43 protein-coding genes and 1 pseudogene (2 of these 44 cut by a window edge) are annotated in these 57,671 nt (G+C 39.8%); 29 read left to right on the top strand and 15 right to left on the bottom strand.

From position 1 onward, the window contains the following. From BUB90_RS03335 to BUB90_RS03305, 7 genes are all read left to right on the top strand, one after another. Positions 1-93: the 3' portion of a type IA DNA topoisomerase gene (locus BUB90_RS03335; protein ID WP_073282815.1), read on the top strand. Its footprint begins 2,028 nt before the window's first position; only the last 93 of its 2,121 coding nucleotides appear in the window; the start codon falls outside the window, past its left edge; its stop codon occupies positions 91-93. A gap of 14 nt (positions 94-107) precedes the next feature. Then, positions 108-443, top strand: a complete 336-nt coding sequence (locus BUB90_RS03330) for a helix-turn-helix domain-containing protein (protein ID WP_073282812.1) — start codon at positions 108-110, stop codon at positions 441-443. Positions 444-662: 219 nt separating this feature from the next. Beyond that, positions 663-3,068 (top strand): SEC-C metal-binding domain-containing protein, encoded by a 2,406-nt coding sequence (locus BUB90_RS23900; RefSeq protein ID WP_073282809.1) that lies wholly within the window; start codon positions 663-665, stop codon positions 3,066-3,068. Between the two features lie 188 nt (positions 3,069-3,256). Continuing rightward, positions 3,257-12,184 (top strand): DUF3849 domain-containing protein, encoded by an 8,928-nt coding sequence (locus BUB90_RS03320; protein WP_073282807.1) that lies wholly within the window; start codon positions 3,257-3,259, stop codon positions 12,182-12,184. Positions 12,185-12,195: 11 nt separating this feature from the next. Further along, on the top strand, positions 12,196-13,035 hold the full coding sequence (locus tag BUB90_RS03315; RefSeq protein WP_073282804.1) for a DUF6674 family protein: 840 nt from the start codon (positions 12,196-12,198) through the stop codon (positions 13,033-13,035). A 91-nt stretch (positions 13,036-13,126) separates the two neighbouring features. Then, positions 13,127-17,698, top strand: coding sequence for a YodL domain-containing protein (locus tag BUB90_RS03310; protein ID WP_073282801.1), 4,572 nt, complete (start codon positions 13,127-13,129; stop codon positions 17,696-17,698). 3 nt (positions 17,699-17,701) lie between these two features. Continuing rightward, positions 17,702-17,905: a transposon-transfer assisting family protein gene (locus tag BUB90_RS03305; protein WP_073282798.1), complete on the top strand. Its 204-nt coding sequence runs from the start codon at positions 17,702-17,704 to the stop codon at positions 17,903-17,905. 688 nt (positions 17,906-18,593) lie between these two features. Here the strand turns inward: BUB90_RS03305 and BUB90_RS03300 are convergent. Then, a complete protein-coding gene (locus BUB90_RS03300) occupies positions 18,594-19,967 on the bottom strand; it encodes a relaxase/mobilization nuclease domain-containing protein (RefSeq protein WP_073282795.1) in 1,374 nt (457 codons plus the stop codon). After that, positions 19,916-20,257 (bottom strand): plasmid mobilization protein, encoded by a 342-nt coding sequence (locus tag BUB90_RS03295; protein ID WP_073282792.1) that lies wholly within the window; start codon positions 20,255-20,257, stop codon positions 19,916-19,918. The genes BUB90_RS03300 and BUB90_RS03295 overlap by 52 nt, the downstream gene beginning before the upstream one ends. 405 nt (positions 20,258-20,662) lie before the next feature. Between BUB90_RS03295 and BUB90_RS03290 the strand changes: the two genes are divergently transcribed. Genes BUB90_RS03290 through BUB90_RS03280 form a run of 3 tightly spaced genes read left to right on the top strand, consistent with a single transcriptional unit; the run spans position 20,663 to position 22,507 of the window. Next, positions 20,663-21,019 (top strand): nuclear transport factor 2 family protein, encoded by a 357-nt coding sequence (locus BUB90_RS03290; RefSeq protein WP_002584851.1) that lies wholly within the window; start codon positions 20,663-20,665, stop codon positions 21,017-21,019. Between the two features lie 21 nt (positions 21,020-21,040). After that, complete coding sequence (locus tag BUB90_RS03285; RefSeq protein WP_073282788.1) at positions 21,041-21,904, top strand: GNAT family N-acetyltransferase; 864 nt, start codon at positions 21,041-21,043, stop codon at positions 21,902-21,904. Between the two features lie 57 nt (positions 21,905-21,961). Next, on the top strand, positions 21,962-22,507 hold the full coding sequence (locus BUB90_RS03280) for a GNAT family N-acetyltransferase (RefSeq protein ID WP_073282785.1): 546 nt from the start codon (positions 21,962-21,964) through the stop codon (positions 22,505-22,507). 210 nt (positions 22,508-22,717) lie between these two features. On the opposite strand, the gene BUB90_RS03275 is transcribed toward BUB90_RS03280, so the two are convergent. The 4 genes from BUB90_RS03275 to BUB90_RS03255 all read right to left on the bottom strand — a co-directional run bounded on the left by BUB90_RS03275 (position 22,718) and on the right by BUB90_RS03255 (position 26,490). Continuing rightward, positions 22,718-22,921 carry a hypothetical protein gene (locus tag BUB90_RS03275; protein ID WP_002584854.1) on the bottom strand — a complete coding sequence of 68 codons (204 nt, stop codon included), beginning with the start codon at positions 22,919-22,921 and terminating at the stop codon, positions 22,718-22,720. 229 nt (positions 22,922-23,150) lie between these two features. Continuing rightward, the gene (locus tag BUB90_RS03265) at positions 23,151-23,606 is read right to left on the bottom strand and encodes an XRE family transcriptional regulator (protein WP_002584855.1); all 456 of its coding nucleotides are present in this window, start codon (positions 23,604-23,606) and stop codon (positions 23,151-23,153) included. An 81-nt stretch (positions 23,607-23,687) separates the two neighbouring features. After that, entirely contained in the window at positions 23,688-25,607 is a 1,920-nt protein-coding gene (gene tet(32) / locus BUB90_RS03260; RefSeq protein ID WP_073282779.1) for a tetracycline resistance ribosomal protection protein Tet(32), read from the bottom strand. A gap of 361 nt (positions 25,608-25,968) precedes the next feature. Then, positions 25,969-26,490, bottom strand: a complete 522-nt coding sequence (locus BUB90_RS03255) for an AAA family ATPase (protein ID WP_002584857.1) — start codon at positions 26,488-26,490, stop codon at positions 25,969-25,971. A gap of 213 nt (positions 26,491-26,703) precedes the next feature. Here BUB90_RS03255 and BUB90_RS03250 point away from each other — a divergent pair. Together BUB90_RS03250 and BUB90_RS03245 are read left to right on the top strand one after the other, a co-directional pair. Beyond that, a pseudogene (locus BUB90_RS03250) lies at positions 26,704-27,121 on the top strand (hypothetical protein); the annotation flags it as partial. An 81-nt stretch (positions 27,122-27,202) separates the two neighbouring features. Next, positions 27,203-27,658: an XRE family transcriptional regulator gene (locus BUB90_RS03245; RefSeq protein ID WP_073282775.1), complete on the top strand. Its 456-nt coding sequence runs from the start codon at positions 27,203-27,205 to the stop codon at positions 27,656-27,658. A gap of 134 nt (positions 27,659-27,792) precedes the next feature. Here the strand turns inward: BUB90_RS03245 and BUB90_RS03240 are convergent, their stop codons facing one another. Then, entirely contained in the window at positions 27,793-28,140 is a 348-nt protein-coding gene (locus tag BUB90_RS03240) for a helix-turn-helix domain-containing protein (protein ID WP_002584859.1), read from the bottom strand. 515 nt (positions 28,141-28,655) lie between these two features. Between BUB90_RS03240 and BUB90_RS03235 the strand changes: the two genes are divergently transcribed. From BUB90_RS03235 to BUB90_RS03215, 4 genes are all read left to right on the top strand, one after another. Then, complete coding sequence (locus tag BUB90_RS03235; protein ID WP_002584860.1) at positions 28,656-29,096, top strand: RNA polymerase sigma factor; 441 nt, start codon at positions 28,656-28,658, stop codon at positions 29,094-29,096. Next, the gene (locus tag BUB90_RS03230; protein ID WP_002584861.1) at positions 29,080-29,328 is read left to right on the top strand and encodes a helix-turn-helix domain-containing protein; all 249 of its coding nucleotides are present in this window, start codon (positions 29,080-29,082) and stop codon (positions 29,326-29,328) included. The genes BUB90_RS03235 and BUB90_RS03230 overlap by 17 nt, the downstream gene beginning before the upstream one ends. Before the next feature lie 460 nt (positions 29,329-29,788). Further along, on the top strand, positions 29,789-29,938 hold the full coding sequence (locus BUB90_RS03220; RefSeq protein ID WP_002584862.1) for an SHOCT domain-containing protein: 150 nt from the start codon (positions 29,789-29,791) through the stop codon (positions 29,936-29,938). 67 nt (positions 29,939-30,005) lie between these two features. After that, positions 30,006-31,832: a recombinase family protein gene (locus tag BUB90_RS03215; protein ID WP_073282769.1), complete on the top strand. Its 1,827-nt coding sequence runs from the start codon at positions 30,006-30,008 to the stop codon at positions 31,830-31,832. Between the two features lie 172 nt (positions 31,833-32,004). Here the strand turns inward: BUB90_RS03215 and BUB90_RS03205 are convergent, their stop codons facing one another. From BUB90_RS03205 to BUB90_RS03195, 3 genes are all read right to left on the bottom strand, one after another. Further along, positions 32,005-32,451: a GNAT family N-acetyltransferase gene (locus BUB90_RS03205; RefSeq protein ID WP_073282766.1), complete on the bottom strand. Its 447-nt coding sequence runs from the start codon at positions 32,449-32,451 to the stop codon at positions 32,005-32,007. 124 nt (positions 32,452-32,575) lie between these two features. Beyond that, on the bottom strand, positions 32,576-32,848 hold the full coding sequence (locus BUB90_RS03200) for a CD3324 family protein (protein ID WP_073282763.1): 273 nt from the start codon (positions 32,846-32,848) through the stop codon (positions 32,576-32,578). A gap of 378 nt (positions 32,849-33,226) precedes the next feature. Then, on the bottom strand, positions 33,227-34,051 hold the full coding sequence (locus BUB90_RS03195) for a MerR family transcriptional regulator (protein ID WP_073282760.1): 825 nt from the start codon (positions 34,049-34,051) through the stop codon (positions 33,227-33,229). A gap of 193 nt (positions 34,052-34,244) precedes the next feature. On the opposite strand from BUB90_RS03195, the gene BUB90_RS03190 reads away from it, so the two are divergent. After that, positions 34,245-35,972, top strand: a complete 1,728-nt coding sequence (locus BUB90_RS03190) for an ABC transporter ATP-binding protein (protein ID WP_073282756.1) — start codon at positions 34,245-34,247, stop codon at positions 35,970-35,972. Then, positions 35,969-37,723, top strand: a complete 1,755-nt coding sequence (locus tag BUB90_RS03185) for an ABC transporter ATP-binding protein (RefSeq protein WP_073282753.1) — start codon at positions 35,969-35,971, stop codon at positions 37,721-37,723. Before BUB90_RS03190 ends, BUB90_RS03185 begins: the two co-directional genes overlap by 4 nt. Positions 37,724-37,940: 217 nt before the next feature. Here BUB90_RS03185 and BUB90_RS03180 read toward each other — a convergent pair whose 3' ends face one another. From BUB90_RS03180 to BUB90_RS03170, 3 genes are all read right to left on the bottom strand, one after another. Continuing rightward, positions 37,941-38,975 carry a serine hydrolase domain-containing protein gene (locus BUB90_RS03180; RefSeq protein ID WP_073282750.1) on the bottom strand — a complete coding sequence of 345 codons (1,035 nt, stop codon included), beginning with the start codon at positions 38,973-38,975 and terminating at the stop codon, positions 37,941-37,943. Between the two features lie 131 nt (positions 38,976-39,106). After that, the gene (locus BUB90_RS03175) at positions 39,107-39,952 is read right to left on the bottom strand and encodes a CPBP family intramembrane glutamic endopeptidase (RefSeq protein ID WP_073282747.1); all 846 of its coding nucleotides are present in this window, start codon (positions 39,950-39,952) and stop codon (positions 39,107-39,109) included. Between the two features lie 4 nt (positions 39,953-39,956). Next, entirely contained in the window at positions 39,957-40,532 is a 576-nt protein-coding gene (locus BUB90_RS03170) for a TetR/AcrR family transcriptional regulator (protein ID WP_073282743.1), read from the bottom strand. A gap of 207 nt (positions 40,533-40,739) precedes the next feature. On the opposite strand from BUB90_RS03170, the gene BUB90_RS03165 reads away from it, so the two are divergent. Both BUB90_RS03165 and BUB90_RS03160 read left to right on the top strand, forming a co-directional pair. Then, positions 40,740-41,522, top strand: a complete 783-nt coding sequence (locus BUB90_RS03165) for an AAC(3) family N-acetyltransferase (protein ID WP_073282738.1) — start codon at positions 40,740-40,742, stop codon at positions 41,520-41,522. A 399-nt stretch (positions 41,523-41,921) separates the two neighbouring features. After that, on the top strand, positions 41,922-42,545 hold the full coding sequence (locus BUB90_RS03160) for a deoxynucleoside kinase (protein ID WP_207650236.1): 624 nt from the start codon (positions 41,922-41,924) through the stop codon (positions 42,543-42,545). Between the two features lie 192 nt (positions 42,546-42,737). Here BUB90_RS03160 and BUB90_RS03155 read toward each other — a convergent pair whose 3' ends face one another. Beyond that, a complete protein-coding gene (locus tag BUB90_RS03155; RefSeq protein ID WP_330393734.1) occupies positions 42,738-43,601 on the bottom strand; it encodes an alpha/beta fold hydrolase in 864 nt (287 codons plus the stop codon). A gap of 353 nt (positions 43,602-43,954) precedes the next feature. Here BUB90_RS03155 and BUB90_RS23040 point away from each other — a divergent pair, with 353 nt between their 5' ends. From BUB90_RS23040 to msrB, 9 genes are all read left to right on the top strand, one after another. Beyond that, positions 43,955-45,802 (top strand): collagen-binding domain-containing protein, encoded by a 1,848-nt coding sequence (locus BUB90_RS23040; protein WP_084139060.1) that lies wholly within the window; start codon positions 43,955-43,957, stop codon positions 45,800-45,802. 552 nt (positions 45,803-46,354) lie between these two features. Beyond that, positions 46,355-48,718, top strand: a complete 2,364-nt coding sequence (locus tag BUB90_RS03140) for an ABC transporter ATP-binding protein/permease (RefSeq protein WP_073282729.1) — start codon at positions 46,355-46,357, stop codon at positions 48,716-48,718. A gap of 346 nt (positions 48,719-49,064) precedes the next feature. Further along, positions 49,065-50,735: a 2-oxoacid:acceptor oxidoreductase subunit alpha gene (locus tag BUB90_RS03135; RefSeq protein WP_073282725.1), complete on the top strand. Its 1,671-nt coding sequence runs from the start codon at positions 49,065-49,067 to the stop codon at positions 50,733-50,735. 1 nt (position 50,736) lies between these two features. Further along, positions 50,737-51,582 (top strand): thiamine pyrophosphate-dependent enzyme, encoded by an 846-nt coding sequence (locus BUB90_RS03130; protein WP_073282722.1) that lies wholly within the window; start codon positions 50,737-50,739, stop codon positions 51,580-51,582. Between the two features lie 99 nt (positions 51,583-51,681). Continuing rightward, positions 51,682-52,236: a rubrerythrin family protein gene (locus BUB90_RS03125; protein ID WP_073282719.1), complete on the top strand. Its 555-nt coding sequence runs from the start codon at positions 51,682-51,684 to the stop codon at positions 52,234-52,236. Positions 52,237-52,496: 260 nt separating this feature from the next. Then, positions 52,497-53,003 (top strand): helix-turn-helix domain-containing protein, encoded by a 507-nt coding sequence (locus BUB90_RS03120; protein ID WP_073282716.1) that lies wholly within the window; start codon positions 52,497-52,499, stop codon positions 53,001-53,003. Next, complete coding sequence (locus tag BUB90_RS03115; RefSeq protein WP_170865431.1) at positions 52,990-53,352, top strand: DUF4180 domain-containing protein; 363 nt, start codon at positions 52,990-52,992, stop codon at positions 53,350-53,352. The genes BUB90_RS03120 and BUB90_RS03115 overlap by 14 nt, the downstream gene beginning before the upstream one ends. An 80-nt stretch (positions 53,353-53,432) precedes the next feature. After that, complete coding sequence (locus BUB90_RS03110) at positions 53,433-54,047, top strand: NUDIX hydrolase (RefSeq protein WP_073282713.1); 615 nt, start codon at positions 53,433-53,435, stop codon at positions 54,045-54,047. 115 nt (positions 54,048-54,162) lie between these two features. Continuing rightward, positions 54,163-55,113, top strand: a complete 951-nt coding sequence (gene msrB, locus BUB90_RS03105) for a peptide-methionine (R)-S-oxide reductase MsrB (RefSeq protein ID WP_073282710.1) — start codon at positions 54,163-54,165, stop codon at positions 55,111-55,113. A 194-nt stretch (positions 55,114-55,307) separates the two neighbouring features. On the opposite strand, the gene BUB90_RS03100 is transcribed toward msrB, so the two are convergent. After that, positions 55,308-57,671: the 3' portion of a cellulase family glycosylhydrolase gene (locus BUB90_RS03100; RefSeq protein ID WP_073282706.1), read on the bottom strand. It continues 33 nt past the right edge of the window; the window shows 2,364 of its 2,397 coding nt (coding positions 34-2,397); its start codon lies off the right edge, out of view — the gene reads right to left on this strand; it ends in the stop codon at positions 55,308-55,310.

The raw sequence follows: 57,671 nt of genomic DNA, 5'->3' as shown, positions 1-57,671 counted from the left end.
TATACCAAAGGCGGGGAAGAAAAAAGCGGGGTACAGTTTAAATTTGTCATGGAATTTCCAAAAAAGAAATCTTCCGGCGGGAAGAAAAAATAAAGGGAGGAAAAGATATGTTTACAACAGGAGATAAGTTATTAAACATGATGAAAGAGGAAGAAGTCAGCATTATGGAGCTTTCCAGAATGTCAGGAGTGCCGGAGCGGACAATCATGGATATTCTGGCGGGCATCAGGGAGCCGGAGCTTGGGGTAGTATGCAGGATTGCGGACGGACTTGGCATCTGTGTCCATGAGCTTCGTGCCGATGAGGAACAGTATGCAATATCCGTACAGAAAGATACCCTTGCAAAGCTGATTGTAGTCAGCGAGATTAACGGTGTGGAACTGGAGGAACTGATACATACCATTCTGGAAAAAGGCATTGAGGAAAATGGTTTCTATGAGTAATGCCGGAAAGTAACAGGAAACAGGCTGCAAGATACACATTTTGTATTTTGCAGCCATTTAGGAAGAAGGTGATTTGAAAATGATTGTGGAAATATAGATTGATTGATATAATTAACGATAGCTGGATGGCATAATTAAATACAAACAAAAAATTAGCGCAAAACTAGAAAGATGTGTAAGTGCCATATAAACTATTGTTAGATATATAGGAGAGAGATTATGAAGAAAAAAAGAAAGAATAAGCAGATACCTTTTGATGAGTTTTACAGTAATGGTTTTTTAGAGTTGGGACGAATGGGAAATATAGTGTCTTTGAAGAATAATTTTACGGAACAAGACATTTTAGAACGAAATACAGAATTGGCGCAACAGTATGATGAAAAGAAAGCTGAAATTGATACATTAGTTATGGATATTCGGGAGCATATTAGCAAATGTGATCCCTTATCGTTATTGATGGTAGCTATGGATCGTGGAATGGTTAATTTATTCAATACTGTTTCTGAGATACAGATAGAAGGAAAACAAAATTTTGAATTAAGAACAGTTGAATATATACAGAGTATTTTAGTTTCACAGGAGAATTATTCTGAAGGATTTAAGGATAATCAAGAAGAGTTAATTGAAAATGTGTTAGAAAAAGTTGATGAACTGTATATAAAAACACAGATTTTCTATATTTTTTGGGCAGCTAAGACGATGATTGACGATGCAGATTTAGATGAAAAAGATATACAGTATATTATGGAAGCACAACTAATGGGAAATGTGCGAGGTAAAAGATACCAGTTTCAGCAGCTTACAAATATGGAGAGTTTACTATTACCTCATTCAGATAAGATGCGAGAATTATATGGGGTATCAGCACAAGATTTATTAGAGGGATTAGAAAAGTTAGAATATTCGCTTTCATCAGCTAAACTAGATTCTATGAAAGGAATGTTTAATGAATTCTTGGAGTTTCAAAAAGCATCAGAGGGGAAAAACTTGGAAGATGTTGAAAAACTTTTAGATGAAATTAGAGATAGTCAACAAAATTTGGAATTATGCGAAAAGTGTTTTGGAACACAGCTGTATGATATAAAGAAAGTAACAGGTTGGAGTGATACATTAATAAATAGTTTATCGTGGGATATTGGTGAATGTAAAGATTTTATAGATGAAAAAGATTTCTCAGGCTGGATTATACGTGATTTGCCTGTTCAGAAAAGACCATTTATAAAAATAGGCGAATCTAGCTATTGTTTTGATTATTATAATTTATTTGATAATATCTATCGTATTATTCAAAAAGATATGAAAAGACATGATAATGAATATACAACACAATGGGCAGATATACAACAGAAAGCGAGTGAAACTTTAGTAGAAGATCAATTTAAACGGCTTTTACCGGGATGTCAGACTTATGTAGGTAATTATTATCCGATAGGCAGTTCATTAAAGAAAATGGATGAAAATGATATATTGGTACTATATGATGATACTCTTATTATTGCGGAAGTTAAGGCAGGTTCTTTTACATATACTCCAGCAATTACAGATTATAAAGCACATAAAAAATCTTTTGATGCATTGATTGGGAAGGCAGATTATCAATGTGAAAGAACATTGAACTATATAGAAAGAAATAAGCAGGTGACATTTTATGATGATAAAAAGAATGAAAAGGTAACTATTAGTAGGGATAAGTTCCAAAATATATTTACATTTTGTGTAACGGTTGATAATTTTAATGCTTTTGAAGCGAAGATTGAGAAGATGAATTTCTTGCAGGTGAACAGTGGAACAATAGCAATTAGTGTGGATGATTTGGAAGTATACACAGCATATTTTAATTCACCGTTATACTTTTTGCATTATCTAAAACAGCGTAAAACAGCAACAAGGTCAAAAACTCTATTACTTAGCGATGAACTGGATCATTTGGGAATGTATATTGTTCATAATAACTATGAAATGTACGCAGATGAATTTGATGATTGTGATTCTTTTGCCGCTTATGGTTATAGAGAGGATTTAGATGCGTATTTTGCAAGTTTACATTGTGAAGAAGTGGAGAGTAATAAACCGGTACAAGAAGTTCCAGATGAGATTAGAAAAATTATTTCTGTTGTAGAGGAAAAGAAATTGTATGGAAGAGTATCTTTTGTAAATTTCTTGTTGGATTATGCACCTGAAACTAGAAGTCAGCTTGTGGAAACTATTCATTATTTATTAAAACGACAGAGAGAGATAGGTAGAATGTTCCCAGCATTTAGTAATGGGGATGTTATGTATGGATGCTTTGTTAAACAGAATGGGATTAAGGAGTTTAGCGAAGAAGACAGACTTAATTATATGTATGCAAATATGATGAGGGTAGGACAAAATGAAAGCTGGTATATTTTTCTTCAATATGACGAATCAGATGAGTTGCAAGATGTAACTTATAAAAAATTATATATTGAAGACATTGATAAAGAAGGGTATGATAAGGATAAATTAGAGAAATATGCAGATTTTCTTTATCAAAATAGGGTTATAGAAACATTAAAGAAAAAGCAGAAAAAGAAAATATATCCGAATGATCCATGTCCATGTGGTAGCGGAAAGAAATATAAAAAATGTTGTGGTAAGGCATAATTGTAGCAGTATTGAAAAGTACTTAGGAGAAATCTTAGGTACTTTTCTTATATAAATATAAAGATTTTAGGAAAGGAGCAGACAAAAATTGAATAAAGTTTACCGTCACTGGTGGCAATGGCTTATGAACGAACCATAGCCACCTTTTTTATTGCCCAAAAACAATAAACAGGAAATGGAGGTTTACCATGAGAAAATATGACTTGATTTCCGCACTTTCCGCAGAAACATCAAAGGAAGTGGCGAGGAATGAAGAAAGCTGGAAGAAATATCTGAACACAGCATCAAGGCTCTACAAATACCCGTTCAAAGACCAGCTCCTTATCTATGCCCAAAGACCGGATGCCACAGCCTGCGCTTCCATAGAGATATGGAATGACAAAATGCACTGTTGGGTAAACAAAGGGGCAAAGGGGATTGCCCTGATTGATGAAGAAGGAAGTCCTTACACCGGACTGCGGTATGTCTTTGACATATCGGACGTGCATAAGGCAAGGCGTATCGGGCGTTTCCCCCAGCTATGGGAAATGAGAGAGGAACATCAGGAAGCGGTGCTTGACCGTCTGGAAGGGATTTACGGGGATACCAACAAAGAAGCCGGGTTTACGGACAGGATCAGGGAGATTGCTGCCCGGATTGCACAGGATTGTTATGGGGAGCTTGCTTCGGATATGGAATATCTGAAAGAGGGAAGTTTTCTGGAGGAACTGGACGAACTGAATGTTGCTGTGCGTATCCGGGAAACGCTGGCGGACAGTATCGCTTACATGGTCTTAAAGCGGTGCGGCATGGATGATGTGGAGCTGGCAGAGGAAATCCAGTTCCCTTATATCCATGAATTTAATACGGTGGAAACCCTGTCGCATATCGGGGACAGCATATCCGATTTATCCAAGCCTGTCCTTATGGAAATCGGGAAGGCAATCGGGGCGTATGACAGGGCGTATGCCAGAAATGAAGCATCGAAAAATTTAGTTGAAAAAGGACTTGCAAATACTGTTGACACACGCTATAATGCTTTAAAGCGTGAAAGTGAAGCGCAGGACGTACAACCTACCACACAGACCGGAAATGCCGGGGAAAGGGGAAATAATGATGAATCTGACCTACGAGAAAAACGGGGATTATCTGATACCGATGTTACAGATGGACGAGCAGCCGGAGGGGACACTGACAAAGTACGGGCTGATGAGGAAGAATTACTTACAGGAACACAAGAAGGGAATCTACACCGGACTTCTGCTGAAAGGGAAGCTGAAAGAGCATCTTCTGGCTATTCAGGAACAGGCAGAACAGAGGATGGAACTGCTGACAGCGCAGATGGCGAAAGCGGAGGGCGTGACGGAGGAACTGAAAGCCACCAATCAGATGAAATGGGTGGGGATGATGAACAACATCAGGCACTCAGCGGAGGAAATCGTGCTGAAAGAGCTGATATACAGCCTGTAAATGAGGAAGAAATAACTGAAAATAAGGAGCTGCCAGAGCCGGGTAATGGAGAAAACACATTATCCGGCTTTTCTTTGTTTGAAATTGAAAAGGGTATTTTGCAGTTTGACGAATTTATGGAGCATAAATGCCCGGATATTGCCGGGGTAATGCTTTTTGAGCCGGATAAGGGAAAGCAGACGGAATATATCAAAAACAGTTACAGGCATGGGGAATATACGGAGTTTTATGTTGGGGAGGTAAGAGCCGGGTACAGGGCGGATGAGAACGGTCTGACCGTCTGGAGAGGGAACTACCTGAACCGGACAGCGGAATCGTCTGTGTCATGGGAAACTGTGAGGGACAGCATCGCTTTTTATATGGAGAAAGGCGAATATCTGAAAGAGGGGCAGATACCGCAGTGGGAAGAACCAGAGCCAAAGGAAACGGAAGTTTACCAACAGCTTAGCCTTTTCCCAAGTATCGAGGAACAGATCGGCACGATTGAAGCGGCGCAGGCAGGAGAGAAATACATCATGCCCGCCGCTTTTTCTTTGCCCAAAGAACAGCTTGAAGCCATTCTGCGTACAGGCGGCGGACGGGATAACAGCAGAAGCCGCATTTATGCAAAGTACCAGCAGGGCAAGACGCCGGAGGAAATGGCGGAGTTTCTGAAAAACGAATACCGGACTACCGGGAAAGGCTTTGACTTTGGGAACAATCCTATTTCTGTCTGGTTCAGTGAATCCGGTATGAGTATCGGCTACGGGATGTCTGCAAAGGAAAATCCGGTTGCGGTGATGGGCTGGCAGGAAGTGGAGGGCATTGTCCGGTCTATGGTGGAGAATGGCACTTATATGGGCGCTAATGAAGTGTTCCTTGTGGACGCAGTGGAGCGGCAGAGGGTGTCAAATGACCTGTTCAATTTCTTCCGGGACGGTATCGGGGAAGTGCCGGAAAACATACCCATAAAGAATTATAACCACCCGGAAAGCATCACAAACCTTTGTGAGCTTTTATCCACGCAGGAAGGGCGGGATATTGTTTCCGGGGAGCTTTCCAAAGCGAAAGAACAGCTTGAAGCCGGGGAAAAGCAGATAAAGTGGCGGTATGTGAAAAGTCCGGGGCATCTGCTTTCAGAGATAGCAGATTTAAGTGTGGAAAAAAGAGAATATCCGGCACAGGACAGTGTGGAGGTGCGGAATGAGGATTTTATCACACAGGACGAGATAGACACCCGGCTGACAGGCGGCAGTAACTTTCATCATGGGCAGTTCCGCATTTATGAGTATTTCATGGAGGGGCATGATAAAAAAGATAATATTGCTTTCCTTAAAAATGAATATGGAACAGGCGGCAGTTCCCACGCACTGATCGGGAGCGACAAAGGGCATGAAGACCATGACGCAAAGGGTATCCGTCTGGAAAAGGGCAGTTATGGAAACCCATACGCAAAAGTCCTTTTGAAGTGGAATGTGGTGGAGAAGCGTATCAGCGAGCTTGTTAAAGCGGATAAATATCTTTCGCCAAAGGGCAAAGAAGCCTATGCACAGTATAAAAAAGAGCAGGCGGAGGAAGCCATGCGCCGGGAGCAGGAAAAGCTGGAGCATGGTATCCGGGTAGAGTGCAAAAATGCCATAGAACAGGCGATTGCAGAAAAATTTGATGGTTATACACTTCCGAGGGATACCGCCGAGGGCATTATCAGGCAGTACGGGAAGGAGCGTGTAGAGATTGTCCTTGCCAATACAATCACGCATTTATCCCATGACGGGAGGTTTTCCCCGAACAATAAGGAGTGGGCAAAAAGCCTTGTGCCTTCCGCTGACTGGCAGACAAGGGATTATATCGTCACTTCCCACCCGGCTGTGCTGGACGGTTTTACCAATCAGGCAAGAAGGTACATAGAACGTGACAGGGAGCCGGAGAAGGCGGCTGTACCGGAACGGGAAGCAGAAACTTCCAGAGAAAAAGCACAAAATCCTGAACCGGAAAACAAAATTAGTGACAGTGAGAAGGCACTGGCTGAAAGGCTTGCGGAGATGTCTGCTGTGGTAAAAATCTGCGGTGCGCTGTCCATGAGAGATGTGGTCGGCTGGAATGAGGATACCGGGGAGGTTGCCATTGAGGACGCTGACAGGCGGTTAGAGGGCAAAGCGGTTTATGATACTTTATTTTTAGAAGCCGCCGATTATGTCCTGATGCAGTCATTAAGCGGCAATACAGAAAAAGCGGTGGAGATGGATGCTCTGCTGAAGGAAGCACAGAAATATGCGGCACGTTATGAGAATGAGCCAAAAAAGCAGAGGGAAGAAAAAGCTGCGGAGGAAGTTTCAAAGGCAGAGCCGGAAGATTTATCTGAAGAACCGGAACGGGAAGAAACGGAGAATATAGAGCCAATACCAGAAACTGATACAGAAAAGGCAGGACAGCCAGAAACGGGGAGTATTCCGAAAGAAGATATTTCTAATACGGAAGATGATTTTCCCGATATTGACGCACAGGCAGTCCGGGAGCGTTTGGAAAAAGCAGGCATTGTGGACGGGCAGCTTGTAGATGAAAACGCCTTAGAGAACGATCCGTTTATCAGGCAGGTCATGGGTGACGTGGAAGCGCTGACGGGGGAAAACGACACAGAGCCGGGAAAAGCATCAGAAAAAGAGCCGGAGATTGATAAGTCGGGAGCAGTAAATTATCATATTTCTTTTAATGAAGCCGAAAACACCGGGAAAGGATTTGCGCCGAAAGAGAAGTTCCGCCAGAATATAGAAGCCATACGCACCCTTGAAAAGATTGAAGGCGAACACCGTACCGCTACACCAGAGGAACAGGAGATTTTAGCAAAATATGTAGGGTGGGGAGGTCTTGCCGATGCTTTTGATTCTTCCAAAGCGAATTGGGCGAATGAATATCAGGAATTAAAGAGCCTGTTATCCCCGGAGGAATACGCTTCCGCAAGGGAAAGCACGTTAAATGCCCATTATACAAGTCCGGTCATCATTCAGGCAATCTATGACGCAGTGGGGAAAATGGGATTTACCAGAGGGAACGTGTTAGATCCCGCCGCAGGGATAGGGAATTTCTATGGCTGTCTGCCGGAGGGAATGAAGGAAAGCAGGCTGTACGGGGCGGAGCTTGACGGGTTGACCGGGCGGATTGCAAAACAGCTTTACCCTCATGCGGATATTAAGATAACAGGATTTGAGAATACCAGTTATCCCAATGACTTTTTTGATGTTGCGGTGGGAAATGTGCCTTTCGGACAGTATAAAGTGTCTGACAGGCAGTATGACAAGCACAATTTCCTTATCCATGACTATTTTTTTGCAAAGACACTGGATAAGGTCAGACCGGGCGGCATTGTCGCTTTTGTCACTTCAAAGGGGACAATGGATAAGAAAAATCCGGAAGTGCGGAAATACCTTGCACAGCGGGCGGAGCTGTTAGGGGCGGTCAGGCTTCCGAACACAGCGTTTAAGGAAAATGCGGGTACGGAGGTCACTTCGGATATTCTGTTTTTAAAGAAGCGTGACCGGGTAATGGATATAGAGCCGGATTGGGTGCATCTGACGGAAAAAGACGGTATTGTGATGAACCAGTATTTTGCAGACCACCCGGAGATGGTATTGGGAAAAATGGAGATGGTTTCCGGGGCACATGGCATGGAAAGCGCCTGCCTGCCGGACACTTCACTTCCCTTGTCGGCACAGCTTAAAAATGCGCTTTCCCATGTGGAGGGCAGCATCGAGCAGGCGGATTTTAACGAGATTGACGATGAACTGGCAAAGGAAAACATACCCGCCGATCCGGATGTGAAGAATTACAGCTATACGGTGGTGGACGATACCGTATATTACCGGGAAAATTCCATTATGAAGCCTGTGGACGTGTCGGAAAAGGCAGAGCAAAGGATTAAGGGCATGGTGGCAATCCGGGACTGCACACAGGAGCTGATAAATTTTCAGTTGGAAGAATACCCGGAGGATATGATTCAAAACAAGCAGACGGAGTTAAACCAGTTATACGATGATTTCTCCAAGAAATTCGGTCTTATCAGTTCACAGACCAATAAAAGGGCGTTCAATCAGGATTCCAGTTACTGCCTGTTATGTTCCCTTGAAAGGCTGGACGATGAGGGGAACTTCATCGGCAAGGCGGATATGTTCACGAAGCGAACCATTAAAAAGCAGGAGGTTGTGACAAGCGTGGACACAGCCAGTGAAGCACTGGCGGTATCGCTGAGTGAAAAGGCAGGCGTGGACTTAGCGTATATGTCACAGCTTGCGGGTAAAAGCGGGGAAGAAATTACAAAGGAGCTTGCGGGGGTAATCTTCCAGAACCCGGTGACAGAAGAATGGGAAACTGCAGACGAGTATTTAAGCGGGAATGTGCGGGAGAAGCTGTCAGTGGCAAGAACCTTTGCGGAGAACCACCCGGAATATGCCATTAACGTAACTTCATTGGAGGGCGTACAGCCGAAGGAGCTTGACGCATCGGAGATTGAGGTGCGGATCGGCGCAACATGGATTTCCACGAAATATATTGAGGATTTCATGCGTGAAACCTTTGAAACGCCGGAGTACCTGTTTGACCGTAAGGCGATGGGCGTACAGTATTCCAATGTGACCGGGCAGTGGAACGTGAAGGGGAAAAATGCGGACAGGGGAAATGCGCTTGTCAACATGACCTATGGCACAAGCCGGGCAAATGCTTACAGGATTTTGGAAGATTCCCTGAACCTTCGTGATACCCGCATCTTTGATGTGGTGACGGAGGACGGGAAGGAAAAGAGAGTCCTCAATAAAAAGGAAACCATGCTTGCAAGCCAGAAGCAGGAAGCCATACGGGAAGCCTTTAAGGATTGGGTATTTCGTGATCCGGAGCGCAGGCAGGACTTATGTGCAAAGTATAACGAGCTTTTTAATTCCACAAGACCGAGGGAATATGACGGTTCACACTTAAAATTCCCCGGCATGACACCGGACATCATACTAAGACCGCACCAGCTTAACGCTGTGGCGCATCAGCTATACGGGGATAATACGCTGCTTGCCCACTGTGTAGGGGCAGGAAAGACCTTTGAAATGATTGCTGCAGCAATGGAGAGCAAGCGGCTGGGGCTGTGCCAAAAGAGCTTATTTGTTGTGCCGAACCATTTGACAGAGCAGTGGGCAAGCGATTTCCTGCGTCTGTATCCGGGGGCGAATATTTTAGCGGCTACAAAAAAGGATTTTGAACCCGCCAACCGGAAAAAGTTCTGTTCCAGAATCGCAACAGGGGATTATGATGCTGTGATTATCGGTCATAGTCAATTCGAGAAAATTCCGCTTTCCACTGAAAGACAGATGGCGATGATTGAAAGGCAGATAGCAGAGATTGAAATGGCAATCGAAGCCCTGAAAGCGGAGAATGGGGAGCGTTACTCCATTAAGCAGATGGAGAAAACAAAAAAATCGCTGAACACAAGGTTGAGCCGCTTAAATGATGCAAGCCGGAAAGATAATGTAGTGACCTTTGAACAGTTGGGCGTAGATAAGCTGTTTGTAGATGAAAGCCATAATTATAAGAACCTCTTTTTATATACAAAGATGCGGAATGTGGCGGGCATCGCACAGACAGAGGCACAGAAATCTTCGGATATGTTTGCAAAGTGCCAGTACATGGACGAACTGACCGGAGGGAAGGGCATCACATTCGCAACAGGTACGCCGATCAGCAACAGCATGACGGAATTATATACCAATATGCGCTATCTCCAGTATAACACCTTACAGCGTCTTGGATTGGGGCATTTTGACAGTTGGGCGGCATCGTTCGGGGAAACGCAGACCGCCATAGAGCTTGCTCCGGAAGGTACAGGCTACCGGGCGAAAACAAGGTTCGCTAAGTTTTTCAACCTGCCGGAACTGATTGCATTATTTAAAGAGAGCGCCGACATTCAGACACCGGATATGCTGAAACTTCCTGTGCCGGAAGCGGATTATGAAAATATTGTGTTAAAGCCGAGCGAATACCAGCAGGACATGGTACATTCCCTTGCAGACAGGGCAGAAGCGGTCAGGGACAGGAAAGTGCAGCCGAACATCGACAATATGCTCAAGATAACCAACGACGGGAGAAAGCTGGCGTTAGACCAAAGACTGATAAATGATATGCTTCCGGATGAAGAAAATTCCAAAGCCACAACCTGTGTGGAGAAAGCATTTGAGATATGGGAGCAGACCAAAGAGCAGAAGTCGGCGCAGCTTATCTTCTGCGATTTATCTACGCCGAAGGGAGATGGTACATTTAATGTTTATGAGGACATCAGGGATAAGCTCATGGCGAAGGGAGTGCCGGAGAATGAAATAGCATTTATCCATGATGCCAATACGGAAACAAGGAAAGCGGAGCTGTTCGCAAAAGTAAGGAGCGGGCAGGTTCGTTTTTTATTAGGCTCAACCGCAAAAATGGGAGCAGGGACGAACGTGCAGGATCGGCTTATCGCTTTGCACCACCTTGATGTGCCTTGGCGTCCTTCCGACATTGAACAGCAGGAAGGCAGGATTTTAAGACAGGGCAATATGAATGACAAGGTAAAGATTTTCCGGTATGTGACGGAAGGCACATTCGATTCGTACAGTTGGCAGCTCATTGAAAATAAGCAGAAATTCATCGGGCAGATTATGACGAGCAAATCCCCGGTACGGAGCTGTGAGGATATAGACGAAGCAGCGCTCACTTATGCGGAAGTAAAGGCTTTGGCAACCGGTAATCCCTATATTAAGGAAAAGATGGATTTAGATATTCAGGTGTCAAAGCTAAAGCTGTTAAAAGCGAACCATACCAGCCAGAAATACCGTTTGGAGGACAATATCGTGAAGCATTACCCGGTACAGATTGCGTCCATGAAAGAACGCCTTGCGGGGTATCGTGCCGACATTCAGACCTATGCGCAGAATAAGTTCCCGGATAAAGATACCTTTTCCATAAAAATCGGGAACCGGGTATATACGGATAAAAAAGAAGCCGGGGCAGCACTGATTGATATGTGCCGGAGTGCAAAACAGCCAAATATGGCAGTCACAATCGGGGAATATCAGGGATTTAAAATGAGTGTTTCCTATGATTCGTTCTTTTCCAAGTTTACGGTCAATTTGAAAGGCAGTATCAGCCATGAGGTGGAAATCGGCACTGATCCGTTGGGAAATTTACAGAGGTTAAGCAATGCCTTAGAAGGCATGAATAAAAGAATGGAAGAAGTGGCGCAGAAACTGGAAAACGTGGAGCATCAGCTTGAAACCGCAAAAGTGGAGGTTACAAAGCCATTCCCACAGGAAGCGGAGCTTGCGGAGAAACTGGAACGTCTGACAGAATTAAATGCTTTGTTGAACATGGACGAAAAGGGCGGCGATGGGATTGATATGGACGATGAGCCGGAGAATGACGGGGAACAGGAGGAAATGGATACAGAGGAAATAGAGCGTGAAGCAGAAGCTGTGGCGGATGTGCCTTTTAAGCCGCAGATTAACCGGGCAGTATCGGAAAAAGTAGCGGAGCATGGGAAAGAGCGGATGCTATCAGACAGTCCGAGAGGGCGCATTTCCATAAAAGAAAAACTTGCCGAGATGCGGCAGAAGGCTTATGGACAGAAAATGCCGGAAAAGCCGGAGATTTCAAAGGGAAAAGGAAAAGAAGAAAGTTTATAAGGAGGACGAAAATGGAAACAGCAGAACAGAACACAAAACAGATCATGGAAGAAAATGAAGTATTAAAGCAGCTTATAGAACTGCTTAACCAGCAGGATATGGACGGGCGGTCACAGGATTTTATGGGGATTTTCTGGTATGTGGCGGGTATGCAGATGCAGCTTACCGCAATGGTGGATGAATTACAGGGTGTCAGGGAGCAGCTTTCGCAGATGCAGGAAAACCAGCCAAAATCTGTGACGGAGAAGCTCATGGATAAAGTGGCGCACCTTCAGGAAAAAATCACAAGCCTTTCGGAATGTCTGTCATCGGTAAGAAACAGTTTGGTGGAAACAGCGCAACAGGCGGTCAGTGCCTTTAAGGAAAAAGGGAAAGCGGAGATGTGCAAGGTTCTCCAGACAGGAATTTCCGGCGTGAAATCCATGCTTTCCGATTACCGGGAACGTCTGGTTGATGTGATGACAGACTGTGAAAAGACAGCCAACCAGATTGACAGCATCGGGGACGAACTGAAGCAGATCGGGAACAGCGTTTCCAATGTGGGCAGGCTGTTAGCCGGGAAAGGCACGAAAGAGGTATCGGATGAAAAGCCGGGTGTCGGCATGACAAGGGTAATCAATAAGCCTGTAAAAAAGGCGGTGGAGAACCTTCGGAAAAAGATTGACGGGATAGATAAGGCATTTGATAAGCTGGATCGGCTTTCTTCTAGTCTGGATGCCGGGAAGGAAGCGGAGAAAGGAGGGCGGGTGTCCGTAAAGGATAAACTGTCGCAGATGAAGGAAAAGGCAGGGCAGAAGAAAGTGCCGGAGCAGGATAAGGCAAAGCCAAAAAGCAAAGAGGAATGTTTATAAAGATAGCTGCAAATAAAAATATCCGGAACGGGGGCAGAGAGGGAAACTTATCTGTCCCTGTTTTTTATGGAGGAAAAGGAGAAATAACCAGATGGCAGATGCGAGAACTGAAAAACAGAAAGTAAAGGAGATAACGGACAGGCTGGAGGAAGGCTTAAAGGAATTATTTGAGGGAGAAAAATACAAAAGCTACCTGAATACCATGTCAAAATTCCATAATTACAGCGCAAACAATATCCAGCTCATAGAGATGCAATGCCCTGACGCAACCTACGTTGCCGGGTATAAGGCATGGCAGAAGAATTTTGAGCGCCATGTGAACAGGGGCGAGAGGGGTATCCGTATCCTTGCGCCTTCGCCTTATAAAATCAAAGAGGAACAGGAAAAGATTGATCCGGTCACGAATGAGCCTGTGCTTGACCGGGACGGGATGCCTGTTGTGGAGGAAGTGGAGATAAAGATACCCGCTTTCCGGGTTGTCACAGTGTTTGATTATTCGCAGACGGACGGGAAAGAGCTTCCCGGACTCGGCGTGAGCGAGCTGCATGGGGATGTAGAGCGTTACCGGGATTTTATGGAAGCACTTGCAAGGGTTTCCCCTGTACCAATCCGCTATGAGGGCATGGAGGGTGACAGGAAAGGCTATTTTATTGACTTAAACCACCCTATCGCTATCAAGGAAGGCATGGGAGAAGCGCAGACTGCAAAAACCGGAGTGCATGAGGTAGCACACGCAAAACTCCATGCAAAGGAGGTTGAACAGGAAACAGGGATTGCCAAAGACAGGGAAACAAAGGAAGTGGAAGCGGAGAGCATCGCCTACACCGTCTGCCAGCACTTCGGGATTGATACGTCCGACTATTCTTTTGGGTATATCGCCGGGTGGAGCAGCGGAAAGGAAATGCCGGAGTTAAAATCTTCCCTTGATACGATACGCCGGACTTCTTCGGAACTGATAAAGGGGATTGAAGCACAGCTTTTGGAGATTGATAAAGAACGTGCTGCAGAACAGGCACAGGAGGACATCATTCTGCTTGTGGCGAATACAGACCGTTCAGAATATGACCTTTTGGGCGTTAGGGGCATGGAACGGACAGAGCTTTTTAATTCTTTGCTTGATATGAAAGATGATGACAGGCAGAGTGTGGAAGCCTACCTTGAAAGAGCCGGGGCGTGGGTAACGCTGCTTGGGAATGAGCGGAGCGAAGAAGTAGAGGAATACCATTTAGATTACGCTTACAATACGGATACTTATGAGATAACCGATTTTAAGGCATTGCAGGAGGAACGGGAGAGAGCCAACAAGCCGATTGAATATGCCGATGTTGTTGTCCGGATAGCCATGCCCGAAAACGGGGAGTATGAAACCATTAAAATCACAAATATGCAGTCGGAAGTGGAAAATGCCTTATATGATATGCTGCCCGGCGAAGGAAATGAGTGGGGCGGGAGTGTTACGGACTATCTGAAAGAAAAAGGCTTTGAATGTGTAACCATTATGAAAAGCGGCGGGGTGAATGACGGCTATCCGCAGTTTTATGATTTTGAGGTGGATATGGGCAAAAAGGAGATTCATGCCGCTTCGGAGCTTCCGATCATGCAGCAGGCAGAGCAGCTCATTAACCTCATGGAGTTCCACAGGTCTGTATATAGTATTGACGAGCGCAACCTGATTATGAACCATGCCTTTAAACTGGACGATATGGGGAAAACTACTTCCCTTGCATATTCCCTTGCGGAACAGAAAGACGATTTACCACTGCTTTTGGAAACAAAGGAAGTAGCACAGGCGGAGATAGATGCCCTTCCGGATGGCATGGTAGGTTTATCGGAGATGCACGAGTATGGCTATCTTTGGAATGAAATGCTGCCGCTGACGAAAGAGCGGGCATCAGAACTATTTGAGGAAGGCATGGAGGTATATCTGCTCCATTCAGACGGTTCGGAAACGCTTGCTGAGGATTGGGGCGCAGTGCAGGGGCATGACGGTCTGTTTGGCGTGGAACAGGACGATTGGAGTGCTTATCTGGAACAGGGATTAGAGGAAGATGCGCCAAGCCCGGAAATGCGGCTTCTGTATGGAAATGAGAGCAGGTTTGGTATCTATCAGCTTAAAGATACGGAGGAAACAAGGGATATACGGTTTATGGCAATGGATTATCTTGAAATGAAGGGTATCCCGGTTTCTAAAGAGAATTACACTCTGGTCTACACCGGGGAGCTGAAGGAAGGCATGAGCCTTGAAGATATTTATACCCGGTTCAATATAGACCGTCCGGCGGATTTTACCGGGCATTCCCTTTCTGTCAGTGATGTGGTGGTGCTGCATCAGGATGGGGAGAACACAAGCCATTATGTGGATTCCGTTGGTTACAGGGAGATACCGGAGTTTACGAAGGAACTTTCGGTATTTTCGGAAACCAGAGAAGAAAAAAATTCGGATATAGGGGATGCGGCAGAAGTGATGGAAAATACCGCAGAAAGCGGCATACAGAAAGAAGAGGATGCAGATAAATTTACCTACTATGTCATTGAGGATTTATCCGCAAGGGTAGGCAGTAATCCGGAAAAAGGTGAGGTAGAGCGATTTGACAGTCTTGCGGAAGCAATCACAAAGTTTAAGGAGTGCCGGGAGAGGGAAGATTCTGACCAGACAGGCATGACAAAGGCAGTATTTGGATTTGGTATCAATGGAAAGGAATTTGATGTTCTCCATGTGAAAAACAACCAAAACTGTGTGCCGCTTGAATTTACGCAGAATGAAGTGGAAAACAGCCGGTTCAAGAGTGATTTGCAGACTTTATATCAGGCGGTCGGTTTTGACCGGGCGGAGGTTTACCGGGAGAGGACGCCGGAGGAAACAAAAGATTTAGTAAAAGAATTGTTTGAGTTTCAGCTAAAGACCAGCGGCATAGATGATGTTTCAATGTATATGGACAGGTTTGATATTCTCTATGAACAGGGGAAAATGGGAAATCTGATGCCGGAGGGGGAGCAAAACCATATCCTTGAAAATATTCCTTTTGCGGAATGGAAGAATCCGTACATAGATGCCAGTGGCAGGGAAGAAACAGAGCTTGCTTTCCAGTTGGCAGACCGCTATATCAGTATTCAGGAAGCCAGTGAAGGGTATGATTACACAATTTACGATATGAGTTACTGGAAATTGGACGGTGGGGTGTATGACAATCCGGATATAACAATCAGACAGGCACTTGATGAGATTGTGGCGGATTTGAAAGAGCCGGCGCACCGGAGCGCTTTGGAAGGCAACATACAGGCGGATGATGAGCTGATACCGATTGATTATGACGGATTGATGGAAAAGGCAGAGCAGGCGGAAATGGCGCATCTGGAGGAACGTATCAGAAATGAAGTGCCGGAAGCGGCGGAAAGCAAGGTTGTAGCTGATTTTAAAGCCCGGACAGAGGAATTATGGAATGGCATCAATGGGCAGACACAGGAGGATATAGAACTTACCATATACGCCTATTTGCAGTCCAAGATTGACGAGTATGATATGGACATAGAGCTTGTGGATGTGGCGGTGTCCGGGAGCAGGTGCAGAGGTCTGGAACAGGACAATTCTGACTTTGATGTGGTTGTGGAATACCGGGGCGGGGAAACGGAGGATTTCCTGTTTAACACATTTAATGAGGACGGGTTAAGCATTGGCGGCGTGAAAGTTGACATCAACCCTATCACAGAAGGAAAGACCGGGACGCTTGGGCAGTATCTTCCGGGGGTAGAATCGTACCTTGCGGAAAGACGTGCTGCCCTGCAGGAGAGGAATACAGAACAGGCACAGGAAGAAAAGCAGACAGCCATTACCCTTACAGTGGCAGAGTGTGGGGAGTTCCATAACCTCGGAGAATACCATGAGGATATAGCAAGCGTGGAGGAAGCAATCGAAATTTTCAACCAGATACCGCCGGAGAGGATGAATGGTATCCGGAGCATCGGCATCAACATTCATACGGAAGGAACGGAAGCGTATGAGGACACACAGATGGATATTGTGTCGGGCAGGACTGCCGATCTGGAGATTTTAGATTATGTGCCGGACATTACAGACAATCCCAAAGCGGTAGCGGTAATTGCGGAGCTGATCGACAAGCTGCCGGATATTGAAGTGCTTGGCTCACTGGAAAAGTGGCAGGCGGCTTTCCTTGCCGCAGAAATAGACCAGCTTTCCTATGACTATGACACTTATCAGTACAATGATACGGTGAAGGACAGGGAAGCACAGGTAGCGAATATCGCAGAGGACATCAGGAACGGGAATACGGAGTATCTGAATGATTTCCTCAATGCCATGATTTCAGACAGCATGAGGGAGGGCATAACGGATCTATTCGGGAAAGGGACGGAGCTTGATGATAGTGAGGGTGTACAGACTGCAAGGAAGGCAAAGGAGCTTTTAGACAAACTGGCAGAGTATAAGCCGCTTGCGAAGATTGAGGAACTGGAAGAATGTAACTATAACATGATTGATAACGTCCTGAACAATGAGAAGCCAAAAGAGGAAAAAGAACACAAGGCGGGCAGGGTTTCCATAAAGGAAAAACTGGCGGAGAAAAAGGCAGTCATCGAGCAGAGGGATAAGTCAGGAAAAGAAGCTCCGGAAAAGGGGACGGAGAAAAAATCAGAGAGGGAGATATGAGCTATGGATAAATTTACAGTGGAAGAAGTCAATCTGATGTGTGTGTTTGAGGGGCAGGACAGAAGGGGCATGATTGCCGACATAAAGAATGTGATTCCCCACATACAGGACAGCGAAATGGTGGAGCTTGCCGGGCAGGTCTTAGGGAAACTGGAAACTATGAGCGATGAGGAATTTGCGGAGATTGGACTGGAAGCGGCAGAATAATTTATCGTGAAACTTTTATAGCATTATCCGACAGGAAGTGCTATAATTCTTTTTAGTCAGATTAGAGCAGGTAGGGATAGTCTGCGGTTGTCCTTTCTGGAAACGGAAAGGAGGTCGGTATGAATACGTTAGAAGTGCTTACGTTGGTGCTGGTGATTTTTGCAGCCTTGACATACATAGACAATAAACACAACCGCAAGTAACGGAAAAGGCTATCCTCTACTGCGAATAGGGGATAGCCGGTGATCCGTTTGTTTTTCTAAAATTGATTACTCGTTTCCGATTGTACAACCGTCGGACGTGCTAGAATCCTTCGGCTTCTATGATGATTATAAACCAACACTGCGGATTTTGCAAGAGGGTTTAGGAAGTGGGGGTGCTTCGGCACTCCTATTTTTTTGCGGATTTGTTGACTATATTACAGAAAAAGAGACTTGCCTGCAAGAGATTTTTACGAATCATATAAAAAGGCAGGAAGGAAAGAGTGGGATTCAGCAGGCGTCGGCACTGTGGTAATGTGTATAACTCCCCTTCTCATGGAGTTGTGGGCAACATTGTTTGCAGGATGTGGGAAAGCTGCACTTTGCTTTTCCATGTCCTGTGAACGGTGTTGTCCATGACGGAATGGGGAGTTATGCACATTTCCACGGTGCTTTTTTGGCTCTTAACAGGCGATTCTCCGCCCTTTTTACCGGGCAGGGGTGTTATTCCTGTCTGGCTCTTTTGGTGTGTCTTTCTGCGGCTCTGAGCGCCCTAAATACTGGTTGAGATTTTCCAGCTTCCGGTTCAGCGATTTCAGTTCCTTATCACAGTTTTTGTAGGTGGCAGTCAGTTCTTTCTTCTGTGTGGTCAGCTCCTGATATTCAGCTTTCAGCTTGTCAATGTTCAAGCCTTTTAGACTGATGCCCGCCTGCTCCAGCATACGCCTTGCGCCGCCATAGAGAATGATCTGGCTCTCATGCTTACGGAAATATGCGTCGGGGTTCTTAGCTTTTTTGTAGGCGATGTTATAGGATTTATTTGCTTTATACTGTTCTGCATACTTGATAATCTCTGCAAGGTCTTTGATGCGGTTTTCTAACTTACGGACAGTCTGTTTTGCTTCCTTCCCGGTGGCGGCTGTGGTGGCGATTTTCTGTTCCAGTTCTTTTATAGAACCGGCTTCATTGTAAGTCTGTGCAGCAATCTTTAAATTTTCAATCGCTGCCCACCTTTTCAGTCCCGGACTGTTCTGGAATTTTTCATCAGAGGTGTCAACTAGCCTTTTGTTTGCGTAATCTTTTTTCGGGATAACAGCTTTCCTCTCCCGTTTCAATTCAATCCGTTCTTTGATGCGTTCTTTTGTGTATTCCCTGCCGAGTGACTTTACGCTGCCACGCACAAAACGGTCTTTTCCAAGCGGGCGGAATGAGATATATTTTGGCGCATCTTCCCCAAAACTTTCCCCTTTTATCTCATAGCCTTTTGCCCGCATCAGGAGCAGAAATTCCTCATAGGTGGAAGATGATTTTATGGCAGCATTGATGTCCTTTCTTATCTGCGTTTTCCATGCCGCACCGCTTTTCTCTGACTGCCATTCGTTATATTTTTTGCCACGCTCCCCGCCGGGGATAATGACGGAAAGGTTATGCTCGTTGCACAGCTCATCACTCAATTTCCGGATGCGGTAATAGGTCTGTTTGCAGTCGTGATATTTGTTATGTTCAAAGTTGTCGGCAGCACAAAAAATGATGTGGTTATGGACGTGACCTTTATCAATATGTGTGGTGACAACGTAAGAATATTTTCCCTCTAAAACTTTGTCGGCAAGCTCTTTCCCTATCCGGTGCGCTTCCTCAAAACTGACCTCTCCGGGAGCGAAAGCCTGTATCAGATGATAGGCTTTATTTGGGCTGTTTTCCCGGCAGTGGTCTAAGGTATATTTGAAGTCAATCGCTGCGGTTTCCGGCGCACAGGCGTAAGAGGAGATGTAGATGCTTTCATCAGTCTTATCCGGGTTACAGATGTAGGCTACCGCTTTATCAACGGTTGCTGTGATAGCATGGATTTTTGTGTATGCCATACCTGTTTCATCAACTCCTTTACTTCGTCCATATCTTCCTGATAGACATGGTTTGTACTGTTAATTCTTTTTGCAATCTGGTTCAGGCTGGAGCTGATCCGTCCAAGCTCTGTGTTGTACTCCCGGAGGAAACTGTAATCAACATCATAGACATATCCGTAGAGGATGAGCTTCCGGAGGAAAGCTGATTTGCTTTTCATGCCGGACAGCTTAAACTTCTCATCAAGAATAAACTGCTCTTTATCGTCTAAGTGAAATTCGTTCCGGTTGGTGCGTGTCCTGTTTGCCATTTCTGATACTTCCTTTCCTGATTTTGGGTACAAAAAAACTGCTGTAAAATGTTCGGTTTACAACAGTCTGGTTTCGTGTCTGTTCAGTTGTTTTTGGATAGAATTATCCATGTGTTATTGTAGCAAATCTGCGGAAAATGGTCAAGGACTGGCAGAGAAAAAGCAGAAGGAAAATCAAAGAGGGTTAGGGATACTTCCCTATAGAAATTTCATCATACGGACGGTAGGGATGTATGGGGAATTTTGCCTATGTGTCCGGACATAGGCAGTGCTTGCTATTCTACCCTCGACACTCCCGGAGGGTGTGTTGGTTTGTGGAGTTTTTGTGCCTTTATAATGATTCTCGACTTTCAACTTGCTTTTTGATATAATAAAAACACACAAGGCATAGGAGGAAAAACAGAAATGTTAAGACCGAAAGAAGTTGTTCAGTTATGGGTAGATGCATTCAATAAACATGATGTGGAAGCAATTACAGCCCTTTATCATGAAAATGCGACGAATCACCAAGTAGCGAATGAGCCAGTAGTAGGAATTGAAGCAATCCGTACCATGTTCACAGCCGAATTTTCAACAGCGGATATGACAGCTATCGTGGAAAATATTTTTGAGGATGGGCAATGGGCAATCTTGGAATGGCGTGATCCATTGGGGTTACGGGGGTGTGGTTTTTTTCAGGTAGTGAATGGGAAAATTTTATTCCAACGAGGCTATTGGGATAAGCTTTCATTTTTGAAACAGCACAATCTTCCAATAGAGTAAATATAGCATTAAGGAGAAAATATGGAATACCGGACATTGGAAAATACAGATTCCGTTTGTATATACGAAGCGTTTACACAGGCATTTTCTGATTATCAGGTTTCAGTTGATATGCCTTTTAAATCTTTTGAAACAATGCTGAAAAGAAATGGATTTATGCCTGCGGTTTCAGTTGGAGCCTTTGCAGATAGAACGCTTGTCGGTTTTATCTTGAATGGAGTGAGAGATTGGGATAACGAAAAGACAGTCTATGACCTCGGAACAGGAGTTATCCCCGATTTTCGGAGAATAGGAATTATGGGGGAATTATTGAATCTGGTTAGCACTATATGTATAAAAAATAAAATCAGCATGTATCAACTGGAAGTGATTCAAGATAATGAGAAGGCGCTCACTTTATATAAAAAACAGGGATTTCGAATTAACAGAATATTGAATTGTTACCAACTGACGGGCAAGATAAAAGAACCGGGCGTACATAAAGTGTGGAAACTGGAACATCCGGAAAAATTACAAGATGATCAATGGACAGCGGTCAAAGATTTTTGGACTTATCCACCTTCATGGCAAAACGCAAAAGATGCTGTTTGTGCAATCGCTAAATCCTTTTCTTATACGATTGTTAAATTTGATGGAAACTTGATTGGATATGGTATTGTGGACAAAATAAAAGGAGATATTGCGCAGTTAGCGGTACATCCCCAATATCGCAGAATGGGAGTTGCCACAGAGATTTTGTTAGATTTACTTAAACAAACAAAGAGTTTAGAGATGAGGGTAATAAATGTGGATGAACGGGATCAGGCATTGAACGCTTTTTTGAAGAAATGGAAATTTAGTGTATTTGTTAAACAATATGAAATGAGAAAACATTTTTCTGATTAGGATATTGTATAGATGAAGAAGCTGACTTTGAGGACAGTTGTCAGTAAAGGAGCAGTTATGAGATATAACAAAACAATAATATTAAGTAATGGCATGGAATGTTGTTTGAGGAATGGAACAGAGAGTGATGGTCAGCTTGTAGTGGATAATTTCAATCTGACACATAGTGAAACAGATTATTTGCTTACATATCCAGATGAAAACAGTTTTAATGTCGAACAGGAGAGCCAGTTTCTGAAAGAAAAAGCTGAGAGTGAAAGAGAGATTGAATTGCTTGCCATAGTTGACAGTGTAATTGCGGGAACAGCAGGAATTGAGGCAATCGGTACAAAATATAAGGTACGGCATCGAGCAGAATTTGGCATCAGTGTTGTGAAAAAGTATTGGGGACTTGGAATTGGTAAGGCTTTGCTGACTTCGTGTATCGAATGTGCTAAAACAGCGGGATATAACCAGCTTGAACTTAAAGTAGTTGCTGAAAATGAAAGAGCAGTTTCTATGTATGAACGGGCTGGATTTGTTGAGTGTGGAAGAAATCCTAAAGGATTTCGCTCCCGCATAGTCGGATTTCAGGAAGTCATTTCTATGAGATTGGAATTGTGATGATCGATAAATTTATTCCAGTTTCAAAATGGAGGTTACTGTCTGCTGGGGTGACTGGTTGGAGTTGTTTAGCAAAAGCCAGTATGGGGAGTAGCCAAATTTTCCTTAATGTTTTTTAAATATTATCTCCCTTTTCAGATTATGGTTCTTTCGATTAAGATTACAGCATTCTAAACGAATGCCAACGCCAAAGATACACTTGTTTTGAATTTACTGACTGTTTTCAATCTCGTTTTCTATAAAATAATTTGCTATTTCAAAAGCCCTTATCCGTCTTTTCGCCAAAGTAATCTGTGACTTATATCTCTCTGGAGTTTCTTTTGCTTCAAAGGTTATTATGGTTTCCCGCAATTTATGCAATGTTGAATCAATTTGCCGTTTTGCTTCCATTAAATCTTCCTTACTATATTCCATTGTTACCCTCCATAACTTCTGATTGTTGCTGTCTTGACTATTATGTATCTTTTCTTTCCAAAATGGTATAGGCTTTTATTTTTGTAATGCTGCAAAACTTTTCTTCTGTAAGGTATGCAAAGGATATTTCCCTTTGCCGCCGCTTGCATTAAGCCGCCGCTATTGGAAAGCCAAAAGCAGCGGCTTTTTTTGCGATATGACCGAAAAGTCCAGAAAGCAGGATATGTCATCATTTGTCACTTCTTCTCAATGTAATTACCGCATGGCATAGCAAGCCAAATACAAGAGAAAAACAGCCACCGCCAAATAGTGATGCTCCCCACCCTGCACCCGACATTGTCATAAAACCGCCAACAAAGAAAATACCAATGCCAAGAAATATCCCGACACCATAAAAAAGTCCAATTGCCATATCATACTTATTAAATTGTCGTTTCTCCTTTTTTTCACATGTTTCCATTTTTGTTATTATCTCCTTCGCAAAATCGTCCATGTGGACGCCAAAAAGAAAACAAATTTTTTTCAATGTATTTAAATCGGGTTCATTAACATCTCTCTCCCAATTCGATAGCGCCTGCCGGGTAACATTCAATTCCCCGGCCAGTTCTTCCTGTGTCATTCCCGATTGTGTTCGCAGATGACGTATTTGTTTTCCTGTTGTAATATCCGTCTGTTTCTGGTTCAAAATAGTTCCTCCTCTCTGATGCTGATTTTATCAATGATATTTCGCAATAGCCAGCAATGAACGTTTGCATTGCGCAAGATGTTACATTATCTTCTGAAACATATGCCGGATCTTGTCTAAACGGCTGTTCGGGCGGCGTGGCTGAAACACAGGCTCGCCGGAAGTTTCCTGATACCCTTTTAATTCTGTAATGCAGACACTTCTTCCATTTGTATAAAAATTCAAATCATTTCTATATTCACCGATACAACGTGCAGGGATTTCCCCCTTAAAAATAACTTCATCTTTTTCAAGTCTGGTTGATTCAATGATTGCGCAATACTTTGGTGCGTCATTATAAGCCCGTGAAAGATATTCCTGCGGTGCAAAAAGGGTAAAGGAAAGGTATGGTTCCAACAGTTGTGTTCCTGCTTTTTTCAATGCCTGCTCCAACACGACAGGCGCAAGAAAACGAAAATCAGCGGGGGTGCTGACCGGGCTGTAATAAACTCCATAATCAAAACAAATTTGGCAGTCTGTCACTCCCCAGCCATATAAGCCCTGCTCCATTCCATAACGCACACCCTCCATGACGGCATTTTGAAAACTTTGGTTTAAATAGCCGAGAGATACCTCGCTTTTATATTGTGTTCCGCTTCCAACAGGAAGCGGTGTTACCGTCAAACCAATAGATGCCCAAAACGGATTCGGCGGCACTTCAATATGAATCGTGCAGCTCGCTTTTTTTTGCGGTCTTTCCAGATAAATAACCGAAGGCTCTTTCATAGCCACGCCCACATGATATTTTTCTTCTAATAGCGAACAAATAACTTCTAACTGTACTTTTCCCAAAAAAGATAATATAATCTCATGTGTAACAGTATCAATGTCAAAATGCAAAAGAGGGTCTGTATCAGCAATCTCTGCGAGGGCATTTAACAGGGCTTCCCTTTGCTCCGGCTTTTGCGGCTCTACCGTTGTCCGAAGTAATGGCATGGGATTATCAATCCGTGTTTTGTGAGGCAGGAGTTTTTCATTTCCCAGAATGTCGTTCAGTTTCAAAGTATCATCAGCTAAAATAACAATTTCTCCCGGACAGGCATGGTCAGCCGGGACGATTTCACCATTTGACGGAATACACATTTCTGTAATCTTTATTTTTTCCTTTTTTGACAGCAGCAGGGTATCCCGTAAATGGAGCGTCCCATGATACAGGCGTAAATAAGAAAGCCGTTTTTTCCGCTCTGTATACTCAACCTTAAAAACATATCCACATAATTCAGACTGAATATCGTCTGTTTCTGTAATGAAAGTTTCTGTAATCGCTTCAATCAGTTTTTCTGTTCCTAAATTGTCTTTTGCACTCCCATGATAAACAGGAAACAAAGAGCAGCATCTGGTTCTTTTGCACTTTTCATATTGTAATTCCTGTATATCCAAAGAATCCTCTGCAACATATCGTTCTAATAGTTCATCGCTTCCGGAAATAATCATATCCCATTTGTCCAAATCAGAAATATCGGTCATGGTTATCTTTGGCGACAGGGAAACCTCCTGCATGACAATCATATCACTGGTAAGTTTATCTTTAATGCTTTGGTAAACACGCCGCAGGTCGATCCCATTTTGGTCTATCTTATTTATAAAGATAATTGTCGGGATGTCCATTTTCTGAAGCGCATGGAATAATATACGGGTTTGTGCCTGTACGCCGTCTTTTGCCGAAATGACTAAAACAGCTCCGTCAAGGACAGATAAAGAGCGGTATGCTTCGGTTAAAAAATCCATATGGCCGGGAGTGTCCACAATATTGATTTTATAATCATTCCAGCAAAAAGAAGTAACCGCTGTCTGAATAGTAATTCCCCGTTGCCGTTCCAAAATCATAGTGTCTGTTCTTGTAGTTCCTTTATCCACGTTTCCTTGTTCCGCAATCGCTCCACTGGTGTACAGCAGGCTTTCCGTCAATGTTGTTTTTCCTGCGTCTACATGGGCGAGAATTCCAATATTGATTATTTTCATGTGATTGTCCTCCTTTTACAGCCCCAAAAGGGCATAAAAATCCCCAGCAGTAAAATACTTTTACCACTGGGGATTATAATTTGCGGACATACACATATACAGCATACACCTGTTTGTGATTGCTGTTTTTCGGATATGTCAAAATTGATAAGGCAAAAGTATTTTTAAATTGGGTACAAAAACCAAGCCCCCACAAAAGGGACTATCATAATCCTTTGTTCCCACTATTTGATTATAGTTTTATTTAAGAATACCTTGCCGCATATTTTTTACTCCTTTTTTGGAATGATGCTATTATATCACATTAGTTTTAGGAAAGAAAGTACCTAAAAGAAATTTTTCTTCCCCTTATATGGAACAATCATACCGACTTTCTGGCGTTCAGAATGGTTTCTGCTGTCTGCTGTGGTGTTTGGTTGGAATTGTCCAGCCAAAAGCCGATCCGTGGTGTTGTCTGCATAAATGTATCGTATAAGGTTTCGACCGTAAAGCCGGAATAGCCTGTTTTCTCCCTGTATCGTTCCCTTTCTTTTATTGTTTCCACATCTGGACAAAGAACGATAACCTCAACAGGGTATTTATGCAGATAATTTATCATTCGGTTTAATTCATCACCGTAGTAGTTATCTTGGATCACTACAGAAAAGCCGTTATCAAAGTATGACTTTGCCGCATCAGCAGTCAATTTGTATCGAAGGTACAGCTGGCGGACTGCTTCCGCTGATGGGGTAGCTGACATATTTTCTCTGCCTGAAATAATCATTTTTCGGAACACATCACCACGAAGATGGACGCATTTTTCTATTGATTTTGCCAGTAAATCGGAAACTGTAGATTTTCCAGAAGCCATTAAGCCTGTAATGAGATAAATTTTTGGATTCATTTCACTTCCTCCGGTACAAAAAATATGTACATGTAACTAATTCAACACATTTATAATTTGAATAGGGACATTATAGCAGTTACTAAATACAAATTCAATGTATACGGAAAGAAAGGTATAAGGAGTGGGAGGGATTCCGCCGTAGTCGGCATTGTAGGAAAATCCAAAAGTTTAAATTTTCCCACAATGCTTATTTTTGGTCTTTGGTTCGGCTTTGAATATGGTGTTTATTACAGCCCGGTCAGTACTCCGGCAGATTTCCGCCTTCTTGCGCCTGTTGTGTTGGAACAGGTATAAAAAAGCGGGAACACAAGTTTTAGAACCCTATCTTTCTTTTATCCTATTTGCGCCACAGGAATATCTTTCACGAGCTTATCATGATGCTGTGAAATATGATGCGGTAATTGAAACAACTTCGTTATAAAATAATGAGGCAATTTTAACTGGAGAAATACCAGCTCGGCGGATCGGGGAATATAAAAGTGATTTGAATTTCTATACAAATGGAAGAAGCGTTTGCTTGGCAGAATTGAAAGGGTATCAGGAAACTTCAGGGGAACCTGTAGTACAACCTTGCCGCCCAAATAGTCGGTTAGATAAGGTTCGCCATATGTTTCAGAAGATAATGTAATGTCTTGCGCAATGCAAGTGTTCATTGCTGGCTATTGCGAAATATCATTGATAAAATCAGTATCAGAGAGGAGGAACTATTTTGAACCAGGAACAGACGGATATTACAACAGGAAAGCAAATACGTCATTTGCGAACACAATCGGGAATGACACAAGAAGAACTGGCCGGGGAATTGAATGTTACCCGGCAGGCGCTATCGAATTGGGAGAGAGATGTTAGTGAACCCGATTTAAATACATTGAAAAAAATTTGCTGTCTTTTTGGAGTCCACATGGACGATTTTGCGAAGGAGGTAATAACAAAGATGGAAACATATGAAAAAAAGGAGAAACGACAATTTAATAAGTACGATATGGCAATTGGACTTTTTTATGGTGTTGGTATATTTCTTGGCATTGGTATTTTCTTTGTTGGCGGTTTTATGACAATGTCGGGTGCAGGGTGGGGAGCATCACTATTTGGCGGTGGCTGTTTTTCTCTTGTATTTGGCTTGCTATGCCATGCAGTTATTACATTGAGAAGAAATGACAAATGATGACATATTTCGCTTCTTTAAAAAGAAGCGTTCTGTACAGCAAAACGAGCCACAGTTTTGCAGAGGAAGGAGGTAATTAGGCGGCTAAGGGTAGCCGCCCTTGTTTTAGAAAAGAGATAGGAGAGGGAGTGGATTTACTTTGAAAAATTTTTATATGTCCGAAGATAGGCTTCCACAATAGCGAGAATTGTTGTAATCTGTTCTTCTGTACATTGTGACAGATAAACCAACAGCCGCTGGTAGTCGAGGTTGTCTGCCGGGACAGTTGGATAAAAAAACGGATCGGCGGAAATATGTAAGGCTCGTATGAGCTGCCCTAGCTTTTCAAGGCTTGGCACGTTTCCATGATTTTCGATTTCCTTGATATAGCGTGAGGAAACGCCGGATTTTTCTGCCAGTTCTTCATAGGTCAGTTTTTGTTCAGTCCTAGCCTGTTTCAGACGAAATCCCATTTCCTTGTCAATTTTCTTTTTTCTTGCCATATATGCACCTCCATGTATAGTGTATATTGCACATTTTACTTTTGAAATGTACTAATAATTCACTTTATAAGAGGGGCATAATGCACACAACGAAATAGAATAACTTTGGATATTGCATATAAAAAAACGCAGTATCCAGAGGTTTTTTGCGTGGATTTTATCCTTTGGGTACGTTTAGGGGAATTTATGTGTTCTGAACGGTCTGAGGGATATTTTTTTGACTTCGGGAACCTATCCGGCTATTGGCGTGGGAAGGTTCTTTTATAAGGTGCTTTACTGGAAGTGAAGCAGAATATACCTTAGAGAGTGAACTATACGCACTCGTAGCTTGTGGAGAAAACAGAATAACAGATATGAATAGCGTCCAACGGGCATCAGCCTGTCAGGGCGTTTTTTATATACATAAAATTTTTACTCCCACCCGAACATCAGCCTACCGCCATTTGGCAGATACAACGGAAAGGGAAAAGGCGTATGCCTTTGTCACGTCACAACGGGGGAGGAGGTGAACTCGTATGAAGAAACCTTCTTGCCATGATGAACTGACAATCAGGCATCGCTTTGACCGCCTGTGCCAGATGTCGCTGAAAGGTGAAGCGATTAACTATTACCGGCACATGGATTACCGCAGGGAGCATGAAGCCATGTTTTCTGAACTGTCTGAAAAGGAGCTGAACCAGTTGTTTGTTATGGATGAGTATGGAGTGGAAAACAGTCATTTTACAGTACATGGATATGACATTGAAGTGAAAGACACCCTGATTGCGGAAGCATTGCAGGCACTTTCAGAACGGAAGCGGAATGTAATACTGCTTTCATATTTTCTGGAAATGAGCGATGCGGATATAGCAAGGGAAATGAACCTTGTACGCAGTACGATCCACGAACACCGGACACGCTCCCTTGAGATTTTAAGAAAGATTATGGAGGAAAAAGCAGATGAAAAAGAGATGTAAGAATAGCGAAGAAAAGAATTTACTGCCTTTCCATATCATAAAGGCAGCATCAGAAGGCGATGTAATGGCAATCAACACAGTCCTGAAGCATTATGAGGGATACATAATTACCCTGTCCACCCGGAAAATGTATGACGAGGGAGGACGGCTGCATTTTTGTGTTGATGAAACGCTGCGCCGGAGGCTTGAAACAAAGCTGATTACGAAGATACTGGCGTTTGAAGCGGTATAAGGGGCGGCTATCTGCCCTTTTCCATAGCTGATTATCAGCGGTGTACCTTGAAAATTGAATATTGTATTGCATACAGGACGTGAGGATATGCAGAGCCACTAAGCAGATGCGCCATGACGTACCTGCCTTGTCTTATGACGGGGTGAACGTGAGGAAATGTTGAAACAGTACATTGAAGCAAAGGTAAGGAGCGAGTGAGATCGGGCAAAATATGTAGCAGTTACATGGGGCGATGAAGCATATCTGTAATAATGATACTTCCGGATTGCAGAGCAGTCTGCAATCCGGTCAATAAAATGACGGTGCAAGACCGATGTGGGCAGTGTAATGAGCTGCCACCTGTATTGCAGTTTTTATCTGCTAATAAATGGGGAGAAGCGTATTCTGCCTATTTATTAGCAGATAAGGCTGTGCAAGGAAATAGGAGGATATTTGGAAATTTACGAAAGGATGATTGCTTATGGAAGGAAAGAAGATATTAAGATATAGCATTCAATTATCTATGCTAAAACAACTATTAAATCTGAAGCTAATAAATGAGTTGGAGTATGAGCAGATTCAAAAAAAGCTAATGCGGGATTATGGGATAGTGTCCAACATTACAGCTTGACTTATGAACTGTATTGCATTATAATAAAAGCGAACACTACGATAGGAACACAAAAAAGGAGGAAGATATGGAAGTAGAAATTATAAAGGCAAACAATCCATTCGATGAATCTTCCAAAGTCCGAAAAGTAGACCGCTTGAGAGTTGCAGCATATTGTCGTGTCAGTACGGATGATGAGGATCAGATTAAAAGTTATAATTCGATGGTCAAGCATTATACCGAATTGATACAAAATAATGAGCAGTGGGTATTTGCGGGCGTATATGCGGATAAAGCGATTACAGGAACGAAAGTTGATAAAAGAGAAGATTTCCAGCGTCTGATTCAAGACTGTATGGATGGTAAGATTGATATGGTTATTGCCAAGAGCTTACCTCGATTTGCAAGAAATACATTGGATACCTTGAAATATGTCAGGATGTTAAAAGAAAGAAAAATCGCAGTTTATTTTGAGGTTGAAAAGATAAATACATTGAAAGATGGCGAATTTTTAATGACAATTTTAAGCTCTGTTGCACAGCAGGAGGTAGAGAATACCTCGGCATATGTAAAAAAGGGATTAAAAATGAAAATGAAGCGTGGAGAATTGGTCGGATTTCAGGGGTGTTTAGGATATGATTACGATGTTGCAACAAAATCAATTTCCATAAATGAAGAAGGTGCAGAAGTTGTAAGGTATATATTTGACAGGTATGTTGCTGGTGCGGGAAGCTCAATGATTGCCAGAGAATTAAATGAACAGGGGATTACAACGATAAGAGGTAATAGTTGGACATCTTCCAGTGTAATGGGAATTATCAATAACGAGAAATATAAAGGCGATATACTATTAGGAAAAACGTTTACCGTTGATCCGATTTCAAAAAGAAGATTAGAAAATCTTGGAGAAGAAGATAGGTTTTATATCAAAGACCACCATGAACCCATTATTTCAGCCGAAACTTTTGCTAGGGCGCAAGAGATTCGAGAGCGGAGAAATGGAGGAAGGAAGTCGGTTACTCCGGGGAAACGAGAGAAATATAGCAGACAATATGCATTTAGCTGTCTGTTGGAATGTGGGTTTTGTGGAGCAAATTTATCAAGGCGAAGATGGCATAGCAGTTCTAAATATAAAAAGACGATTTGGCAATGCGTTAAATCTACAAAGGACGGAAAAAGATTCTGTCCGGATAGCAAGGGAATACCGGAACAAGTAATAGAGGAAGCATTTATCGAATCGTATAAAATGCTGTGTGCAGATAACAAGGATGTACTGGAAGAATTTATTTCCAGAGTAGAAAAGACTTTGAGTGAGGATTCCATAAGAGATAAACTCATAAAGCTACAAAAGAGTGCAGATAATCTTCAAGCTAAAAGAAAAAGATTGTTGGAAAATTATCTCGAAGGAATTGTTGCACAAGATATTTACGAAGAAACAGATGTAGGTTATGAGAGGAAATTATCAGATATAAAAGCCAATTTAAAGATTTTAGAGCAACAAATGGATGATGAATTTTCTTTAAAGCAGCGAGTGGCAGATTTTAAAAAGGCATTATCAAAAAATGGTGTATTGGAGGAATTTGACAGAGGAATATTTGAGAGCATAATTGAAAAAGTCATAGTCGGTGGCTATGATGAAGATGGAAACAAAGATCCCTATAAAATCACTTTCATATATAAAACAGGGTTTAAAAATGAAATTGGAAAGGCAAAAGAGCGTTTCGACAAGTCTAAGAGTGTGAGCGATAAAGCCAAAGAATTGTGTTCCCATATCGTAGACGAGGTAAAAGGTGTGTGTTCCTATGTTAGTGACAACACATGTGGAGACGTGCGTACTTTTGTCCCACAAAAATTCGTAAACATCTCCACCGTCTTTGTACACTGGAAAATTGAACAATATGGACTTCAGAGGTAATTCAGCCTCGTCACATGGAAAAATCTCTATTTCTTTGATTAGCAAAGAAATTAGAGATTTTTTCTCTTCATCGCTGATTTTATTAAAGACCTTATCAAAGTTTGCTAACAGGGTGTAGATATTCTCCAAGGTAATAGCATCCTGCTCCACAGCTTGCGGCGTAAGTTCCCTTTTATAAATTCCTCTTCAAGTAAATCATATCGATTAGCTGTTGTCCATCTTCATACATAGGGTGGTCGTAATTATCTATAAAGAAGTTTTTAACAACGTGTGATTTTACAAATCCACACCTTTCGTAGAAACGAAGTGTCATAGGGCTATCACCTGTTCCAACATATAACTCACTACCAGACTTCTTGTAGTAATCAACAATAAATGCGATTAGCTTTTGTCCATATCCTTTCCGTTGATATTTAGGAACGGTAACAATATTTTTGAGTTCATATATACCTGCTTGCTCTTGCGTAGTAACGCAAATTGTTCTAACATCACCATCATACAGAGCAAACATATCACCACGAAACAAGTATCTTTCTATCATACTTATCTGCTCATCTGCAATAAGCAGCAAATCCATAAACTTTGTTTTGTCGTTATCATTGATTTTCACAATTTTCATTTCCAGTTTCCTTTCCGTTTCTCTATTATCTCTGCAAATCCATTATACCATTTTCAATTTCAAGTAGGGGAACATACATTATTATAAAAAATAGATGTGCCACCTTTTAAAGAGGCACATCTACTCATAAAATTTGAATATTTCGTATAATGCGTTGAATACTTTTGGGGGTTAAAAAGTATTTTTCTGACAGTTCAATAATAGTCGTACCGTTTTTGTAGCTATTGTATATTTCGAGGTTCCTTTCCTTAAAATAGACTCTCGTATCTGTCTTTTCTCCCCACGTACATCTTTTTGATTTTATTTTTGGAATGTATATAACTTGCCCGTCAACATATTCTTGTATTTCTTTAATTAAAGCTTCGGGCAAAATTTCCAAAGCATGAACATAGCCCATTGTGCCCTCCTAAGAAATTATTCTTTAGGATAGCAAAGGCTATTGTTATTCCATTTTAGTGATATGCAATAGCCCTTGCTATGCACAATGTTTCCTGCTTTTCCTTATGGTTCATCCCCCCAATCTTTTATAGTATATCCATAAAACATTTCATTTTCAAGTAACTTTTGTGGACACCTATGCTCTATTGCAATCAAAGCTATGATGTGTAAAATTGTATCTCTATAAATTCAGTCAATTTATCTCATTAAGTAAAATGTCTGTTTCATATATATTACAGTCTTCACGAAATCAAACAAATCTCAGGGGGTAGTGTATTAACTATATGAGATTGGCCATAAGTGGCCTTCTTTTTCTGCCTCTGTTTATTTAAGGTTTCTATGGTTCACCCTCAATTTCGACCAATATTAATGTAACATATTCATCTCTGTTTTTTGTACCTATCTCGAATATTAGATATTCCTCATAAGCATTCATCCCAAGTTTTATTTGATGTTCTTTTGCGTACTGTATAATCTTTGTATATATTTCACTGATATTGTGATAACTTCCTTTATAATAAACTTGAAGATACCAACCTTCTTTTCGTATCAGAGTATTGTTTTTTTTATCAGCAGAGTTAGTTTTCGTATATAGATAAGAAAAGCTGTCGAATCTTTTTTCGAGGATATTATTAACGGTAAGTGATGCTCCTAGGAAATCAATCATGCTTGCATTACTATTATTACGGAACGCGATCAGTTCTGTTACAAAAGTAGAGTAAGAATTGTCATTATCCATTAAAGTACTACGTATAGCTTTCATGTCTTTATGATAAGCTGGTCCAATGATGTTGTATTTTACAGATATGGCATTTTCCGTTAAATCCTTAAGAGAATCTATCTCACATTTCGTGTTCTCTAATTTTATTATTTCCTTAGTCACTTCGTTAGATTTTTGTTCCAGTAAATCTACCAATTTTGCAGGGTTTCTTTCATCCATATAATTTTTAATTTCTTTTAATGGCATTCCTAGCTTTTTTAGTGCAGAGATAATAGAAAAAGTATCGAGCTGTCGGAAGGAATAATAACGGTAGCCATTCTCTTTTATGATCTCTGGTTGAAAAAGCTTTATCTGATCGTAATGAAATAAAATATGCTTAGGGATTCCACAGATTTTTGCAAATTGTCCTGTTGTTAAATATTCATTTTTATTTTCAAGCATATATTACCTCGATTCTATGCTATATTTTTATGGATTGCATTTTCTATTGCCGTACTTCAGTAAAATTTTATTATTTTTTTTCTTCTTGACTATAAGATAACCTTATAGTTTATAATAGTCAAACAGCCTTTTCCTGTCAAGGAATGTGGCTGAATTATTTATGTTCTTATTCAGTAAGATAAAGGAGTCGTTTATGAAATTAATGTTAAAATATCTGAAAAGATATCCGAAACTAATTCTGTTAAACATTATAGGAATCTTTAGTTTTGTAGCGGTACAGCTTGGAATTCCCACGGTCATGGCATGGATGATCGATAACGGAATAGGTAATGGTGATATAGCTTATATTAAGAAGATGGGAGTAATCATGTTGTTTGTCTGTATCCTTGGAGGTGCAGGTACCATTTTATTAACTTTCGCTTCATCAAGAATTTCAACCTATATGATTCGTGACATTAGGAATGATGTTTTTACTCAGTCACAGAAATTCTCCCACACAGAATATAATAAATTTGGTGTATCTTCAATGATTACAAGAACAACCAATGATGCATTTCAGTTAATGTTGTTCTCCAATCTGTTATTTAGAACTGCACTTTTAGCGCCGGTAATGATTTTCATTAGTGTTTTTATGACTATCAGAACTAGTATTAATCTCTCTTTGGTTATCGGAGGAAGCTTACCGTTTATAGTAGTGGGTACTATTATCATTGCTAAATTAACCAATCCCCTTTCCGAGAAGCAGCAAAAAGGCATGGACCAGTTGAACCTGATTTCAAGAGAAAATCTAACAGGGGTCCGTGTAATCAGAGCCTTTCGAAAAAGTGAATATGAAGCAGAACGTTTTGCAGAAACCAATGATAATTATGCTACTAATTCGAAGAATTTATATAAAATTATGTCATTTACACAGCCAGCCTTTTTCTTCTTGTTGCATCTTGCAATGATGGCAGTGTTTTGGATATCAAGTGTAATGATTGATAAAGGTACCTTACAAGTTGGACAGTTAGTTGCATTCTTAGAGTATCAGTTTCATGCAATGTTCTCTATTATGCTATTTTCCATGGTATTTGTAATGTATCCAAGAGCCCAGGTATCTGCAAACCGTATTCAGGAATTACTAGATGAGGAACCATCAGTGAAAGATCCTACAGAGGGTATTACAGCTGAAAATAAAGGCATGGTAGAATTTGACCATGTTACCTTCCAGTATCCGGATGGCGAACTCCCCGTTTTAAAGGATGTATCTTTTACTGCGAACAAAGGGGAAACTGTAGCATTTATCGGTAGTACAGGCAGCGGAAAGAGTACATTAATTAATTTAATTCCAAGATTTTATGATGTGACAGAGGGTTCTATCAAAATTGATGGTGTAGATACACGTAGCTATGACTTAAAGGTACTCCGTCAAAAAATTGGCTTTATCCCTCAAAAAGCATTTTTATTTAAAGGAACCATAGAAGAAAATCTTAAATTCGGTAATCCGAATGCTACACCGGAAGAAATAGATCATGCAATTGAGGTAGCACAGGCAAAGGAGTTTATTCAGAATAAGCCGAATAAATTACAGGAATATATAAGTGAAGGTGCAAAAAATGTATCGGGAGGTCAAAAACAGCGAATTTCCATTGCAAGAGCATTGGTCAGAAAACCTGAAATCTACATCTTTGATGACAGTTTTTCTGCCCTTGACTTTAAAACAGATGCTACTTTACGTGCTGCACTTAAGGAAGAAACAAAAGAATCCGTTGTATTTATTGTTGCACAAAGAATTAGTACAATCATGAATGCGGACAAAATAATAGTACTAAATGAGGGTGAAGTGGTTGGCATGGGAACTCATAAAGAATTATTAAAGTCATGCAATATATATTATGAAATTGCAGATTCACAATTAACAAAGGAGGAACTAGAGCGATGAGAAAACTATATCCATATATAAAACCATATTTAAAATTCTTTATAGTGGCTATTCTCCTTACGATGGGATACTCCGGCTTCTTATCAGCAGCACCAATGGTGGAAGGTTTAATAACAACAAGACTAAAAGATGATGTGGTAGATATCGTGAATAAAGTTCCTGGGGCTTCCATCAGTTTTTCCTATGTTATTAAAATCTTAAAACTGTTACTTGCTATTTATATCGGAAATATACTTTGCAACTATGGATCACAATACTTTTTAACAAATGGCATTCAAAACACAATGCGTGATTTAAGAAATGATGTACAAAAAAAGATTGCAAAACTGCCAATCAGCTATTTTGATAAACGTACAGTCGGAGATATTCTCAGTATAATCTCAAATGATATAGACACCATGTCAAATGCGCTGCAGCAAAGTTTATCAAGGATATTGAGTGCTTTCTTATCCATTATTTTAGCAATAGTACTAATGTTTTATATTAATCCGATTATGGGTGCTGTTGCAGTTTTACTGATACCGGGAAGCGCTTTGATTATGAAATTTATTATGAAACGATCTTCCGCTATGTTTGAAAGGCAACAGGTTGCACTTGGTAACTTAAATGGGTACATTCAAGAGAGATACACCGGGTTAACCGAAATTAAACTATACGGAAAGCAAGAGGATTCCATAGAACAGTTTAAAGAGATTAATAATGATCTTTGTGAAAACGGATTTAAAGCGCAGTTTATATCAGGGTTAATGTCACCGTTAATTTCCTTAATTACTTATATAGCGATTGTAGTTGTTTGCATATTAGGTGCTACATTTGCAATTACAGGTGCCATAACGGTTGGACAGCTGCAGGCATTTATCCGCTATATGTGGCAGTTAAATGAGCCACTAGAGCAGGTGACACAATTGTCCGCCTCTATCCAATCTGCCATGGCAGCAGCTAGAAGAGTATTTGAATTTCTATCAGAAACAGAAGAAGTGCCGGAAGCTTACAATCCGGTAAAAATAGACAACGTAGAAGGAAATGTTACCTTTGAAGATGTATCTTTTGGTTATAATAAAGATAAAATGCTCATCGAACATCTAAATATTAACGTGAAAAGCGGGCAAATGGTAGCAATTGTCGGACCGACGGGCGCTGGAAAAACCACGCTTATCAATCTTTTAATGCGTTTTTACGACGTAAATAAAGGTGCAATCAAAGTTGATGGTGTCAATATTAAAGATATGAAACGGGATGATCTTCGTTCAATCTTTGGTATGGTGTTACAGGATACCTGGTTATATAACGGAACGATTGCCGGGAATATAAAATATGGGAAAGAAGATGCAACAAGGCAAGAGATTGAGAATGCAGCAAAAACAGCAAATGTAAATCATTTTATCAAAACACAGCCGGATGGCTACAATATGCTTTTAAATGAAGAATCCTCAAACGTATCAGTCGGTGAAAAGCAGCTTTTAACAATAGCAAGAGCATTCTTGGCAGATCCGGCTATTTTAATCCTTGATGAGGCGACAAGTTCAGTTGATACCAGACTTGAGTTAATGCTTCAGACAGCGATGAAAAATATAATGAAGGGCAGAACAAGTTTTGTTATTGCGCACCGTCTTTCAACCATTAGAAATGCGGATTTAATCCTTGTTATGAAGGACGGAACGATTATCGAACAGGGAACCCATGATGAATTAATGGCAAGCAAGGGATTTTATGAAAAGTTGTACATGAGTCAGTTCCAAAATCAGGCTTAAATATTTTACAGCAGCAACATGTCTCACTCGATGCCTTTGATAAAATAAGAATATGTCATAAGATTCACAAGTGTAAAAATAGACCATCAACAATTTCATGGTTTAAAAGTCGAAAGACCGTTTTTTTCAACATCTTTGAGCTCTATGTCAAATGTTAGGGGTGATTCGTTGAATCACCCCTAACACTTGACATAGAGCTTTTTTGGGTTCTAATCTTTTAGTTTGCGCCTAATGCAAGCCTCATTGCCAATCGAACGCACATACCTGGATCTGCATATTGAGCTACGTCACCAACTAGATATAAATCTTTTTCTGGATAGTAAAACGCAAAGGTTCCTGACATACCTACATGACCGATTATTGAGCCCTTGTCTTTGAAACCTGTTACAATTCCGTTTAATTTAATTTGCATATGCCCGCAACCGTAGTGGATTCCACCCATTGTAATTTGTAGTGGCTTATACAATTGGTTTTGCTCAAGAATTGTTTTATCAAATAACTTTCCGCCAAAAAATCCTTTAAGAAATACCATCATTTCACGTGCTGTGGAAACCCCACCACCACAAGCTGGAATACTCAAAATAAGGTTATTACGAAATATCTTTTTATCTTTATAAAAGCTATGTGGGATAAACTCTTTTTCACTTGTTGGTAGATATGTATTCTTCAAACCCAATGGTTCAAAGATATATTTTTGATAAGAATCTTTCAATGTCTCATTCGTCACTTTTTCAATAATTTTACCAAGCATTTCAAAATTAAGGTCGCTATAATAGGCTCTATTTTTCGTATTAGGCCCAAAGTGCGGCTTTAGTTGTTTTGCGATGGCTATATACTCATCAAAAGATACTGAGATGTCCTCATGGACAGTTCGCTTATTTAGGTTGTTTTTACCTTCTCCAAACACGTCGGGCAAACCACTTGTTTGAAATAGTAAATCAGATATGGTTAATTTAAAGGAATAGTCTTTTCCTTTATAGATATGTAATCCTTTTAATGTATCGCTATCAAAATATTTCGTTATCTTATCTTCAAGCGAAAGTTTTGCTTGATCTTGCAGGGCAAGAATACAAGTGGTCGTGAAAAGCTTTGAAACACTCGCCATTATGATTGGAGTATCTAAGTCTTTCCCACCATAGCCCTTATTCCATGAAAAATTCCCATTGCTACTCTCAATATAGGTAATACACTCATGAGCTTTTGCGGAAGTCATTGATTTATCAAATATTCTTTCAAAGTTCTTAATTGTCATATTTTCTTACCTTTCTTGATACTAATTCCACTTAAATAATCAATAATTATTTAGAAAAAGCTTTGATTTCTGCGGTTTTTTGAAAATACTATACGATAATCTGTTGATACGCCTTTGTGGTTACAATTGTTTTACATTACTAATGTGGATGTTTCTACTTGCTGCGATTTTCTCGTTCTTCTTAAAACAAAACCTACCAATAAGAAAAGGAGAGCAGGGATAATTCCTACTATTGGCGATATTAATATTTCCTTGCCATTTGCTACATAGATAAAATCATTTAAAATAAGTGGATTTATGATTGCATCCTCCATAGAGTGTAAAAGTACACATGGCCATATAGACCTCGTTGCTAAATACAACTCTGTAAACATAATTGACCAACATATCATAATCGCAAAAGAAATTAGGACGAACCCAAATCTACTTACATTGATAATTTGCTGAATGTCCTCAATTGGCAAAAACACCATGTAATATGGAATATGCCAAGATGCCCAGATACCGCCTACCAATAGATATAGTTGCCAGTCTTTGATGTTAAAATGCATTAATTTTTCTGTTAAGTAGCCTCTCCAGACAGATTCTTCAAAGAAATTTTTAAAGAGATTAAAGAGAAACATTCCAGCAAAAACCTTTATAAATTCAGTTCCTTTAAAATTAGATAAATCAATCCATCCGAAAGCGTAACCAACAAAGCAGACGATTACCATAACGATTGGAAATATGCAGATAGATGATATATAGTACCGAACATTTCCTTTTACATTTAATTTAAATCCTGTTTCTTTCCAACCATCTTTAGCAAAGATTCTTAATAAAATCGTTGCAAGTAAGGGTAAAACTAACCAAACGGTCATCCCAAGTGTTTCTCGCTGTGTTGGCCCACCGATTATGTGATCTACTAATACTCCGATCCAGCCTGATAACACTACTACTACTACAAATATTGACGTATTTATAATATGTCTATTCATTGTACTATCTTCCTAGCCTCCTGTTTTTCATCCCATTTACTATATCTTCGCCAGTATCACTTAACATTTCTATAATTTTTTCATCAGTCAATTTTAAAGCAAACGATTCATTTGTCGCCATTATGGATAGACCTGCTTGAAATACTTGCATTTTCATTAAAAGTGTTTTTAGTTCTTCTTCTGAAAACTCTTTCAGATCTTCATCTTTTTTCATTTCTTGAATGATGTTATTGCCCAGTTGTTCATCGTAGTTATCTAAGTAGCCATTGTTTTTTAGAATTAGGTCTTTAAAAATTACGCTATAATCTTTAGCAAACTTAACGCTAGCTATTCCTATGTTTAAGAATACATCACCGGTATTTTGCTCTTGTAGTATAGAATTACCAATCTCGTATATTTTTGAAATCACTGCTTCTTTTAATTCTTCTACATCTTTAAAATTCACATAAATTGGTGCAATAGAACTGCCCAAATTATCAGCTATTTTTCTTATTGTAATGCTGTCTATTCCCTCTTCTTTTGCAATCTCAAATGCAGTCTCTATTATTTGTTCTTTTGTAAATTTATTTTTTGGTGGCAATTTAATCTAATCCTTTCATAAATTATTCGATATATATCGTGTGATATATATCATAGTATATGATTTGGTTTTAATTGTCAAGTAGTAATTTGTTATTGTTATAATTCAAATCGGAGTAAATACTGCATTCCCTTGTATTGCCCCTCTTTTAATAGTACAATAGTATTGTTGTTGATAATGTCATTCCGGAAGGAGAAGGGACTGCATATGTATACGAAAAACACTTTAATCAAAGATATTGAACAATCAGGAATTAGAAAAACAGGAACTTTGCTCATCCATTCTTCAATGAAAGCGATTGGAGAGGTAGAAGGCAGAGGTGATACGGTTCTAGATGCCTTTATCGAATATATGAAAGAGGGGCTATTGTTATTTCCAACTCATTCATGGTCTGATAAAAATCTACAAGACGGTATCTATGACCCCAAGACAGAACCTTCTTGTGTTGGAATACTGCCCAACCTTTTTATGAAAAGAGCAGATGCTATTCGCTCCATGCATCCTACCCATTCAGTAACAGCCATAGGGAGCATGGCGCAAGCCTATGTTCAGCGTGACAGCAATGTTCTGCGAAACGGTGATGTTCTTACACCTTGTCCACGAGACGGTTGCTTTGGAGGACTATACGACGAGGAAGCACAATTGCTATTCTTGGGTGCCACACTTAAGACCAATACATATATTCACAGTATTGAAGAATGGCTGAATATTCCTGACCGTATTAACCCTCAATCAAGGAAGATCAAACTATTGTCCGAAGATGGGGAGGCTAGTGAAATAGATTTACATGGTCATTACTTCAGCCGTGGGAATGTGTCAAAGAACTATGACAAGCTGCTTATTCCGATGCTACATATGGGGATTGCTAAGGAAGTAAAAATCGGAGATGCTGTTTCTTATGTGGTCGAAGTGAAGCCAATGACAGACTGGGTCATAGGGCTATTGAAGGAAAACCCATCTTTATTTGATGATGATCAGCCAATTGAATAGCTATAATAATAAGCATAAGCAGGAACTGGACAAAGGACGGTTCCTGCTTGTAATATTTATAAGAGTTGCCAACAATCCTTTTGTACCTGATTATAGAAAGTAAAATTTCCTGGACTCCAGCCAATTCTTGCATTAGGAACATGTTCCCCTTTTAATTGTGAAGAGAAAATTATACGTACATTCAATCAATACGTGTAAAACTGAATCACAGTGGAAGAAATTGCTAGATAGAAAATACAATATAATGTTGAAAACTATTGACGTTATACAATATATTGTATATATTAAATAAAATAATAAATATTACAACGTAATTGGTAAGAAGCGCATTTGTATTGAATAGATGTTATTAAATGAAGAAACCTAAGGAGGATGTTTGTGTATAAGGAGTTTTTTAATATGATTAAAAAAAATAAGCCCAATGAAACTATTGTTATAGATGCTGTTGTCGGTGCCGGAAAGACGTCATATATGGAGATGTTATCGGAAGAGATGAAGATACCTTGTTTCCAAGAGCCTGTACAGGAGAATCCTTTACTGGACAAGTTCTATTATGATAGAAAGAGATATGCCTTTCCGCTTCAGATATACTTTCTTAATCGAAGATTTGAGATGCTGAAACAGGCCTCAGAATCGGGAGAACCAAGCCTCATGGACCGGAGTATCTATGGTGATATGATATTTGCTAAAATGCTCTATGAAAAGGGGGATATGGAGAAGGATGAATTTATATTATATCGAGATCTTTTGACCAATATGCTAGATCATGTAGAGGCTCCTAAGCTTATGATTTATCTTAAAATTGATACTGACTCCGCAATAGAGCGCATTAAGAAAAGAGGCCGTGACTATGAGCAGATAGTTGAAAGAGATTACTGGGAGAACCTTAATAAAGAATACGAGGATTACTTCTCAAATTATAATCTTTCACCACTTCTAGTTATTGAGGCTGCAAAGTATGATATTGTGGGAAATTTGAAGGACAGAGAGAAGGTACTTCAAATAATTCGCGAGGCGATGTGAGGACCACACCAATTTGATTTTTAACGTTGCCTTTCCGACAGAACATTTATCATAGAACCAGAAAAAAGCAAGACTTTTTGCCAAGAAGAAGGTCTTGCTTTTTTGAATCAGTGGGGTGTTACGGAGAAGTTTACATGGAACAAAAGAAGAAGTTGATCATTTATGATATGCGTGAAGATACTATTAAAAAAGTCATCCTACAAATTGCGTCAACTCCCTATTAAATTTGTCCATCTCATCATAGAATAATCCGTGTCCACTATTCTCAAATGTTATCAGTTTTGAGTTTCTAATTCCCTGATTCTGTACAACGCCCAATTGATACGGAACAACTTGGTCATGAATACCATGCATAATTAACGTTGGAACATGTATCTTTGGCAGATCACTAAACAATTCTTCTGTAATCCAGTCTTTAGAAATAGCAATCGTTGCATAGCTAGCTGCCTGTAATCCCATTTGGAAGAGCCAATCGGAAAATGGCGGTGACACTTGCTTATAGAAAAATATTCTACCGAAGTTTTCTAACATATTAGGACGGTCATCATAAGCGCCCTGAATAAAAACTTTTTCAATATCCTCTTTATTCTGCCCGTAAGGAAAGTTTGGACGCTTTATAAGGCTGGGTGCGGCGGCAGCGCAAAGCACAAGCTTTGAGACTCCAAAACCGTTATGGCGCGCCATATACCGGATAGCAACAGCTCCGGCTGTAGAGTGTCCCAACAAGGTAACATTATTTAAATCCAATGTTTTAATAACCTCTAAAATATCATCTGCTAAGCTATCGTAACTGTAGCCACTCCATGGTTTATCTGAGTTACCAAAACCTCTCGTATCAATGCCTATACAACGATATCCCATATGTGGCAGAATATTATATTGATATTCAAATAATCGGTAATTGGCTGGCCAGCCGTGAAGAAATATAATTGTTTTATTACCGGATGGATTAATATCGTTCACATATACCCTAACACCTGGTTCTACCATAATCATGAATTCCATTATAAAGCCCTCACTTATTATATTTTTTGAGTCAACTGTTAAACAGCTCAATCTATTGTGGTTCGTCTGGCAGCTAAGTTTTTAGTATACCTCAGATAAATAGATTGATATAAACTATTTTATGCACTGAAAATATGGTTATGAAATCTATATCAATTTAAATTTCATATTGGCTTTATGAAGTCAAGCGTAATGGCAGAAATGGATTTAAAATAATAAAGTTCGTAAATTACAGATATATCATTGGATAAAGTGTTCGTTATATCCTGTATGGTGAAAAATAAACTAATATTATCATAAAATTTACTCCGATTGCATAGAAACTTGCACAGAACCATTTCAAGTAGAATAAACTGAACTAAGAATAAAACTTGTTGCAATGCAAGCGATTTAAAGGAGTTTATATGGATAATATCAGTTTTAGTGATGAAGCCATGAAAAGTGCTGGATTACCTTATGATGATATAAACTGGTATAATATTGAAGGTCAGCCTTTTGGTGCTGCCTCCGGATTTAATGTTATTGTATTTAATGATGCTAATAACATTATAGATATTGAAGGTCCGGTGGCTATAGGTGGAAATTTCTACAGCCCAAGGGGTCTGAGTGTTGGTTTTGGTAGAGTAAGAGGTTACAGAAAAATTGATTACTCACCGAATTTAGTACGCTTTTTAGTTGGAGGTAATGTATCAATGGGCGGCCCTTTGGTTGTTATCGGCCATGTAGTTGCCGGCGGTGGATTCCGTGCAGATAGGGGAAGCACTTATCTGATCGGAAAAGATGGTATGACTAATGGAATACAACAACTAAAATTTTTGTATCAGGCCAATGGAGGTAGCAAATATTGGACGCCAACAGATAAAGGTGATCACTATGTGGTTCCAAGTTATGATGTACCAAGATATATACCAGCAGGAAGGGTAGGTGCAAACATACCAAAATTCTTTAATGATGCCAGAGAGGGCATTGGATACTATAAAAATTGTATAGAAGCTTTAAATCCAAATGGAAGAGTGGTGGATAATAATTACGAATGGATTTTAAGGGGTAATGACCCTGAACAGAATGTATTTCTTATTGATGTAAGACCAAACGGTTTGATCAACAAAGGAATACGTGCGGAAGTTCCAGAAGGAAGTAGAGTTATTGTAAGGCTAAGGACGGGAGCAAATGCTCATCTGCAATACGGCGTTTATGGGGAAAGAAGTAAAGCAGCTCAGACCTTGTATGTGTTTGAGGATGCAACTAATATTTACATGGAAAAATCTTCTGATATCTGGGGAAGCATATTGGCACCACAAGCCATGTTCCATGCACACTCCACAGGTGGCCATGTAAGCGGTAACGCTGCTCTAGGATCTTTTGCTGTTAATGCTGCAAGCGGCTTCGAATTTCATTATTTCCCATTTGTTGGAGGAGTGAATTGTCAAGCTATAGCACCATCCCCAGAGGTTCCAGCTCCAGAGGTTCCAGCCCCAGAGGTTCCGGCCCCAGAAGTACCTGAATGCCCGACTTGCCCTACACCGACACCTTGTCCAACACCGACACCTTGTCCTACACCGACACCTTGCCCTACACCAACACCTTGTCCTACACCGACACCTTGTCCTACGCCACCACCTTGTCCTACGCCGACACCTTGTCCGACACCGGAACCATGCCCAACGTGTCCTACACCAGTACCTTGTCCAACCCCAGAACCATGCCCGGTTTGCCCTACACCAACACCTTGTCCAACCCCAGAACCATGCCCGGTTTGCCCAACGTGTCCAGAACCTAGACCTTGTCCAACACCGGAACCATGCCCAGTTTGTCCAGTTTGCCCAACGTGTCCAGAACCAATACCTTGTCCTATGCCAGAACCATGCCCGGTTTGCCCAACTTGCCCAGTTTGTCCAACATGTCCAGTTTGCCCAACGTGTCCGGAACCAGAACCATGCCCTATACCAGAACCATGTCCGGTTTGCCGGGAATGTCTGATTACACCTGGTATAATTAGAGGCTGTATTTGGGGCTGCCAATGCTGTATTGCCCATGAATGGGAGGTGGAATTATTCGAGAGAGTGGACGACATCAATACTTTTCTATTCTGTGTACAGATTAAAGGTTGTGGCTACTTTGAATTTGATGTTCCTTATGAAGGCTGTTATGTCTTAAAAGTAAGATCATCTGAAAACTGCTGCAAGACATATTGGTGTAAACCTATCATTGTTTTTGAAAATGTTGGCGTGTCCAATTTTATAGTTGATTAAGAGTATTTAGTTTGTTGTATTTAAATTTTTCAAGGCTGCTGTAAGCGAGCTACACTTTGCTTACAGCAGTCTTTTTATTATAATTGATAGTGATGCATGTCCATTTAAAGGAGTTTGTGATAAAATGTCAGTGGTGTAGTCAATAGTATTATACGACTACTGTTGTTTAGTAAATAATCGAGAAAGGATGACAGGATATGAGGAATAATTCTACAGGAATCTTTTTTGCAATCCTCAATTGATTACGAACTCGAGGAAAAAGACTTTATTTATTATTCTGAATAAATATACATATGGAAACACGCCCATTTTGGTGGCTTGTTTTTCTATGATACTTTAAAACACTAGGAACAGAATTGTAGTGTGACATGGTTAAAAACGGTAATTATTAAATTATCAGAACGATTCATTAAATAAATATAAATAACGTTGACAGATTAATCTATTGAGAATACTATATACGAAGTTATAAAACTTGATTCATGTGTTAATGCCTTATGACACTCGAGTCAAAACTTTTAAAAACAGACTAATAGTAAGCGGGAGGTAAATATGTTAGAACTAAAAAACATACGTAAGGTTTACCATGTGGGAGATATGGATACGATAGCCCTTGATGATATCAGCGTAGCGTTTAGGGAGAAGGAATTCGTAGCCATTCTAGGTACAAGTGGATCAGGAAAAACAACTTGCCTAAATATTATAGGTGGACTAGATAAATATGATTCTGGGGATCTGGTAATCAAAGGTAAGAAAACAAAAGACTTTAAAGATATCGAATGGGATTCATATAGAAATAACTCGGTTGGATTTATATTCCAAAGTTACAATCTTATTATGCATCTTAGTATTGTCGAAAATGTTGAACTTGGCATGACACTTAGTGGAGTATCGAAAGAGCAGAAACATAAAAGAGCAATCCAAGTGTTAGAGGAAGTCGGCCTTAAAGACCATCTGCACAAGAAACCGAATCAGCTATCAGGTGGCCAGATGCAAAGAGTTGCCATAGCAAGAGCACTTGCTAATGATCCAGAGATACTATTATGTGATGAACCAACAGGTGCACTTGATACTGCCACTAGTGTTCAGATAATGGATTTGATTAAGAAAGTTGCTGGAGACAGACTAGTAATTATGGTTACACATAACCCTGAGTTAGCAGAGCAGTACGCAGATAGAATTATTAGATTCAAAGATGGTAATATCATAGACGATACAAACCCTCATCAGGAAAGACCGAAAGAGGATCAGTTTAATCTTAAGAAGACTGCCATGAGATTTAAAACAGCATTTGGATTATCTCTTAATAACTTAAAGACTAAGAAGGGAAGAACATTTTTAACTTCATTTGCATCCAGTATAGGTATTATAGGTATCGCGGTTATCTTAAGTTTATCATCAGGATTTAAAGAACAGATATTACAATTTCAATCGGATGCGATGGCAGACATGCCGATTATTATCACGCAAAGCACGCAAGAGATAGACGAAGAAACGATGCACAAATTAGCAAATGATAGAATGGCAGTAGTGAAGGGGACAGCTGAGTTTGAAGATACTGACAAGGTATATTTATACGATCCATCTGAGAATACACAGATACATACCAATGTTTTCACAGATGAATTTATGGAGTATCTAGAATCAATTAATCCAGAAATCTGTGGTAGCTTAGGTTATACAAGACTTGTTAATCTTAATATGGTAAGAAACACAGATAAAGGAGTCGTGCCAGTTAGTATAGCAAGTGCGTCCTCTAACGATAATGGGATGTCATCAATGATGTCATCTGCTACAATGTCATTAGGACTCTCCTCATATCCCAAACAGTTAGCAGATAGCAGTAAATCGTATCTTGAAAAAACTTACGATGTATTGGCAGGAGAGTATCCAGCTAACGATAACGAAGTAGTTCTAGTAATCGATGAGAAGAACAGAATACCGCAAAATGTTATGGAAGCTTTAGGATTTGATACAAAAGATGTAGAAACGATAGACTTTGATGATATCGTTGGAACAGAGATGAAGATCATACCGAACAATGAGTATTATGTTAAGACGGATATGGGTAATTATATACCAGCTACAGATTATCAAACAATGTATGATTCAAAAGATGCGATAGACATAAAAATTGCAGCAGTTGTAAGACAAAAATCAAATGTTACCATTGGAGTGTTATCAACAGGTATTGCTTACAGCGACAATTTAGCAGGTAAGATAATCGAATTAAATGAAGAATCGGATATTGTTAAAGCACAAGAAGACAGTGATGTAAATGTTATGACAATGCAAAATTTTGATGATGCTACTGCAAAGTCACAATTTTTAGGGTATCTAGGAGGAACATCGATTCCTTATATGATTATGGTGTATCCAGAAACATTTGAGAACAAAGATCTTGTATTAGATTATCTTGATACCTATAACGAAGATAAGGATTCAGATGATGCAATTGTTTATACCGATATGGCAGGAACGATGTCGAATATGACAAGTGGTATTATGGATGCGATTACGATTGTATTAGTCGCTTTTGCAGCAATCTCATTAGTTGTAAGTTTAATTATGATATGCATTATTACTTATACATCAGTGCTAGAGAGAACGAAGGAAATTGGAGTATTAAGAGCACTTGGTGCGAGAAAGAAAGATATTACACGAGTATTCGATGCGGAAACCTTTATATTAGGTTTATTCTCAGGAATACTTGGTATTGTAATTGCATGGTTACTTACCTTCCCAATTAACTCTGTATTATACAACATGACAGATTTAGAGAATGTAGCAAAATTAAGACCAGAACATGCCGTATTACTTGTTGTAATTAGTACAATATTAACGGTTTTGGGGGGACATATCCCAGCCAGAATGGCATCTAAAAAAGATGCAGTAGAAGCATTAAGATCTGAATAGATATAAAGAATTACGAGAGTCATCTGTTTATAGAACGGGTGGCTCTTGTTTGTATTTATCGCTGATTCGTATATCGTTGTCATTGATGAGTGTTACCGTAACAGGACTTTAAGTTGCAAAGACGTTTAAAATGATGTTAGAGAAATAGTTGACATAAACAAGTAGATGTTTATATAGAATTAAATGGTATGGCTCAGTGGGATTTCAGCATGGTTAATGATTGCTAAATTAACTGTTATCTTATGTGTAAAAAGATAATAATCATATAAATTATCCGCATTGAAGGTTGATTTCAAGAAAAATGAGGAATATAATATAATAAACACATAATTAAGGAGGTGCTTTGATGTATAATATTTTAGTAGGAGGAGCAGCTGGGCAAGGAATAGATACTACAGCTGCAAACCTTGAGATGCTTTTAAAAAAAGCAGGATACTATGTATTTACAATGAGAGACTTTATGTCTCGAGTACGCGGTGGTCATAACTTTTCAATTATAAGATTTGGGAATGAACCAATCTTTTCACACAGTGCTAAGTTGGATGGCATTATAGCACTGGATGATGATACCGTAGAGATACATAATAAAGAGTTAAACAAGGATGGATTTATCCTTTGTGATACCAAATTAAAAACAGAAAATGAAAAAGCCATCAAATTAAACATGGATAGTATGGCAAAGGAGCTTGGCAATCCAAAAGTATCGGGAAGTATTGCAATTGGTGCAGTTTTAAAACTTTTCGGAATCGGATTAGGCCATGTGGATGAGACCATGAAGCATCTTGTAAAAGAAGCTTATTTGGAGATGAATGTAAAAGCCGTACGTATTGGCTATGAAAGTGTAGATACTAGATTCAGATTTCTTGAAGGTACAACTGGTGACTATATGATTTTATCTGGAAGTAAAGCGGTTGGCCTTGGTGCATTGGCAGCTGGGGTGAAATTTTATTCTGCTTATCCAATGTCACCATCTACAGCAGTAATGGAATTTTTAGCATCAAAAAGTGTTGAAGCTGGTATTGTTGTGGAGCAAGCAGAGGATGAAATTGCAGGAATTAATATGGCAATTGGAGCTTCCTTTGCAGGAGCTAGAGCAATGACTGGTACGTCTGGTGGAGGTTTTTGTTTGAAGGTAGAAGCTCTAGGGTTATCAGGAATCGCAGAGATACCATTAGTTGTTATCGATGTTCAGCGCCCGGGTCCAGCAACCGGACTTCCAACTAGAACAGAGCAAAGTGATTTGAAATTTGTTATCTCTGCTGCTCAAGGTGAATTCCCAAGAATGGTAATAGCGCTTCGTAATCATACAGATGCATTTTATCAAACGATTCGAGCATTTGATCTTGCGGAACGATATCAGATACCAGTAATAGTATTAAGTGATCAATATTTAGGAGACTCCACGGCTACGGTGGAACCATATGATCTCAGTGATATTCAAGTTGCTGAACCATGCGGGGAGGAGTACAAAGAAGGGGAATATTTACGATATAGGATTACTGAGGATGGTATCTCACCAAGATTAATTCCAGGAAAAACAAAGAATCTTGTTTCCGCAGATAGTGATGAGCATGATGAACGAGGTTTCATAATCGAATCATCAGAAGAACGAATCCAGATGATGGATAAACGTATGCGAAAGCTTGATAAGTTAATGGAAGAATTACAAGAACCAGAATTTATTGGTGAAGAATCCTTTGATACCTTATTGGTTGGCTGGGGTTCTACCTATGGTCCAATTAGAGAGGCAGTAGGGGTACTGAATGAGAAAGAGCCAGGTAAGTACGGAGCTTTGATTTTTGGAGATGTATTCCCATTACCAAAAAAATTATTAATTGAGAAAGCAACTCAAGCTAAACAGTTGATTAATATAGAGCAAAATGCAACTGGTCAGCTAGGGGGATTGATTAGAGAGCAAACGGGAATTGTTTTTGATAGAAGTATTTTAAAATACGATGGACGTCAGATATCTGGAGAGGAAATCGTGGAAAGAATACAACAAGGAGGTGTTAGGTAATATGGGAGATTTTCAAACCTTTCAAACAGCGTGGTGCCCTGGATGTGGTAACTTTGGAATCTTATCAAGCTTAAAGTCAACCTTAGAAGAATTAGGAAAAGACCCACATGAAGTACTATTAGTTGGTGGAATTGGCCAGGCTGCAAAGACACCTCAATATCTTAGTGGAAATAGCTTCTGCGGTTTACATGGTAGGTCACTTCCAGCAGCGGCAGCCGCAAAGATTGCTAATGAAAAGCTAACAGTGATTGTTAATACTGGCGATGGCGATTCATATGGTGAAGGCGGTAATCATTTTTTACATAATATACGTAGAAACGTTGATATAACACATTTTATACATGATAATCAGATATATGGATTAACGAAAGGGCAGGCCTCTCCTACGACTGCAGAAGGTCAGATTACTGGTGTTCAAGTTACTGGTAGTATAAATTCACCTCTTAATCCAATATTGTTGGCAATTGCAGCAGGGGCTGGTTTCGTTGCCAGAGCATTTAGTGGAGATAGGGAGCATTTGAAACAAATTATGAAAGAAGCAATTTCATACAAGGGATATGCGATGGTTGATATCTTGCAACCATGTGTAACGTATAACAAGATCAATACTTTTGCTTATTATAAAAATAGAGTATATCAATTAGAAGCTGATTATGATCCTACAGATCGGGTGGAAGCTATGAAGAGAGCAATGGAGTTTGATGAAAAAATACCGATTGGTGTATTATACAAAGAAGAAAAAGAAGACTTTCATAAGAAGAATATTGTTTTAGCAGGAAAAGAGCCTCTACTAGATCAAAAGACAGATAGGAAGGTAATACAAAGTTTAATACAGGAATTTGTATAAAGAGTTTTTTGCGTAATATAGTTCTTGTTAAACCGGGGCTGTTATTGTTATAAAGTAATAGCCCTTGATTAAATAAAATTATATAGGAGGAATGAAACAATGGCAGTAAAAAATGCAATGACAAGTGAATTTTTACATTCAGCGTACGGTGGCGAAAGTATGGCGCATATGAGATACCTTACTTGGGCAACCATGGCAGAAAAGGAGGGTTTTCCTAATATTGCAAAGCTCTTTATTGCGATTGCTTATGCGGAACAAGTACATGCGAATAATCATTTCAATGTAATTGCTGGAGAAACTCAAGGTGCTACTGTAACAGCTGGTGCAGAGTTTGGTACTGGAAAGACTGTAGACAATCTACAAGGAGCAATTGATGGAGAACTTCATGAAGTAGAGCAGATGTATCCAGTTTATCTGAACACAGCTCAGTTTCAAGAAGAAAAAGGTGCTGAACGCTCCTTCCATTATGCCTTAGAGGCTGAAAAAATCCACGCAGACTTATTTAAGAAAGCTCAAGATTGTGCAAGAGAAGGGAAAGACATAGAATTGACCAATGTATATATCTGCCCGATTTGTGGACATACCATTCTTGATGAAGCTCCAGATAAATGCCCAGTCTGTGGTGTTAAGAAGGAAATGTATAAAGAGTTTTAGTATCAAGTTGGAAGACACAGAGAAAAGGCTAAGCGGTTATTGAATATGTAGAAAGAGTTATTTTATCAATTTGATGAAATGACTCTTTTTTTAGATGAATGTTTTGATACAAGCAATATGTGTACTCATAACAATCAAAAGTTGAAAAGGGAATAAAGTTCAATAAGACTCAACAAAATACATTAAAGTGCAATAAGGTATTGACATTAGTGAAATAAAACTATACTATAAGCATATCATCTGGAAAGAGGAAGCTTAAAATGGAGAATAAATTTTATACAATAGATCAGGTCGCAGAAGTTTTAGATATTCATCATAAAACAGTAAGAAAGTTCATAAAAGAAGGTAAGCTCAAAGCGAATAAGGTTGGGAAGCAATGGAGAATATCCCAGATAGATTTAGAAGTATTCACAGAAAACAAGAATTCGACGATAGAGAATGAAGTGCCTACCTTTGATGAAGAAGTAGAGTTTTCTAAAGCTAAGGATAAATTAGAAATGAATAATGAAATTAAAGTTTCCAGCGTCGTAGATTTAAAAAATATAAGTAAAGATACTTATTTTAGAGTATCCAATACTCTCTTAGCAATTATGAATTGTAAAGATGAAAGGCTACAGGGACAGACAATTAATATAAAATACAATGAAAATACCAATAGACTAAGAATTATTCTATGGGCAAATATTGATATGACAAAAGAATTCTTAGATGATATTGCAATGCTTGTAGAAGCTAATGAAATGGAGGGTCAGAATGATGAAATATAACGTTGTTAATAAAGAGGATAAAAGTTATATTATGTTTAACGAAATAGAATCAAAGATACATTCAGAAGCTGATATGTTAGATATCATATCAGCATGTTTTGAAAGTGGGATAAATTCAGTAATGATTGATGGTAGAATAATTGCAGATGAATTCTATGATTTGAAGACAAAGTTGTTTGGAATGTTTTTGCAGAAAATCATTAATTATAAGATAAAGGTAGTATTTATAATTAATGAAGAAAGAACAATGAACGACAGATTTAAAGAATTGGCTCTGGAATTGAATAAAGGAACTGATATTAGATTTTACAATAATGCAGAAGATGCACAAGAGTGGTTATTAAGATAGAAAGAATATTGTGTTTTCAGTGATATGAATGCCTGATATGAGATCTGGGCTTAATCAAAACCACAAAGGAGGCGATTGTTTTGAAGAAAGAACAATTTTTAATAAGGCAACCTGGAATCATTGGAGAAGAAGAATTCAGGCAGTATGCAGTTTTGGTTCCCATGATTGATATAGATGGAATAACGTATCTGTTGTTTGAAAAGAGATCCAGTAAATTAAGATACCAACCCGGAGAAATCTGCTTCCCAGGTGGAAAACATGAAACAGGCGAAACCTTGCAGGAGTGCTCTGTTCGTGAAACAGTAGAAGAACTACTAGTTACAAGGCAACAAATTGAGGTGTTAGGACCAGGAGATATCTATATTTCGCCTTTCAACCTAATGATACATTCCTATATCGGTATAATAAGAGAGTATCGGGATACATTTAGTACGGATGAGGTAGCTGAAGTGATTAAAGTACCATTAGACTTCTTTCGTAATAAGCAGCCTGAGAAGTTTGAGAGTAAATTAAATCATGAGCCTCCTAAGGATTTTCCTTATGAACGTATAACGGGAGGGGAAAATTATCCATGGGCAAAAGGTACGTATGAGATTTTATTTTACCATTATGAGAAATGGATTATCTGGGGAATGACAGCACAGATAGTAAAGTCAGCGGTGAACTTGATTGATGAGTATAATATTCGAATTTAATTATATTTATGGATACGTAAGCACAGGTTTGTTAAGAATGTAAGATATGTATGCTATGTGGAAAAGAGTTTCGCAATTGACTAAACTCATATACAAAGAAAGGAGATTTAATCCTATGAAAAAAGAAATTTACCTAGCTGGTGGATGCTTTTGGGGAACAGAAAAGTATCTAGAAAACATTCCTGGTGTTCTGTCTACAGAGGTCGGATATGCCAATGGAAATACGGTTAATCCAACATACAAAGAAGTGTGCTACAATAATACAGGACATGCAGAAACAGTAAAAGTAGAATATGATGATGACAGAATTGGGTTACTTTATATATTGGAACTTTATTATGATGTAATTAATCCAGTAAGTATCAATCGCCAAGGTGGTGATATTGGTTCCCAGTATAGAACTGGAATCTATTATATCGATGATAAAGATGAGGCAATTATCCATGGCTCTATTAACGAACTTCAGAAAAAATATAAAGATAAAATTGCAATAGAAGTAAAGCCCCTTGATAATTACTACAAAGCGGAGGAATATCATCAGAAATATTTAGACAAAAATCCTGAGGGATACTGCCACATCGGAGCTGACAAATTCGAGAAAGCTAAAAAGGCGGTGGATTCTAGTAAAAGATTTGTGAAAAAACCTCTAGATGAACTAAAAAATACCTTGACTGAGACGCAGTTTGCTGTGACGCAGAATAATGCAACGGAACCTCCGTTTAAAAATGAGTACTTTGATCAATTCGAGGAAGGAATCTATGTAGATATTACCACTGGTGAACCACTTTTTATATCAAATGATAAGTTTGAGTCAGGATGTGGATGGCCGAGTTTTTCGAAGCCAATTGACAACAATTTGATTACGAGTATTATTGATAAAAGCCATGGAATGATACGAACGGAAGTAAGAAGTAGAACCGGTGATTCACATCTTGGTCATGTGTTTGAAGATGGTCCAATCGATAGAGGGGGATTAAGATATTGTATCAATAGTGCCTCCTTAAAGTTTATTCCCAAGAAGAAGATGGAGAAAGAGGGATATGGTGAGTATCTGAAGTTATTCTAAACGATATAACCCTCGAGTCCCAATGTAAACACTGTTTGCTATGTAGTTAGTTTTCTATAAAAAACCAAGAAGTTAAATATCTATAACGTGTACCATTTACTTGTTATAGAGAATCACTTTCTTGGTTTTTTATTTTTTTCTTGGATTACAATGGATGAATTCTTAAGCTATATGAACTTTCAATAGTTAAAGACCTAATTCACACTTGTAACAAGAAAGGCCTCCCACGCACCAGCAACTGTTTCACTAATGGCATGTAGTTTACTGTTTTGATTTATTTGAACATACTTACAATTAGCAACTGAATAGATAGCATATTGGGTGTCCGTAATTTTTTCAAGATAGAATTTCTCCCATGTACCAATAGTGCTACTTCTTGGGAGAAGTTGATTGTCTTCATCAATAACGGCACAAACATATTTTCCATTCGCTCTTGATTTGAATGATACCGTACCATCGGAGTTGTTTTCTATATATAAGGTTTCCCATGCACCGCTACAGGAGTCGCGGTTTGCAACAAGTGGATTACTTCCATTGTTTTCCGCACAGACAACCTTGCCATTTTGAATTGATGTGATGCAGTAATCGCCATTACCCAAGGTTGCATAAGTGATTTTTTCAATAACAATAGCAGAAGTTTTATCATTAAAGTCGCCAAGAGAAGAGGCATCTGAAAGAAGAACCTTTTTACTTCCTTTAAAATCAGCATCGTTGTATAGTGTGATCTTATAGCCCTTTGGAACTTTTACTGATGATATGGAATCATTTGTAATTCCTTTTGAAACCATATCATTATAATTATATTTTCCTGGTTTTAGGTTTGTGGAATGCCCACTATAATTTGCATCTATGTAGAAGTCAGCACCAGTTTCCCCAGCATTAGGATCATAAGTAAGGTCAGAAGAACTTCCTACCCGTGTGATTTTAAATGCTTCCCAAGCTCCAGCTACGGAACTGCTAGTAGCTGTTAATTTGCCCTGTTTGTTTAAATCGGACTGAATATATTTGTTGTTTGCTACGGCCTGAATGGCGTATTCACCAGTGGCAATCGAGACAAGCTTAAACTTCTCCCAAGTGCCGATTGATTGACTCCTAGCAAGAAGCTGGTTTTCTTCGTCAATTACCGCACACACATATTTATTGTTTGCAGCAGATTTAAAAGAAACCGTACCGTCGCTATTATTTTGTAGAATAAGTGTTTCCCAAGCTCCACTACAAGATTCACGATTGGCAATGAGAGGATCGGAACCACTATTTTCAGCGCATACAACACCACCATTGGCAATGGAGGTAATATAATATTCACCGTCAGTTAGCAAACCACCCGATGGATTTCCAGAATCTATTGTTCCAGGAAGATAAGATTTGATAACATTGTATATCTTGGTATTTACCCATGCATTATTGGTTCCTACAGTGGACCATTTTTGTCTTATGGTAGCCGCTGAATCATTATAGATATCTACAGTACTTGGACTATGATTATAGATACCCCAAGAGCTGTTTCCAGTTACTTTGTACGTCCATGTTGTCCAGTGCCAACCTTGTTTGTTGTAGGTGGACATTGTGTTTTTCCAAGCATCTTCTACATCAAAGCAAGTAAATTCACCAACGAAAGTAGGGACACCGTAATTATGGTTCGCAATATCGTTTACTTTACTTGCCGTATAAGAAGCTTGACCAGAAGCGCTGGTAACATGATCCCATGGATAATAATGATATTCGTAAGCAACGTTACTCCAGCCATATGTAGAAGGATGCGGTAAGTCATTGGCATCCCAGCAGGATTCCATAATAATAATATGATCGGAATCTTTTGATCGAATTGTATTATAGATTTCGTTGTAGAAATCCCATTGTACACTTGTAGTTGCCGCAGCTTTAACTCCTGGTTCGTTTAAGATATCATAAGCGGCGATAGCTGGATTACCGTTAAAATGTTCGGCAATTTTTTCCCATAACCACAAAGTTTTGGAGCGGTTTGTTTGATTCCAGTACAGTTGTTTACCATCATTAATTTCACCAGAGTGGTCCATGCCATTTTGGGACCCAAATGCACCATGTAGATCAAGAATTACATAGATTCCGCGTTGACTACAGTTGTTTACGAACCAATCCAGACGATTCCAAGCATTGGATTTTAAGTTGCCGTTATCATCACATAGATTCATGTAAGTAAAGGGAAGACGTATAACACTCATACCCATAGCAGCACAGTTATCAAAATCTTGCTCTGTCCAATAATTATCTTCATAAACAGCAATTAGTTCATCACGAACAGTGGTACCAAAACGGTTCTTTAACGTATTCATCATGGTCTTCTGGTCACTAGCGTTGGTTGGATTCATCCAATGTTCTTGTACAAGCCAACCGCCAGCATTGGTTCCTCTTAGATACACAGAATCACCGTTCCCGTAATTCTTCTTAATTGAAGTTTTGTTAGTCTTCAAAAAGTCTGCAGAAGTAAGACTAACCGAAGCCTTAACGGTTGGTGTAGGTGATAATGCGGTACCTGTGAATAATAAGCCGACTGTTATAGTCAGACTAAGCAGGGCACT

The sequence above is a fragment of the Anaerosporobacter mobilis DSM 15930 genome (genome assembly GCF_900142955.1).
Taxonomy (GTDB): domain Bacteria; phylum Bacillota; class Clostridia; order Lachnospirales; family Lachnospiraceae; genus Anaerosporobacter; species Anaerosporobacter mobilis.
The sequence above is the reverse complement of the archived record's forward strand: the minus strand, read 5'-3'. Positions and strand labels throughout refer to the sequence as shown.

Coding starts and splice junctions, on each gene's coding strand:
- BUB90_RS03330 (WP_073282812.1), top strand. CDS start 108: ATGTTTACAACAGGAGATAAGTTATTAAACATGATGAAAGAGGAAGAA.
- BUB90_RS23900 (WP_073282809.1), top strand. CDS start 663: ATGAAGAAAAAAAGAAAGAATAAGCAGATACCTTTTGATGAGTTTTAC.
- BUB90_RS03320 (WP_073282807.1), top strand. CDS start 3,257: ATGAGAAAATATGACTTGATTTCCGCACTTTCCGCAGAAACATCAAAG.
- BUB90_RS03315 (WP_073282804.1), top strand. CDS start 12,196: ATGGAAACAGCAGAACAGAACACAAAACAGATCATGGAAGAAAATGAA.
- BUB90_RS03310 (WP_073282801.1), top strand. CDS start 13,127: ATGGCAGATGCGAGAACTGAAAAACAGAAAGTAAAGGAGATAACGGAC.
- BUB90_RS03305 (WP_073282798.1), top strand. CDS start 17,702: ATGGATAAATTTACAGTGGAAGAAGTCAATCTGATGTGTGTGTTTGAG.
- BUB90_RS03300 (WP_073282795.1), bottom strand. CDS start 19,967: ATGGCATACACAAAAATCCATGCTATCACAGCAACCGTTGATAAAGCG.
- BUB90_RS03295 (WP_073282792.1), bottom strand. CDS start 20,257: ATGGCAAACAGGACACGCACCAACCGGAACGAATTTCACTTAGACGAT.
- BUB90_RS03290 (WP_002584851.1), top strand. CDS start 20,663: ATGTTAAGACCGAAAGAAGTTGTTCAGTTATGGGTAGATGCATTCAAT.
- BUB90_RS03285 (WP_073282788.1), top strand. CDS start 21,041: ATGGAATACCGGACATTGGAAAATACAGATTCCGTTTGTATATACGAA.
- BUB90_RS03280 (WP_073282785.1), top strand. CDS start 21,962: ATGAGATATAACAAAACAATAATATTAAGTAATGGCATGGAATGTTGT.
- BUB90_RS03275 (WP_002584854.1), bottom strand. CDS start 22,921: ATGGAATATAGTAAGGAAGATTTAATGGAAGCAAAACGGCAAATTGAT.
- BUB90_RS03255 (WP_002584857.1), bottom strand. CDS start 26,490: ATGAATCCAAAAATTTATCTCATTACAGGCTTAATGGCTTCTGGAAAA.
- BUB90_RS03240 (WP_002584859.1), bottom strand. CDS start 28,140: ATGGCAAGAAAAAAGAAAATTGACAAGGAAATGGGATTTCGTCTGAAA.
- BUB90_RS03235 (WP_002584860.1), top strand. CDS start 28,656: ATGAAGAAACCTTCTTGCCATGATGAACTGACAATCAGGCATCGCTTT.
- BUB90_RS03230 (WP_002584861.1), top strand. CDS start 29,080: ATGAAAAAGAGATGTAAGAATAGCGAAGAAAAGAATTTACTGCCTTTC.
- BUB90_RS03220 (WP_002584862.1), top strand. CDS start 29,789: ATGGAAGGAAAGAAGATATTAAGATATAGCATTCAATTATCTATGCTA.
- BUB90_RS03215 (WP_073282769.1), top strand. CDS start 30,006: ATGGAAGTAGAAATTATAAAGGCAAACAATCCATTCGATGAATCTTCC.
- BUB90_RS03205 (WP_073282766.1), bottom strand. CDS start 32,451: ATGAAAATTGTGAAAATCAATGATAACGACAAAACAAAGTTTATGGAT.
- BUB90_RS03200 (WP_073282763.1), bottom strand. CDS start 32,848: ATGGGCTATGTTCATGCTTTGGAAATTTTGCCCGAAGCTTTAATTAAA.
- BUB90_RS03195 (WP_073282760.1), bottom strand. CDS start 34,051: ATGCTTGAAAATAAAAATGAATATTTAACAACAGGACAATTTGCAAAA.
- BUB90_RS03190 (WP_073282756.1), top strand. CDS start 34,245: ATGAAATTAATGTTAAAATATCTGAAAAGATATCCGAAACTAATTCTG.
- BUB90_RS03185 (WP_073282753.1), top strand. CDS start 35,969: ATGAGAAAACTATATCCATATATAAAACCATATTTAAAATTCTTTATA.
- BUB90_RS03180 (WP_073282750.1), bottom strand. CDS start 38,975: ATGACAATTAAGAACTTTGAAAGAATATTTGATAAATCAATGACTTCC.
- BUB90_RS03175 (WP_073282747.1), bottom strand. CDS start 39,952: ATGAATAGACATATTATAAATACGTCAATATTTGTAGTAGTAGTAGTG.
- BUB90_RS03165 (WP_073282738.1), top strand. CDS start 40,740: ATGTATACGAAAAACACTTTAATCAAAGATATTGAACAATCAGGAATT.
- BUB90_RS03160 (WP_207650236.1), top strand. CDS start 41,922: ATGATTAAAAAAAATAAGCCCAATGAAACTATTGTTATAGATGCTGTT.
- BUB90_RS23040 (WP_084139060.1), top strand. CDS start 43,955: ATGGATAATATCAGTTTTAGTGATGAAGCCATGAAAAGTGCTGGATTA.
- BUB90_RS03140 (WP_073282729.1), top strand. CDS start 46,355: ATGTTAGAACTAAAAAACATACGTAAGGTTTACCATGTGGGAGATATG.
- BUB90_RS03135 (WP_073282725.1), top strand. CDS start 49,065: ATGTATAATATTTTAGTAGGAGGAGCAGCTGGGCAAGGAATAGATACT.
- BUB90_RS03130 (WP_073282722.1), top strand. CDS start 50,737: ATGGGAGATTTTCAAACCTTTCAAACAGCGTGGTGCCCTGGATGTGGT.
- BUB90_RS03125 (WP_073282719.1), top strand. CDS start 51,682: ATGGCAGTAAAAAATGCAATGACAAGTGAATTTTTACATTCAGCGTAC.
- BUB90_RS03120 (WP_073282716.1), top strand. CDS start 52,497: ATGGAGAATAAATTTTATACAATAGATCAGGTCGCAGAAGTTTTAGAT.
- BUB90_RS03115 (WP_170865431.1), top strand. CDS start 52,990: ATGATGAAATATAACGTTGTTAATAAAGAGGATAAAAGTTATATTATG.
- msrB (WP_073282710.1), top strand. CDS start 54,163: ATGAAAAAAGAAATTTACCTAGCTGGTGGATGCTTTTGGGGAACAGAA.